The following is a 56,123-nucleotide window of genomic DNA, read 5'->3' on the forward strand; positions in this document are numbered from 1 at the left end:
TGAGCCAGATGGCCTGATTCAAGAACACCAGGACGATAATGAGTATTCTGAACCAGGTTCCGGCCGAGAGGGCGAAGAGCACCGAAAATGACAATAATGTTACAAAATATTCCCTCGTCCTGAACGGAGAAATATCCCATCCGAAACAAGAAAATATTACATCAGGAATACTCAAGATCGCTGCGACAATGGCAATCTCTAGTACCTTCTTAGCAAAAATTCGTGAGAATGAAGTCATGTAAACCGCATAAATGAAAATTATGTTCTTAGACTCAAGGCACCAACCGAGAGCATCTGTATCGGTCCGGTCGAAGATTTAATCCAAATTGCTTACAAACAGAACAATAATGACAAAAATAGGAACTGTCTCGCGCGATGGCCAGACGGCGGCAACGGGCCGCCACCTTGGCGCTACGCCTGCCAGCCTTCAGTTCGTCAAACTCTGGAGGTCATCGCGGGCGGACTTTGAAGCACGCATTGGCTCAGACTGATCGCGCTTCTCGTGGTGTTCACCTATGTCGTGCACATCGTCACGCGGCGCCGCTGAGCCACCGCTCTACTCCGGCGAGGTTCAGGTTTCCGGTGCCAGAATCTCGGCAAGCCATTCGATCAAGGCCTTTCCGGCGACATGTCCGGGATCGCGACTGGGGTCGTAGATCGTCACCTGCAGACCGAGAGCGCGGCGTTTCAGGGCGGTGGTGAGCAGGATCGCCGCTTCCTTCCAGTTGAGACCATCGGCCTGCGGGGAATCGACCGCCGGCATCAGTCTGCTGTCGACGGCATCCACATCGAAATGGATCCAGAACCCTTCCCGGTCGGCATCGATGCCGCTCAGGGCCACGTCGACGCAGGCTTCAATCCCCTCGGCGCGAAGCTGTTCCAGGGGCCTGTAGACCATGCCGGACTCGGCGATATCGGGAATGGGAGCGGGAGGACCTGCTTCATGATCGCGATTGGCGAGAGCCGCCACCCGCCGTGTCGTCACATAGGGCCAGCGCCCTTCCAGATCCGTCAGAGCTGAAGGCCCCCAGCCGGTGACCAGCGCCAGATCCATGCCTGCACCGCCGCCTGTCGCCGATTGCTCGGGCAGGTAGAAATCCGTATGGCCATCGACATAGAGGAGACCGGCCTCACGCTGCCGCGCCAGGCCGAGCATCGAGCCGATCAGGATGCTGCAATCGCCGCCGAGGACGAGGGGAAAACACCCGGCCTCGACCGCCTCCTCCACGGCGTCGGCCAGCCGGATGGAATAGTCGGCAATGGCATCGATGTTGCGGATGTTGATCCTGCGTTCATCGTCGCGCCGATAGGCCGGCGGCTCTACCGTGACGACGCGCTCCACCGCCAATCGGTCGTGCAGGCCGAGCTGGCGCAACGTCGCCGGAGCATGGCGCGTTCCCGGTTCCACATCGTCGCCCAGCGGCATCAGCCCGAGATTGCTGGGAGCCTCGATGATCACCAGGCGCCTCGCCGTCGTCCTCCCCATGCCGGATCCCGCGGTTGTGTGTTTGGCCGTCTTCTCTCCAGACACCCTTCCCTGCTTTTCGAGTCCGGGCAAGAGCCCTCGGCGGCAGCGGATCGGCATGCCGAATGCAAATGCCCGCGTGCCGGTAAAGAGAAGCATTTGCTCTTGCCTCGGCAGACCCCATAGAGTTGCGGCACTTCTTTTCAGCCGTTCGGACCCGGCCCATGCGCATTCTGTTGGCGGAAGACAATCGCGACCTTTCCGAATGGGTCAGCCGGTTGCTGCGCCAGAGCAAATATACGGTGGATTGCGTCTATCGCGGCGACGAGGCCGACGTGGCGTTGCAGTCCCAGGAATACGCTCTCGTGATTCTCGACCTCGGCCTGCCCGAGATCGACGGCATCGAGGTCCTCAGGCGCCTCAGGGGGCGGGGAAACCGGACTCCCGTGCTGATCCTCACCGCCAATGACGCACTTTCCAGCCGTGTGCGCGGCCTCGACAGCGGGGCAGACGACTATCTCGTCAAGCCCTTCGAGGTCGAGGAACTCGAGGCCAGGATACGCGCGCAATTGCGGCGGGGCCGCAGCACGCTGGAGCAGGTCGTCAGCTTCGGCCCTCTCTCCTTCGACACCCAGTCGCGCAGCTTCAGCCTCGCCGGTGCCAGCCTCCCGGTGACGCCGCGCGAGCATGTGGTGCTGGAGACGCTGCTCCTGAGTGCCGGGCGCCCCGTTCCCAAGGAGAGGCTGGTGGAGAACGTCTTCGGTTTCGACGACGAGGGCGGCCCCAGCGCGATCGAGGTCTATGTCCATCGCGTGCGTCGCAAGCTCGAAGGCAGCGACGTCGGCATCGTCACCCTGCGCGGTCTCGGCTATATGCTGCGTCAGACCCATGCCGGTTAGCTGGCATTCGCGCAGCCTGCGCCGGGAACTGCTCGGCTGGCTGCTGCTGCCGCTGGCAGCGGTGGTGGCGTTCAATGTCTGGACCACCTATCGCAATGCGCGCCAGACCGCCGACCTGGTCACCGATCGCATGCTGCTCGCCTCCGCGCGGATGATCGCGGAGAACGTCCGCGAAAGCGATGGCATCTTTCAGGCGCCCATCCCCCCGGCAGCCCTGGAAATGTTCGCGAGCGAGGACCGCGATCGCGTGATCTATCGCGTGAACGGGCCGCGCGGCGAATTGCTGGCCGGCTATCCGGAGACGTTGCCCCCGCCACGGCAACCCAGCGGCTTCCAGCACGTCTACTTCACCGGCACCCATCGCGGCGAGGCCGTTTACGCCGTCGCCCTTTCCCAGCCGGTGGTCTCCACCAGGGGCGGCGAAGCGCTGGTCGTCGTCGGCCAGACGCTGCGCGGCCATGACAGGCTGGTCAAGAGCCTATGGCTCAAAACCCTGCGCGACGAGGTCCTGCTGGTCGCCGTTGCCGGGTTGCTCGCCTTGTTCGGCCTGCACCGGGGCTTGGCGCCGCTCCTGCGCCTGCGCGACGAGGTGCGCCGCCGTGACCCGCACGCGCTGGAACCGCTCGACACGACCCCTGTCCAGACCGAACTGAGACCCCTGGTCCTGGCCCTCAACGAGGCCCTGGCGCAGGTCGAACGCCAGGTCGCCGCCCAACGGCGCTTCATCGCCAACGCCGCCCATCAATTGCGAACTCCGCTGACGTTGCTGAAGGCGCAGATCGGCGTCGGCAAGCGCGGTTCCGACGTGGCGGCGGCCCATGAGGCCCTGACGGGCATCGGCACGACCGTGGAGGGCATGACACGCCTGTCCAACCAGCTTCTCAGCCTGGCACGCGCCGAACAGGGAAGCACGTTGCTTCATCGCGAAAAGGTCGATTTCAACGCCATCTGCCGCGAAGCCGTAGAAAATCTCGCGATCATGGCCATGGAGCGCGACATCGACCTCGGCTTCGACGGCGCTCCCGCCGCGCTGCCTGTCAGCGGCCATGCCACGCTGCTGCGCGAGCTTGCGACCAATCTGATCGAAAATGCCCTGCGCTACACGCCCAAGGGAGGCACGGTCACGGTGCGGCTGCGTGCAGCGGGCGGGGCGCGAGTCGCCTTGCGGGTGGAGGATAATGGCCCCGGCATCCCGGCGGAAGAGCGCGAGAAGGTGTTCGAGCGCTTCTACCGGCGACTGACCAGCGGCGTCGAGGGCACCGGATTGGGGCTGGCGGTGGTGAAGGAGATCGTCGCCTCCCATGAGGGCACCGTCACCTTGCAAGATCGGGTACCCTCGCCGGGCCTGGCCGTGCTGGTCCTGCTACCCGCCTTCGATGGGTGATGCCGGCATTGTCCGGCTGCCGGAAGACAGGCAAGGAAAAAGCGGGCGGGGATCAGCTCCCCGCCCGCTTTTTCGAAACATCACGCCATAAGGAATGCCGTGTTCCGGATCAGTGATCGGACAGAGGCTTGGGCCGCCACTTGGCCAGACTCTGCTCGACACGGCCCATCAGCGCACCGGCCGCCAGCACCACCAGCATGATGATGATGATCGCGGCCGCCACACCCGGCCCGTCGAACGAGCCCTTGGCGATGGCGATCAGCTGGCCGATGCCGAGGCGGGCGCCGACGAATTCACCGACGATGGCGCCGGTGATGGCGAAGGAATAGCTGACATGCAGGCTGGCGAAGATCCAGCTCATGGCGGAGGGAATGATCACGGCCCGCGTGAGCTGCCAGGGCCTGGCCCCGAGGATCTGGGCGTTGGCGATCAGCGAGCGGTCGGCCTCGCGCACGCCCTGGAAGGCGTTCTGGAAGACCAGGAAGAACACCATCACGAAGGACAGCGCCACTTTCGAGCCGATACCCAGGCCGAAGATGATGATGAAGACGGGCGCCAGGACCACGCGCGGGATCGAGTTGAAGACCTTGATGTAGATCGAGAAGATATCGGCCAGGAACGCGTTGCGCCCGAGCGCCACGCCCACGAGCACGCCGGCGATGGAGCCGAACACGAAGCCGATGGTGGCCTCCTCGACGGTCACCCACAAATGATACCAGAGCGGCGTACCATTGGCCCCCTCGGTGATCCACTGCCACAGGCGCACCACCACGGTGCTCGGCATGCCCAAAGCAAGGTCGGTCATCCATTCCAGGCGAACCGCGACTTCCCACAGGCCCAGCAGGGCGACGAGAAGCACCAGGCGCCAGAACAGGACCCAGGCGCGGCGGGAGCGCGCCGCCTTGGCGACGGCTGCCTCGATTTCCGCGTCTGAGGTGCCGGGCCGGAACTCGGGAGCCTTGGGAGAAAGTACTGCATCGCTCATCGTCCATCTCCTCTCAGGCAGCTTCGGAAGCGCGGCGGTTGGAGGTCTGGACCTCCTCGCGCAGGTCGTTCCAGATCAGGCGGGAATAGTCGATGAAGCGCTGGTCGTAGCGGATCTCCTCGACGATGCGCGGGCGCGGCAGGTCGACCGTGTAGACGGACTTGACCGTGGCCGGGCCGGCGGTGAGTACATAGATCTTGTCGGCCAGCGCGATGGCCTCGTCGAGATCATGGGTCACGAACACGACGGAGGCCTTGGATTCGCCCCACAATTTCAGCAGCACATCGTGCATGACGACGCGGGTCTGCACGTCGAGCGCCGAGAAGGGCTCGTCCATCAGGAGAATCTTGGGCTGGTTGATGAAGGTCTGCGCCAAAGCGACGCGCTTGCGCATGCCGCCGGAGAGCTGGTGGGGATAGTGGTTCTCGAAACGGGGCAGGCCGACGCGCGCGAGCCATTCCCGTGCCTCGGCATAGGCCTCGCGCTTCGACACGCCGCGAAACATCGGCCCCGCCGCAACATTGTCGATGACGTTGCGCCAGGGGAAGACCGCATCGGCCTGGAAGACGAAGCCGACACTGGGGTCGATACCATTGACCGCTCCGCCCATCACGCGGACCTCGCCGGCGCTCGGCCGGGCGAGGCCCGTGACCAGATTGAGCGTGGTCGACTTGCCGCAGCCCGTAGGCCCGACCACGGCGACGAACTCGCCACGCTCGACCGTCATGGAGAAATCGCGGATCGCCGTCATCGACTTGCCGGTCGGGGTGACGAAGCGGCGCGTGACGTTGATGAGTTCGATGGCGGGCGAGGAGGCCGACGCCATGGGCACAGCTTGACTCATGCTTTCCTCCTTGGGGGAAAAGCCGCGGGATAGGACGAAGTGTTTTGTGATCTGGCCGGAACGGCACGAAGGCTTGGCATATCTTGGCTGGAACGCAGCAGCCCGCATGCCGGAGCCTAGGAGCAGCTGCCCATTTGCGGCTGCTGCTCCCGGAAAAGGCCGTCCGCCTACTTTACGTTCTTCACGAACTCGGTGGTGAAGGTCTTGGAGAGGTCGATCTGCTTGCCCTGCAATTCCTTCTTGAAGCTCTGCAGGACCGCCAGCACCGTCTTCGGGCCGTCCTCCGGCATTACGCCATCGGCCGTGAACATGCCTTTGCCCGCTTCCAGGCCCTTGATGTAGCCGTCCTTGTCGTCGCCGTAGAATTCCTTCGGCATTTTCTCGGTGATTTCGGCGGCCGTGTGGGTGTTGATGTAGCGCAGGGTCTTCACGAAGGCATTGGCGAGTTTCTGGACCTCATCCTTGTTCTTCTCGACCCAGGCCGTGGGCATGTAGAGGGAGGCAGCAGGATAGGTGCCGCCCAGGGCCTCTTCCGAACCCTTGACCGTGCGCATGTCGATCAGCACGCGGGCGGCACCGGACTTCAGCATGCGGCCGATGGTCGGTTCGGTGGTCATGCCGGCCTGGATCTGGTCCTGCTGCATGGCGGCGATGAAGGTGGCACCGGCGCCCACGGGCAGCGTGGTGAACTCGTTCGCCTTCACGCCCGCCTTCTCGGCGAGATAAAGCGTGAGGAAGTTGGTAGAGGAGCCAAGTCCGGTGACCCCGACATCCTTGCCCTTGAAATCGGCGGCCGACTTCATGTCCGGATATTTGCTCGAAGCCAGGATGACCTCGCCCGGCGCCTGGCTGAACTGCACGACCGATTGCACGAACTTGCCCTTGCCCTGCAGGTCGACGCAGTGGTCGTAGAAGCCGACCACGCCCTGCACGGTGCCGGCCAGCATCTCCGTCTCGGCATCGACACCAGCGGTATCGTTGAGAAGCTCGACGTCGAGCTCTTCATCTTTGAAATAGCCCAGGCTCTCGGCAAGCTTGGCCGGCAGGTAGATCTGCTTTTCATAACCACCGACCACGATGACGATCTTCTCGGCGGCCTGTGCGGCGGGCGCCAGCCCGATGATGGCGGCAAAGGCGGCGGCGGCAAGCAAGGTGCGTCTGCTCGGCATGGTCTCTCCTGTTGCGTTTCCTGTCCCTCCTCCTTCTCGCAAGCGGATATGCGGGAGGGCTCGGTCCTAGGCATAAAGCAGCCAGCTTTCAGCCAGCTTACAATCGGTGCAACAATGACAATCCTGCATTCCATTCTTGCCCCAACCGGTTTTGCTGCCTAAACAGCGGCAAGAATTTTGAAGGTTTGCAGCGATGTCCGGCGACAAGAAGCAGAAATTGAAGGCAAGGCAGGCACGCGGTTTCGTCGACCGCAATGCCGGCGAGATCGCGGCGACGCGCGCCATGGTTTCGGTGATCCAGGAAGTCTATGAGCGCTATGGCTTCGACCCGGTCGAAACGCCTTTCGTCGAATATACCGACGCCCTCGGCAAGTTCCTGCCCGACCAGGACCGCCCGAACGAGGGCGTGTTCTCCTTCCAGGACGACGACGAGCAGTGGCTGTCGCTGCGCTATGATCTGACGGCGCCGCTGGCCCGCTATGTCGCCGAGAATTTCGACGCCCTGCCCAAGCCCTATCGCAGCTACCGGGCCGGCTATGTCTTCCGCAACGAGAAGCCTGGTCCCGGCCGCTTCCGCCAGTTCATGCAGTTCGACGCCGATACCGTGGGCTCGGCCTCGGTCGCGGCCGATGCCGAGATCTGCATGATGGCCGCCGACACCATGGAAAAGCTCGGCATTCCGCGCGGCTCCTATGTGGTGCGCGTCAACAACCGCAAGGTGCTCGACGGCATCATGGAGGCGATCGGCCTCGCCGGCGACGAGAATGCCGGCCGCCGCCTCACGGTGCTTCGCGCCATCGACAAGTTCGATCGGCTCGGCCTGGAGGGCGTGAGGGCGCTGCTGGGCACCGGCCGCAAGGACGAGTCCGGCGATTTCACCAAGGGTGCCGGGCTCGACGACAGCCAGGCGCAGACTATCCTCGACTATGTGGCGGGACAGAGCGGCTCCAACGCCGACACGCTGGCGCGCATCCGCCCGCTGGTTTCGGGCTCGACTGCCGGCAGCGAGGGCGTCGAGGAACTCGCCCGCATCGCCGAACTGGTTGAGAAGTCCGGCTATGGCACCGACCGCATCCTGATCGACACCTCGATCGTGCGCGGGCTCGAATATTACACCGGCCCCGTCTATGAGGTGGAGCTCACCTTCGAGGTCAAGGATGAGCAGGGCCGGCCGGTGCGCTTCGGCTCGGTCGCCGGCGGCGGACGCTATGACGGCCTCGTCGCCCGCTTCCGCGGCGAGCCCGTGCCGGCAACCGGATTTTCCATCGGCGTCTCGCGCCTGCTCTCGGCCCTGACCGCCCTCGGCCGCGTCGACACGGCCGGTGTCGCCGGCCCCGTCGTGGTCTGCGTGATGGATCAGGCGCGCCTGCCCGACTATCAGGCCATGGCCAGCGAATTGCGCCAGGCGGGCATCCGCGCCGAGGTCTATCTCGGCGGCTCCGGCATGAAGGCCCAGCTCAAATATGCGGACCGCCGCAAGGCACCGGTCGCGGTGATCCAGGGCTCGGACGAGGCCGAGAAGGGCGAGGTCCAGCTCAAGGACCTCGCGCTCGGTGCCGAAATGGCCAAGGCCATTGCCGACAACAGCGAATGGCGCGAGGCAAGGGTCGCCCAGCGCCAGGTGCCGCGGGCCGAGTTGGTCAAGGTCGTGAAGGAGATGCTGGGGTAATTTGGAGCGCGGACATCCTGTCCGCTCTTCCTCGTCTCGACCGTGGTGTTTCCAAGAGCGGACATCGCGACATGAAGACATGTCGCTGAGATGTCCGCGCTCCAGCATAAACCTCGTTTGCCCTTTCCAGTCGCACCTCGTCGCCTGCCCTGCTAGAAGACCCCCGACATTCACCATGGACCGCCGGCATGCCCCATCCCGCCTATGAAGCCTTCGACGCGCTCGCCTCGCGCTCGGGCTATCAGCTGGTCGACCCGCCGATCCTGCAGCCGGCGGGCCTGTTCCTCGATCTGCTCGGCGAGGACATGCGCCGCCGCGCCTTCCTGACCACCGATGCCGAGGGGCAGGAATTCTGCCTCAGGCCGGACTTCACCATTCCGGTATCGCTGCATCATCTCAAGGCCGTGAAGGCCGGCGGGGTCGGCGCCTATGCCTATCGCGGTCCGGTCTTCCGCTTCCGCACCGATGGCCCGAGCGAGTTCCTGCAGGCCGGCTTCGAGAATTTCGGCCGCAACGACAAACCGGCCGCCGATGCCGAAATGCTGGCCATCGCCCTGGAAGCCGCCCGCGATCTCGGCCTCGTGAAGCCCGTCATCCGCATGGGCGATGCCGGCATCGTCACCGCCATGCTCGATGCGCTCGACCTGCCGCCGGTCTGGCGGCGGCGCCTGGCGAGCGACCTCAGGCGCTCCAAGGATCTCGACGAGGATCTGGCTCGCCTCGGCAGTTCTGCCCCCAAGAACGGCGCCGCAGCCTATGCCGGCTTCCTGGCGGCTCTGGAAGGCTCGGACCCGGGCTCGGCCCGTGCCGCCGTCGCCGATCTGCTGTCGATCGCCGGCATCCAACCGATCGGCGGGCGCAGCGTCGACGAGATCGCCGACCGCTTCCTGGAACAGGCCGCACTGTCCTCCGGCCTCGGCGTCGATGCCGACAAGGTGGCGATCACCCGGCGGATCTTCGCGGTCAGCGGCGATCCCGACAGTGCCAGCGCCGAATTGCGCGCCATTGCCAGCGAAGCCAGGCTCGATCTCAACGCGGCCCTCGATGCCTTCGACGAACGCACCGGCTTCTTTGCCGCCCGCGACATCGAGGTGACCGCCATCAAATTCGCCACCGGCTTCGGCCGCCGCCTCGATTATTACACCGGCTTCGTCTTCGAGCTGACCGATCCGGCCGAACCGGAAGCCGCCGCCCGCGTCGGCGGCGGACGCTACGACCAGTTGATGGCGCAGCTCGGCGCCGCCGAACCCGTGCCGGCGGTTGGCTGCTCGATCTGGCTCGACCGGTTTGGCGGAGACGCATGATGAACAACCCTGCCCTTTCCCCGCTGCTTCTGGGCATTCCGTCCAAGGGCCGGCTGCAGGAAAACTGCACGTCCTTCTTCGAGCGCGCCGGCATCCGCTTCGTGCAGGAGCGCGGTGCGCGCGACTATCGCGGCTCCGTGCCCGGCATGAACGATGTCGAGGTGCTGTTCCTCTCCGCCTCCGAGATCGCCGGCCAGCTCGCCTCGGGCGCCATCCATTTCGGCGTCACCGGCGAGGATTTGGTGCGCGAGAACATTGCGCGCGCCGACGAACGCGTCACCCTGCTGCAGCCGCTCGGCTTCGGCCAGGCCAATGTCGTGGTCGCGGTGCCGCAGGCCTGGATCGACGTGCGCTCCATGGCCGACATCGAGGACGTCGCCGCAAGCTTTCGCCAGCGCCATGGCCGTCGCCTCAAGGTCGCGACCAAATATATCAACCTCACCCGCGCCTTCTTCTCGGCGCATGGCGTGGCCGACTATCTGATCGTCGAGAGCCTGGGCGCCACCGAAGGTGCACCGGCCTCCGGAGCGGCTGATCTCATCGTCGACATCACCACCACCGGCTCCACCCTCACCGCCAATGCGCTGAAGGTGATCGAGGACGGCATCATGCTGAAAAGCCAGGCCAATCTGGTGGCTTCGCTCGGAGCCGACTGGAACGAGCGGGCCCGCGCCGGCGCGGCCGCCATGCTCGGTCGCCTTGCCGCCAAGGCCAAGGGCAGCGCCCAGCGTGAGATCCGCTGCATCCTGCGCGGCGTCAACCAGCAGCATCTGCGCGATGCCGGCGAGCTCTTCGGTGCCGGCGCCCCCTTCGGCCTGCCGGCCCCGGGCCAGCCCCTCACCTTCCTGGTGCCGGCCGGCCAGCTGTTCGACTTCGCAGCCTGGCTTACGGCGCAAGGCGCCGCCTCGATCGCCGTCACCAGCCTCGATTTCGTCTTCGAGCCGCAGAGCGCGCTTTACGCGGAGCTGGAGAAGAAACTGGGTTGATCCCTGGGATCGCCGGCTTCCAGCCGGCATCTTCCTCTCCTGTGGGCGCGATGGTTTCAGGAGCCGGCTGGAAGCCGGCGGTCGCAGGACATTACGCCTCGAACAGCTCCGGCAGGAGCGCTCTGGCGATAGGGCGCAATCGCTCCGCCTCGCTTTCGGCAATCCAGCGATAGGGCCGCCTGAGGCGTGGGCCGACGGGGCCCCAGTTCCCGATGGCGGCCAGGAGCTTGTCCAATGCAGCGTTGGAATAGCCGTGATCGCGCCGGAACGGCACGATGTGCTCGTCCATGAAACGGCAGAGCCGACACTCCAGATCGAGGGCGGCCTCGATGTCAGCGGCCATACCGTCGGTCCAGGCCTGCGCGCCGCGGGGGCTGAGGCAGGCCACGTTGGAAAAGGCGCCAGCCGCCACGCCCGCCTTGATGCCGGTGGCGAGATGATGGCCGGGGACGAAGAGCGCGACGCCGGCCAGATGCCGGCGTGCGGCCGCATACCAGGCGTCATCCCCATCGGCGAGCTTGATCGCCTTGACGGCTGGGACCGCCCGCACCAGCCTGCCGAGTGACTCCGGCGACAGGACGCGCTTGGCATGCGGCGGATTGTAGAGCACCAGCGGCAGGCCCCGCGCCGCCTCCGCCATCATCGCCAGGAAATCGATGGCCTCCTCGTCCGTCACCGGCCACCAGTCCGGCAGGATGATTTGGATCGCCGCCGGCTGCAGCCCAGTTGCCCGCCGCACCCGCTCCAGCGACTGGCGGGGATCGCCCTGGCAGGCACCGATCACGAAGGGCATGCTGGCCGCCTGACATTTTTCGGCCAGCAGCGCCTGGATCGCCTCATATTCAGCTTCGGTCTGGTTGTGGAACTCGCCGGCCGTGCCGTTGGAGTAGATGCCATCGACGCCCGCAGCGATCAGGAGGTCGATCTCCTCGCCGAGATGGCCGAAATCGATCGCGTCGTCGGTGGCGATCGGCAGCAGCAGCGTGGCCCAATTGCCGCGAAGGGTCATAGGCTGATGTCCTGCCGGATGCAGGCCTTGAAGTGGCCTGGCTCGACTTCCTCGAGCTTGGGGATTTCGCGGGCGCAGGCCTCGATAGCGTGCGGGCAGCGTGTACGGAAGACGCAGCCCGAGGGGGGATTGGCAACGGAGGGAATGTCACCCTTCAGGATCTGGCGCTGGCGCGGCCGATCCGGGTCCGGCTCGGGGATCGCCGACAGCAGCGCCCTTGTATAGGGGTGCCTGGGCGCCTCGTAGAGCCGGTCGCAGGGCGCGATTTCCATGATGCGGCCGAGATAGAGCACGATGACGCGGTCGGCGATGAACTCCACCACGGCCAGGTCATGCGAGATGAACAGCATGGTCAGGCCGAGGCGGGCCTGGAGGTCGCGCAGGAGATTGACGATCTGGGCCTGGATCGAGACGTCGAGGGCCGAGACCGGCTCGTCAGCGACAATCAGGTCCGGCTGCAGGATCAGCGCCCGGGCGATACCGATGCGCTGGCGCTGGCCGCCGGAGAATTCGTGGGCGTAGCGGTCGAGGGCATCGGGTGGCAGTTCGACGGCTTCGAGGACGGCGCGGGCCTTGTCGAGGCGTTCGCGGCGCGTGCCGATCGCCTGGATGTTCAGCCCTTCCGTCAGGATCTCGCCGATGGTCATGCGCGGCGACAGGCTGGCGAAGGGGTCCTGGAAGATATATTGCATGCGCCGGCGCTGGCGGCGCAGGTCCCCGGCCGACAGGCGCGCGATGTCGCTGCCTTCGAACAGGATCTCGCCGGCGCTCGGCTCGATCAGCCGCAGGATCGAGCGCCCGATCGTGGTCTTGCCGGAACCGGATTCGCCGACCAGCCCGACGACCTCGCCCCGTTTCACCTCGAAGGAAATGTCGTCGAGCACCCGGACGGGCGCGGCGCGGCCGAGACCGCTGCCATACTGCTTGGCAAGCCCGCGTACCTGAAGCAGCGGCGAGCCGGAAAGGGACGTCTCCATCTCACAACTCCTGCGAACGGATGCAGCGGCTGGCATGATCAGGCCCGACTTCCGCCAGAGCGGGCATGGCTTCCCGGCAGGCCGGCAGTGCCAGGGAGCAGCGGGTGGCGAAGGCGCACCCTTGCGGCATGGCGGCGAGGCTCGGCACGGCGCCGGGGATGGCGGCCAGCCGTCCGCCGGCCTTCTTCAGCCGGGTCGCCTCGCCCAGTCGCGGCACCGAAGCGAGCAGGCCCTTGGTGTAGGGATGCCGCGGACGCCGGAAGACCTCGCGAACGGGCCCCTGCTCGACGATGCGGCCGGCATACATCACGGCAATGCGGTGGGCGATTTCGGCGACGACACCGAGATTATGGGTGACGAACAGCACGCCCATGCCGTTCTCCGCCTGCAGGCGTTGCAGGAGGTCGAGGATCTGGGCCTGGATGGTGACGTCGAGCGCCGTGGTCGGCTCGTCGGCGAACAGCAATACCGGATCGCAGGCGAGCGCCATGGCGATGGTGGCGCGCTGGCGCATGCCGCCGGAGAGCTCGTGCGGATATTGGCGGGCCCGCCGGGCGGGATCGGGGATGCCCACCTTGTCGAGCAGCCCGACGGCGGCAGCCATGGCCGCCTTGCGCGGCTGGCCCTTGTGCACACGGATGGGCTCGGCGATCTGGTCGCCGATGGTGTAGACCGGGTTGAGGCTGGTCATCGGCTCCTGGAAGATCATGCTGATCTCGTTGCCGCGGATGTGCCGGCGCTCCTCGGCATCCAGAGCGACGAGATCGCGGGCGATCCCGTCCCGGCCCCGGAACCGCATCGTGCCTCCGGCGACGCGTGCGATCTTGCCGGGCAGCAGCCCCATGATGGATTGGCCGGTCACCGATTTGCCGGAGCCGGACTCGCCCACCAGCGCCAGCGTCTCGCCGACACCGATGCCAAGATCGAGATCGGACACGGCGGACACCTCGCGTCCGCCGACGCGAAACACCGTGTTCAGGCCCTCTATCTCCAGGATCGCGGGTGCCGCCATCACCATGCTCAGCTCAACAGGCCGGTCTGGCGCAGGATCGTCTCGATCGTGGCCGCCTCGGCTTCGTTCAATGCTCGCTGCGGGCGCGCCATTTCGTTGGTCTCGATGATGCCGAGCCGACGCATCGCCGTCTTGAAGGCGCCGACGCCGGCCGAGCCGGCGCTGACGCGCGGCGCGGCGACCCAGACCATCTCGAACAGGCGGCAGAGGCGCTCCTGCTCCTGGCGCGCGCCTGCCCAGTCCCCCTTGCGGCAGAGGTCGTAGAGCCGGACATAGCCGGCAGGATCGACATTGGCGAGGCCGGGCACGATGCCGTGGGCGCCCATCAGCAGGGCGCTGTCACAGACGATCTCCGAGCCGGTCATCATCATGATCTCGGGACGATCGGCAAGGTCCATCAGGGCATAGCGGAAATTGCCGTCGTCGCCGCTGGAATCCTTCAGGCCGACGATGCTGCCCTCGCGGGCCAGCGTCACCACGGTGTGGCGGTCGAGCTTGAAATGCACGCAGACCGGAATGTCGTAGGCGACCACCGGCACGTCGATCGCTTCCCGCAGATAGCGGAAATGATCGATCACCTCCGGCGCGCTGGTGCGGGCATAGAAGGGCGCGGTGGCGACCACCGCACTCACCCCGATCGACTGCGCCGTCCTGGCATGGGCGATGACGCGATCGGTGGTGGGATCGACGACGCCGGCCAGCACCGGCACCCGGCCATTGACGGTCTCGACCGCGAATTCCAGCACCTTCCGGCGCGTGGCCTCGTCGTGGAAGACGACCTCGCTGGTCGATCCCAGCACGAACAGGGCATGCACGCCGCCGGCGATCAGGTGCTCGATCACCCGCGCGAAGGAGGGATAGTCCACTTGGAGATCGGCGGTCAGGGGCGTGACGACCGGCGGCACGACGCCGTGGAACAGGGGGGATGCGGAAGACATGGAGAACCTTCTCTGCAGTCAGTTGAGTTCGGAACGAGGATCGAAGGCATCGCGCAGGCCATCGCCGACGAAATTGATGGCGAGCACGGTGAGGACGAGGGCAGCGCCGGCGAACAGCCATTGCCAGGGGTATTGCTCCAGCACGACGGTGCTGCGGGCGGCGTTCAGCATGTTGCCCCAGCTCGCTTCCGGCGGCGGGATGCCGAGGCCGAGGAAGGAGAGGCCCGCTTCCAGCAGGATGGCGGCGGCAAATTGCAGCGCGGCATAGACGACGAGGATGTCGATGGTGTTGGGCAGGCCATGGCGCCAGAGCAGGTGGCCGAGCGAGGCACCCATGCCGCGCGCGGCGATGACGAAGTCGCGCTCGCGCAGTTCCATCAGCCGCGCCCGCACCATGCGTGCCAGCACCGGCCAGGACAGCAGCGAGATCACGGCGATGGTGGAGAGGATGCCCGCGCCGGTGATCGAGGCGATCACCAGGAGCAGGATCACCGGCGGCAGCGTCATGGCGAGGTCGACCAGGCGCATGATCACCGCATCGGCGACACGCCCCGCCATGGCGGCGAGCGCTCCGACGACATAACCGATGACCAGCGAGATCACCACCGAGCTGCCTGCCACCAGCAGGGAGATGCGGCCGCCGCGCAGGACGCGCGCGAGAATGTCGCGCCCGACACCATCCGTGCCGAACCAGTGGGCGGCGCTCGGGCCCTTGTTGATGGCCAGGAGGTCGATGTCGTTGGGCTTGTAGCGCAGCAGCCAGGGATGGAAGACCACCAGCGCCAGCATGACCAGCAGGATGGCAAGGCCCACAAGCGTGACGTTGTTGGCGGCAAAGCGCCTCATCGCCCGCGCGAGCGGACCGTTGCCACGGGACCGAAGCTGTGTCGAAATCGCCATCTCAGGCAACCTTGATGCGCGGATCGACGGCCGCATAGGCGACGTCGGTGAGGATGTTGACGAGGATGACGCAGGCGCCCACCACCAGGGTCGCGCCCATGATCACCGGATAGTCACGCGTCGACACCGCATTGACGAGCAGCAGCCCCATGCCGGGCCAGTTGAACACGCTTTCCAGGAAGATGGCGCCGCCCACGGCAATGCCGATGGTGGAGCCGATCAGCGTGACCACCGGCAGCAGAGCGTTGCGCAGCGCATGCTTGACGATGACCCAGAATTCCTTGACCCCCTTGGCGCGGGCGGTGCGCACATAGTCCTGGTTGAGTACCTCCAGCAGCGAGGCGCGCATATAGCGCATGATCAGCGCGGCATGGCCGATCGAGAGCAGGAGAGCCGGCAGGATGAGGTGGCGCAGCAGGTCCGCCACCGAGAAGGGCGCGCCCGGGGTGAGCATGCCGCCCGACGGCGCCCAGCGCAGCAGCACCGAGAAGACGTAGAGACCGACCAGGGCCGTCAGGAAGGCGGGACTGGAGATGCCGAAGAAGGCGGCGATCGACAGGCCCACATCCGTCGGCGAGTTGCGCCTGACGGCGCCGAGAATGCCCGTGGCGATGCCGATGACGATGGCGATCGCCAGCCCCGCCCCCATCAGCAAGAGCGTCGGCCCGATACGCTCGCCGATCAGGCCGAGCACCGTGTCGCCATTGCGCTGCAGCGAGAAGCCGAGGTCCCCTCTGGCGGCGCTGGCAAGCCAGGCGGCATATTGCACCGGCAAGGGCTGGTCGAGGCCGAGCCGGCTGCGCACGGCCGCCATTTCCTCCTGCGACATCGCCACATTCGGATTGATATAGGCGTCGATCGGATCGCCAGGCGCCAGGCGCAGCAGTATGAAGACCAGCAGGCTCAAGGCGACGAGCATGGCCGCCCCGACCAGCAGGCGATTGAGGTAATAGCGCAGCATGGCGTTTCTCATGGGGATGTGAGGGGGCAGTGCCCAGAAAGGTACGGCTGCCTTCTCCCCTTGCGGGAGAAGGTGCCCCGAAGGGGCGGATGAGGGGAGATACTCGACATTTGCCAAGGTACCGCCAGCACCCCTCATCCGACCTCGCTGCGCTCCGCCACCTTCTCCCACAAGGGGAGAAGGCTAGTTGCGCCTCCTACTCCGCCGCCCATTTCTCCGGATGAGCCGCATAAGGCCCACCGCCAGGCGCCGGCAGCCAGACGAAGTTCTTCAGCTTGCTGGACGCCACGCCATAGCGATTGGCGACCCAGAGCGTCGCCCAGGGCAAATCGGCATTCATCGCCTTGCACACCGCCTGGTAGCGCTCGGCCTGCTTGGCGTCGTCGGATTCATTCAGCGCGGCATCGAAGGCCCCGCTCACCGAGGGCATCCTGATGCGCAGGAAATTGGCACCCTGCGGCGGGATCTGCTTCTCGTTGAGACCCATGTTGAGGCCACCGGGATCGGGGCCGTTGCGCAGGCCGGCATAGACGAGCGGGAACTGAGACCAATCCGGCTTCTGGGCATAGATCGTGCCGTTATAGGTCGGGGTATCGACGGCGCGCGGCACCACATTGATGCCAACCTGGGACAGCATGGCCTGCACGGCGGCAAGCACATTGGTGGCCTGCGGCGTGTTGTAATAGGTCAGCAGGGTGATCGGCTTGTCGCCATTGATCTTGTCCCAGCCCGCCTCGGCCAGCAATTGCTTGGCCTTTTCGGGATCATAGGCGTAGGGATCGAGGCCGGCGGGTTGAAGCCGATCGGCGACATAGCCGCAATTGGCCGTCTTGGCGGCCCCGCCATAGAGGCTCTGAACGATCGCGTCGCGGTTGATGGCGTGCATCACGGCCTGGCGCACCTTGAGGTCCTTCCACAAAGGCGCCTCCTGGTTGAAGCCGAGATAATTGACCACGAAGGAATTGCCGTCGATGACGCGATAGGCATCGTTGCCCTTGAAGGATGCGGCGTCGTCGGCTTCTACATAGCTGAAGCTGATCTCCCCGGCGCGCAGGGCCGCCACCGCCGCCGCCGTATTGGCGAAATAGCGGTTGATGATGCGTCCCGTCACCGGCTTACCGCCGCGATACTCGTCATTGGCGGCGAGCTCGACATATTGGTCGGTGATATAGCGCGAGAATTTGTAGGGGCCGGTGCCGACGGGCGCCTTCGACCACCAGGGATTCTTGGCGAGCGTCTCGGCCGGAATGTCCTTGAGCGCATGCTGGGGCAGCATCATCAGCTGGGTCAGCGTGTCGAGCAGGCCGGCATTCGGGGCCGACAGCTTCAGGACCACCGTATGGGCGTCGGGGGTCTCGATCGCCTGGATCGCGCTGAGGCGGGCAGCGAAGACCGAACCTGTCGCGCCGTTCTTGGCCGTCTCGATGGTGAATTTCACGTCGGCCGAGGTGAAGGGCTGGCCGTCATGCCATTTGGTATCGGCCAGGGTGAAGCTGTAGGAGAGCCTGTCGGCGCCGACCTCGAATTTGGTGGCGAGCGCCCCTTCGATCTTCTCCAGCTTGCCGTCATAGATCACCAGAGGCTCGAAATAGAGATTGAGCCAGGTGAAGCCGCCGGTGGCTGCCAGCGGGTTGAAATTGCCCTGGAACCCGCCCGGGCCGACATCAAAAGCCCCCGTTATCGCCGTGCCATCCGCGGCCCGGGCTGGCTTGGCAGCGGGCATTGCCATGATCGTCGCGGCCAAAAGCGCGAGCGCGATCTTCCTCAGTGCCATGATTTCTCCCCTCGTCTCTTCTTGTCTGGTCGTGCCGCAGGCCTCTCAGTCGGGCGTCGGCGCTGTCTTCCTGGTCGCAAGCAGGCGGGCGATGCCGTCATAGTGCTGGTCGAGCCGGCTGCGAGCGGCCTCGACGTCCCGCGCCGCCACGGCGGCATAGATGTCGTAATGGTCCTGCCAGGTGGCCATCGGATCGATATTGGCCAGGTTGACGAAATCCGATGCCTTGTAGAAGGCGAGCCAGAACACATCGATCAGGCTGGTCAGCATGCGATTGTCCTGGCAGCGGAACAGCAGATTGTGGAAACGCTGGTCCTCGGCGGCAAAGCTCTGGTTGCGCTCGGCGGCCTGCCGCATCTGCTCGACCGTGTGGCGCAATTCCTCGATGTCGTCCTCGCCGATCAGCGCGACCGTCTTGGCGATCAAGCCGACCTCGAGCACGCGGCGGATCTCCAGCACCTCCTCGACCTCGCGCAGGGCCCCGCCCAGGCCATAAGCGAGATTGTCGAGCAATGGCGCGAAGGAGAAGGCCTTGACGAAGACGCCGATGCCACGGCGCGTCTCCAGGATACCGACCGACTCCAGCGCCTTGATCGCCTCGCGCACCGAATTGCGGCTGACACCCAATTGCTGGGCGAGGAACCCTTCCGGCGGCAGCGCCGAGCCGGGCCCGAGCTGGTTGTCGGCAATGTAGCTCTTCAGGCTCTCCTGCACGGAAACATGCAGGAGCGGCGGCCGGTCGAGCGGCTTGATCGACTTCACCTTGCCTGCCCCTGCCGCATCCACAGCCACCAGCCCTCGTTGTCCGTGGCTTGATAGTGATTGACTTGTAGGATATCTGTCAAGTCAATCTTTGGAGGACGGAGGAAATGGCCATGCGCGTCGCCCTGGCCGGCGTTGGACATTGGCATGCGGCCATGCACCGGGAGGCCGCCCACCAGGCCGGGGCAACCATCACCGGGGTGTGGGACGAGGATGCCGATGTCGCGGCGCGCTTTGCCCGGGAAAACGGCCTCGAGACCCAGGCCTCTCCCGAGGCCTTGGCCAGGGCCCGGCCGGACCTGGTGGTGCTGATGGGCAGTCCAACGGGTCTGGTCGAGCGCGCAATCTCGCTTGTCGATGCGGGGCTCGCCGTGATGCTGGAAAAGCCGGCTGCACTGGGAGCATCCGAACTCGAACCACTCAGGGATCGCGGCCGGCGGGGCGCCTTCATCGCCGTGCCGCTTCCCAATCGCTGCAGCCCGATCTGGCCGCGCATCGCCGAACTGACCGCTACCGGCCGGCTCGGCGAGCTCTCTCACGCCCAGTTCCGCATCGTGAACGGGCCACCGGAGCGCTACCGGATCGACGGCGTGCCCTGGCTGCTGGCACCGCAGACCAGCGGCGGCGGCGCCCTGCGCAATCTCGGCATCCATGGCGTCGATGCCGCACTGGCTTTGGCGGGCGATGACGGGCTGGAGCTGGTTGCCGCCTCTCTCGGCCATCTCCATGGCGAGGCCGTCGAGGACTACGCCATCCTGACCCTGCGCAATGGCCGGGGGCTGATCGTCACCATCGAGGCCGGCTATACCTACGCCTCGATGGCGCCGGGCGGCGACTTCGAATGGCGCGTCTCCAGCGCGAACGCCTATCTCGTCGACCACGGGGACCATTGCCGCATCACGACGCTCGACGATGCGGCCACGCGCGAGGAACCGCCCTTGCTGCCCGGCGAGCGCTACAAGGCCTTCATGGCGGATACGCTGGCCCGGCTGGCACGCGGCGAAGCTCCTCTCGTCGGGATCGAAGACTATTGGCGGGCCATGACGCTGATCGACGAAGCCTATGAGAGGGTGGCAGCATGATCGGTATCGGCATCATCGGGGCCGGCCATTTCGGCGCGGTTCACGCCAGGGCGATTGCCGCGACGCAGGGCTTGCGTGTCGCGGCCATATGCCGGGAAGACGCCGCAGCCGCCCGGGTATTCGCCCACGAACATGGCGGCCATGCCCACACCGATTGGCGCGCCGTGCTCGACGACTCCGCGGTCGACGCCGTCGTCATCGCCACCCCCCATCATCTCCATGCTGAAATGGCGGTGGCGGCGGCCCAGGCCGGCAAGCATGTCCTGCTGGAAAAACCGATGGCGCCGACGCTGGCCGAATGCGATGCGATCAACGCCGCTGTGGCCAAGGCCGGCGTCAAGCTGATGGTCGGCCATGTCATGCATTTCGCCCGCCCCTGCCTCGTCGCCCGGGAGATCCTCGACGGCGGCACGCTCGGCCGACCGATGCTCGGCTCGAGCTGGATGATCAAATTGTGGATGGAAGCCAATCGGCGTCCCTGGCATCTTTCCAACGTCACGGGTGGCGGCATGCTGATGACGGCCGGCATCCACGCTCTCGATCGCCTCGTCTGGCTGATGGGCAGCGAAGTGGCCACGGTGAGCGCTCTCTCCGGCACTTGGTTCCACCAGCAGGAAGCCGATGACAGTGCCTTGATGCTGCTGCGTTTTGCGGATGGGCGCATCGGCCAGGTCGCCAGCGTCGGCTATCGCGACGGCGCCGTAGGCTTTGCCATGGACCTCGTCTGCGAGGGCGGCACCCTCAGGATCGATTTCGAGCATGGCGTCTCGATCGGGCGCGGCGGCAGCTGGACGCCGATCGCCCATTCCGCCGATCCGGACTGGATGCAGCGCGCGGTCGAAGCCGAATGGCGGGCCATGGCGGCTGCCATCGAGGCGAACGCACCGGTTCCCGTCGACGGGACCTATGCGCGCCACCTGATTGCCTGCCTCGACGCCGCCGGTCGAGCCAATGCCGAAAGGCGGGAGATAGCACTGGCCTGAATGGGCTGGAAAATGAGATAAAGAGCCGGCTATTCATCAGGCAGGCTATACGGCCTGTATGTTTTTACCCCGGTTATTGAGCGGGGGCGTTGGTTCTATGTAAGATGCCCCACCTTTGCTTTCCAAAGAGATTGCCATGTCAGAAATTGCAAAGCCCGTCTGGTTCATTACCGGCTGCTCCACCGGCTTCGGCCGCGAACTGGCGCGCCATACGCTTTCGCTGGGCTATCCGACCGTCGTCACCGCCCGCAATCCCGCCCAGCTCGAGGACTTCGTCATGGAGTTCGGCGATACGGCGCTGGTGCTCAAGCTCGACGTGACGAAACAGGCCGATATCGATGCTGCCCTGGCCGTGGCGCTGGACCGGTTCGGCCGCATCGACGTCCTGGTGAACAATGCCGGCATCGGCTATTTCGGCTCGCTCGAAGAGAGTGACATGGCCGAAGTCCACAAGATGTTCGACATCAATGTCTGGGGCCTGACAGCGATGACGCGCGCGGTGCTGCCGGCGATGCGCCAGCAGCGTTCGGGCACCATCGTCAACATCTCCTCGATCGGCGGCCTGCGCGCCCCGCCCTCCGTCAGCTTCTACACCGCCACCAAATTCGCGGTCGAAGCCCTGTCGGAATCGCTGTCCCAGGAAGTCGCGCCCCTGGGCCTCAAGGTGCTGATCGTCGAGCCAGGCCCGTTCCGGACCGATTGGGCGGGCCGCTCGGCCAATGAGGCACCGCAGACCATTGCGGCCTATCGCGAAACGGCGGGCGTCCGGCAGGGCCAGATCCGGGGCAATAGCGGCAAGCAACCCGGCGATCCGGTCCGAGCCGCCCAGGCGATCGTCAAGGCCGTCGAAGCTGACAATCCACCCCTGCGGCTGTTGCTCGGCAAGGCGGCGCTCGAAGGCGCCCGCATCAAGCTCTCCCAGCTCGCACAGGACTTCGACGCCTGGGCGGCAGTGACCGAGGGTGCCGACTATCCTGAAGGGCAATAGGCGAAACGGTAGCGCCACGTTTCGCCGCCAGCCTTGAATGGCGAAGACGCGTCGAAGCCGGACGCGTCTTCCCGACGATCTAGCGGTAGCGCGCCACGCATTGCATCAGCGCACTCAGGGCCGACGACGTACCGTTCAAGGTGACCGAGAAGGACTTGTTGCCGCGGGGCTGGAAATAGAGAACCCGCCCGGCCCGGATCTCCTGGAAGAGCTGCGTCGAATCGGCCAGCGGAATCAGCAGCCGGGTCGGCGCCGTTGCCTTGGCGCCGCTGGCACGCGAACGGTAATTATCGACCCAATAGGTCACATCGCCTCGCGAATCCCTGACCCAGTTCCAGTTGGGATTCTCGATGACCATGCCCCAGGCCGCTTCCCGCGTCAGCAGGAAATGCACCGCCGCGCCCCTCGAATATTTGCCGCTGGAAGCACAATATTCAAAGCGGCCATTGCTGGCATTGGCTTCGATCACCCATTGCCCCATGTCGTAGCGGCCGATGACCTCGCTTCTCGCGCTTCCGGCCGCGAGCAGAGCAATACTCGCCGCCGCCAAAGCGATACAACCTCTATGCTGCATGCCAGCCCCTTCCCCATTCACGATTCAATCGAAATCATTGGAGGTCATTCGGGCATGCTGACATGCCGCGCAAATTGTCCTCGGCCCCTCGCAATGAAATACATAACACGGCATTTATAACTGCCGGATGGCTTAATATAGATGCCACATCAACTTGTGTTCCCTACGGAACTTTTTGCAAGCCGGCGGCGCTTCTCGAAGGATGCCCTCCTCCCGGAGGCAGGTCGCGATCCAACGGGGCCGGTTCTATTTCTCAGCCGACTCTGGTCCAAACACGACGAATCCTGCTATTGCGCCTGTCATGACTGAACGTCCCAAGCTCGTGCTCGCTTCCGCCAGCCCGCGCCGCCATGCCCTGCTCGAGCAGGCAGGCTGCGAACCGGATGCGTTGCTGCCCACCGATATCGATGAAACGCCCAGGCGCGGCGAGGCGGCGCGCATGCTGGTGCAGCGCCTCGCCAGGGGTAAGCTCGAGGCGGCCCTGACCACCCTTGGGAGCCGCCCCGATCTCGCCGGCGCCTACACGGTGTCGGCCGATACGGTGGTGGCCTGCACCGGGCGCATCCTGCCCAAGGCCGAGACGCGCGAGGATGCCGAAGCCTGCCTCAGCCTGCTGTCGGGCCGCAGCCATATCGTGATGACGGGCGTCGCCGTCGCCGACCCGCAGGGCACCATCCGGACCCGACTGGTGGAAACGCGGGTGCGCTTCAAGCATCTGTCGCGTGACGAACTCAATGCCTATCTCGACTCCAATGAATGGCACGGCAAGGCGGGCGGCTATGCCATCCAGGGCCTGGCCGGCGTGTTCGTGCTGCGCCTCGTCGGGTCCTATACCAATGTCGTCGGCCTGCCGCTCTATGAGACGGTGAGCCTTCTCGAAGGTGCGGGCTTTCCGGTCCGCGGCACCTGGAGGGACGAATTGTGAGCGAACCGACCCCGACCCCTCTCGTCAAACGCAAATGCCCGATCTGCGGCAAGCCCAGCGTCGAGGCCAGCAAGCCCTTCTGCTCCAAGCGCTGCGCCGACATCGATCTGTCGCGCTGGCTCAAGGGCGTCTATGCCATTCCCGGCGAGGAAGCCGACCAGATCGATCCTGATAACCGGGATGATTATCCGAAGACAGAGCGTGACTGATGAGCGAACCGCAGCGTTATACGAGTAGCAGCCTCGAAGCCTTTCTCGAATCCGCCCTCCTGGCCGGCGGAGCCGATGTCCCCTCGGCACAAGCCGCCACCCGCGCCATGATGCATGCCTCGCGCCTGGGCGTGGACAGCCATGGCGTGAGGCTGCTGCCCTACTATCTCTCGGTGCTGGCCAGCGGCGAGATCAACGGGCATCCCCAGCTCGAAGTATCGCGCGGCGAAGGCGCCACGGCCGTTCTGGATGCGGATGGCGCCATCGGACACCTGGCCTGCTACCGAGCCATGGAAGTGGCCGTCGACATCGCCAGGACGCAGGGCATCGGCGCCGTCACCATCCGGCGCTCCTCCCATATGGGCGCCGCCGGCGCCTATCCGATGTGGGCCGCCGAGCAGGGCTTCATCGGCCTGCTCACTGCCAATTCCGACGCGGCCGTGCGGCTGTTCGACGGGCGGGACGCCTTCCACGGCACCAGCCCGATCGCCATCGGCGCCCCGGTCCCCGGCCAGCGCCCCTGGCTGATGGACATGGCGACCAGCGCCATTCCGCAAAACCGCGTGCTGCTCTACCGTTCGCTCGGCCTCACCCTGCCGCAGGGCGTCGCCGTGGACGAGAAGGGCGTCAACACCACCGATCCGGAAGCCGCCCGCGTGCTCTCGCCGGTGGGCGGCGAGCAGGGATTCAAGGGTGCGGCGCTCGCCGGGCTGGTGGAGATCCTGTCCGCTCCCCTCACCGGCATGGCGCTTTCGACCGAGCTGGTGCCGATGTATGGCCAGCCCTCGACAGGCGCTCCACGCGACATGGGCGGCTTTGCCCTGGCTATCAACCCCTCGGCCTTCATCGCTCCCGAGATCTACGGGGCGATCATGACCCGCTATCTCGCCAATATCCGCGCCGCCGTTCCCGCCGAAGGCGCTGGCGGCAAGCCGATGGCGCCGGGCGATCGCGAATGGGCCGTGGAGGAAGAGCGGGCACGCAAGGGCGTGCCGGTCGATCCCGTCAGCGAAGAGGCTTTCGTCGAACTCGGCAGCAAATATGGGCTGACTTTGCCGCAGAAGGCGTGAGGCGGAGCGCGGACGTCCTGTCCGCTCTTGGAAATGCCCCGTTCTCAGGAAAGCAAGAGCGGACAGGATGTCCGCGCTCCAAGGAAACTCTTGACTCTTGTACCGATCGGTCCATGATGGATCGATCGGTACAAAGAGGATGTCGCCATGCCCGAACAACGCCTACCGCTGCCTCCCTTCACCCGCGAGGCCGCGATCCAGAAGATCCGCGCCGCCGAGGATGGCTGGAACAGCTGCAATCCCGAGCGCGTCTCGCTCGCCTATACACCGGACAGCCGCTGGCGCAACCGCTCCGAGTTCCTCAAGGGACGCCCCGAGATCATCGCCTTCCTCACGCGCAAATGGCAGCGCGAGCAGGATTACCGTCTGATCAAGGAATTGTGGGCGTATGGCGACAACCGCATCGGCGTGCGCTTCGCCTATGAGTGGCACGATGCCGACGGCAACTGGTTCCGCTCCTACGGCAACGAGAATTGGGAATTCGACGAGAACGGCCTGATGGCCGTGCGCCATGCCTCCATCAACGACGTGCCGATCACCGAGAGTGAGCGCAAGTTCCACTGGGACCGCTCCGCTCCCCGTCCCGCCGACCATCCGGGCCTCAGCGATCTCGGCCTCTGACACAAAATGCGTCCGGTTGGACCAATTCTTCGATTGAACTTACTGAAGAGCGGGCATTTTGCCATTTCTGGCAATTCAGCCTGAAAGTGAGGCGCCCTGATGAAAACGGTCCGCGAGCGCGCCGATATCATACCGGCCCTCACCGAGGTCTTCCGCAGCCATGGCTATGAGGGCGCCAGCCTTGCCCTCATCGGCCAGCAGACAGGCCTGGGCAAGGGCAGCCTCTACAACTTCTTCCCGGGCGGGAAGGAGGAGATGGCGGCTGCCGTGCTCGAGCATATCGACGGCTGGTTCCGCAGCCATGTCTTCGAATCGCTACGCGCGACGACGGACCCGGCTGCCGCGATCTCAGCGATGTTCGAGGCGACGGATCGCTATTTTCACTCGGGAGGACGGGTCTGCATCGTCGGCATATTCGCCCTGTCGGATGTGCGCGACCGTTTTGCCGACGCCATCAACGCCTATTTCGCCGAATGGCGCGACGCCCTGGCGGAGGCACTCCGGCGCCTCGGCAAGGAGCCTGATCTCGCGGACGCACTTGCCGAAGACATCGTCGCCGGCATCCAGGGAGCGCTGGTCACCGCGCGCGCCCTCGGCGATCCCGCCCTGTTCGGCCGCCGGCTGGCGCGGCTGAAAACCCTCATCCCGCTGGACTGAGTTCATCAGGCGTTGGACAGCGGCAGTACCGTGGTGTCCTTGAACATCTCCATCGAGATGTAGGAAGAGATGTCGTTGAACTGCAGCTTGGCCACCAGCTTCTTGTAGACCAAGTCCAGGCTTTCGACATCCGGCAGCACGATCTTGAGCAGATAGTCGATATCGCCGGTGAGCCGATGCATCTCGACGATCTCGGGCGTGTCGGCGACCAACGCGCGGAAGCGCTCCAGCCACTCCAGCGAGTGGTTGGCCGTACGGACCATGACATAGACCGTGGTGGGCAGGCCCACCTTCTTGCGGTCGAGGAGTGCGGCGCGCCTGGCGATATAGCCCTCCTCCTCCAGGCGCTTGATGCGCCGCCAGCAGGCCGAGGGCGACAGATGGGTCTTCTCGGCGAGATCGGCGAGCGGATGATCCGCCTGCAGTTGCAGCAGTGCCAGGATCTGCTTGTCGCGCTGATCCAGCTTCATATCTCTTCGCGCATTCAGCTTGTGCATCCAAATTCATATACGCAAAATTTTTGCGCATGTAGTCAATACTCGCAATCTATTTGTTCAAAAACAACTAAAGCCGCCTAAAGAATGCAACCCATTTTCGCGGATTTCAAGGCATCATCCCGTCATGATAATCAAACCCTAGATGGGAGACGGACATGCGGAAAATCGGCCTGATCGGCGGCATGAGCTTCGAGAGCTCGGCGATCTATTACAAGCTGATCAACGAAGCGGTGCGCGCCCGGCGCGGCGATCTTCATTCGGCCGAGGTCATGCTGCATTCGGTGAACTTCCAGGATATCGTCGACATGCAGAAGGCTGGCCGTTGGGATGCGGCGGCCGAAAGGCTGGCCGGCGTGGCCCGTGACCTCGAAGCCGCCGGAGCCGGCTGCGTGCTGATCTGCACCAACACCATGCATCTGGTCGCCCAGCCGGTGCAGACGGCGATCGCCTGTCCGCTGATCGACATCATCGACGAAACCGCCAAGGCCCTGGCTGCAGCCGGCCGCAGCCGCCCGCTCCTGCTCGCCACCCGCTACACCATGGAACAGGGCTTCTACGCCGAGCGCATGCGCGGGCATGGCATCGAGGTGATGGTGCCCGATGCCGAAGGCCGGGCCGTCGTGCATGACGTCATCTTCTCCGAACTCTGCGCCGGGCTGGTGAAGGACAGCTCGCGCCAAAAGCTCGAGGCGTTGATCGAGCGGGCCAAGGCCGAAGGTGCCGACAGCGTCATCCTCGGCTGCACCGAGATCTGCCTGATCCTCTCCCCCGGCAGCCTCAGCCTGCCCGGCTTCGACTCCACCACGATCCATGCGGCCGCCGCCGTCGATTTTTCGCTTGCCTCCGGGCCGGACGCTGCCCAACTGGCAGCATGATCGATCAACGAGCAGGAGACAGGTCATGAGTCAGGCGGCAGATCCCGGCCGGGAGGAGAGCGCGAAGGCGGTGATGGAGGGCGAGATCGGCATTCTCGCGCGCCGGAGGATCGAGGCCGGCATCATCGCGCCGATCTATGAGGAAATGCGTGAGCGCCTCGGCGAGGAGCTGGCGCAGTCGATCCTCGATTCCGCCATCCGCAAGGCCGCCATCGAGGCAGGACGCAGCTTTGCCGCCAAGACGCCGGGTGGCACCGATTTGCGCAGTTTCCAGGACCTGCAAGCGCTGTGGACCCAGGACGACGCGCTGGTGATCGAAGTGGTCAAGGCCACCGACACCGAGTTCGACTACAATGTCCATCGCTGCCGCTACGCCGAGACCTACAAGGAAATGGGGCTCGGCAAGATCGGGCACCTGCTGTCCTGCAACCGCGACGGGGTGTTCTGCACCGGCTATGATCCGCGTATCACGCTCGAGCGCACGCAGACGATCATGGACGGCTCCAGCCACTGCAATTTCCGCTACAAGCTGCAAGAAACCGCCAAGGCGGAATGATGGACCAGCCTCTCGCCAGCCGGACGGCCCCGACGCCCCGCATCGATGCGGTGCAGCTCAATGCCGATATCGAGGCCACCGCCCGCTTCGGCGGCACCGGCAATGGCGGCGTCTCCCGCCTCACTCTCACGCCGGAAGACAAGGCCGTCCGGGACTGGTTTGTTGCCCGCTGCATCGAGCTCGGCTGCCGCGTGGACGTCGATCCGATCGGCAACCTGTTCGCGTCCTATCCAGGGCGCAATGCCGCCCTGCCCGTCATCATGACCGGCAGTCACCTCGACACCCAGCCGGGCGGCGGGCGCTATGACGGCGTCCTCGGCGTGCTGGCCGGCCTCGCCGCCCTTCGCGCCCTGAAGAGTTCGGGCATCGTCACCGAACACCCGCTGACCGTGGTGAACTGGACCAATGAGGAAGGCTCACGCTTTTCCCCGGCCATGTTCGGCTCGGGCGTGCATGCTGGCGCCATCGCGCTCGACGAGGCGCTCGCGGTGCGCGACCGTGCCGGGATCAGCGTCGGCGAGGCTCTCGACGCCATCGGCTATCGCGGCAGCCAGGCCTACAGGCAAACGCCGGCTGCCTATGTCGAGCTCCACATCGAACAGGGACCCGTACTGGAAGCGGAGGGCACCGCGATCGGGACCGTCACCGGCGTACAGGGCCTGCGCTGGTTCGACGTGGTGATCGAAGGCACCGAATCCCATGCCGGTTCGACGCCGATGGCGAACCGACGCGACGCGTTGACCGCCGCCGCCCGGCTCATCCTTGCTGTCGAGGCGATCGGCCGTGCCCATGCCCCCGGCGTGCTGACGGTCGGCCATGCCGGCATCTCCCCGAATTCCCGCAATGTCGTTCCGGGCCGGGTCAACCTGCAGATCGACATGCGCCATCCCAGCCAAACCGGGCTGGACGCCATGGAAACGGCGCTGCGGCAGGCCGTCGCCGGCCAGGCCGACAGCCGCATCGAGCGGATCTGGGCCAAGCAGCCTGTGGCCTTCGATCCCGCCTGCATCGAGGCTGTTCGCCAGGCAGCCGTGGGCTGCGGGTTGTCCTGCCGCGACATCGCGTCCGGCGCCGGTCATGACGCCGCCCATCTGGCGGCCCTCGCCCCAACGGCGATGATCTTCATCCCGTCCCGCGACGGGCTCTCCCACAATGAACGGGAATATTCCTCGCCCCGGCAATGCGCCGATGGCGCCGAGGTGCTGCTGCGAACCCTTCTCGAGCTCGACCGACGACTGGCCTGAAGACCACCCTTTCAGGGTGTTTCGAACAAACCCGGAAAGGTTTGTATACGCAGGATAATGCCGCCCCTCACCTTACCTCTCCCCGTAAGAACGGGGCGAGGAGGCGCAAGCGTTGCGACTCGTTCTCGTCGCATTCGTCTCGCCCAATCATCGTGCGAGACCAAAGATTCACCGAACATGACTGGACATCTAAGTCCCCTCGCCCCGTTCTTACGGGGAGAGGTAAGGTGAGGGGCAGCGCGACCTCGACGATCAGACCTGACTCGACTGTGTCAAACACCTTGAAAGGGGTGCGCCTGAAGACCAGCCCCCTGGCCGCGGAACCCGGCAAGATTTGCCGGGGGTTTCGCGCCGTCCTGCTATGGTCTGGGCACCAGTACGCCAAGATCGACCGCCTTGGCCATGGCCTGATAGCCGGCATCGTTGGGATGCAGATGGTCGCCGCAATCATAGGCGGGATTGATATTGTTGGGTTTGCTCGGATCTTCGAGCACCTTGTCGAAATCGATCAGCCCATCCGCCATCTTGTTGGTCCGGATCCAGGCATTGACCTCCTGGCGGATCTTCTCCTTCTCGGGCGTGTAGTAGCCGGAGGTCGGCAGCCCCTTGAAGGTGTCGACGAAGGGCGTGAGGGTCACACCGACGAAACGGATGCCATGGGCGTGAGCCCGGTCGATGATCTGCTTGTAGCCGGCGATCACATCCTCGGCCGTCGGCTCGGGATCGGCCGGGGTGATGGCGTCCTTGCCCGGCCAGCCGATATCGTTGATCCCCATCATCATCACCACGGTCGAAACCCGGGGATGGCTGAGCACCGACATGTCGAAGCGGCTGAGCGCATTGGTGCCCATGCCGTTGGACAGCACGCGATTGCCCGAATAGGCCTCGTTGACCACGGCCACATCGGCATGACCCTCGGCCTGCAGGCGCTCGGCGATATGATCGGGCCAGCGATTGTTCTTGTCCGGCGTGGAGCAGGCCCCGTCGGTGATGGAATCGCCGAAGAACACGATCGCCTTCGACTCCGGCTTGGCCGTGGTCAGGATGCGGCTGAGCAGCAGGCGCGATTTGTTGGTGCTGGCGGCGGTGAAATCGGCATCCTTGGTCTTGTCGCCCGGTCCAGAGACGTAGCCGGTCTGCACGCCGTCCCAATGGACCGAGGTGATGCCGGCACGCTTGGGCAAATAGAAGCTGACCGCGAGATTCGACAGGGCCTTGACCGACAGGTCCACGGGGTCGCTGACCAGCGGTGCACCGGGCGGGATCACGGCCGAGGGCTTGCCACCGAAGGTCAAGGGCTTCACCGAGCCTTCGTCGATGGCGCTGCCTCCCTTGGACAGGGCCACGCTGGCCGAACCGATCGTCACCGGGCGCGTGCCGAACTCGTTGGAGATGACCACACGCACCTGCTCGCCGCCGACGCTGATGCGGGCGATCTGGCGGACGGTCTGGTCGCCCAGCACTTCGGGCACGTCGAAGGGCGCCGGCAATTCCTCGGCCCAGCGCGGCGCGGGCGTGGCGGCCCATGTCGTGATCCAAGGCTCGGAACCTTGCGCATGGGCCGGGACCGCAGCCAAGGTCAGCGCCCCCGCGACAAATGAAGTCCTGACTGCCCATCCGATCAATCGCGCAGGCAAAATCCGATGCATACTCGATCGAGTCTCATAATAATCCAAATAGGAAACCATGGCGCTTTCCATCCCGCTTTGACAATATTGTAAAGTGACGTTGTCTTGATTGCGTATAGAGAAGAAGCATCCGACATCGCAGCGCGGAAGACTTCCGAAGCACCGGGAGACTGTGATTTTTTCCTGGATCTTGCAAGCCGGATACCGAGCGGCATGCTCATGATCGCCCGATCGCCAAAAGCGTCTTTGAGAATTGGCTCGACGGTAACGGCAAAACCGCGTCGGAACGGGAACCCGGCAAATACGCGCCCCCGCCTGAACACGCTTTGCAAGGGTTTAGAGCCGGTCTCTCAGCGCATAATAGCTCATGCCGGCGACCAAAGTCGGCCAGCGCAGCAGGCGCCCGCCTGGGAAAGGCGGCGTCGGCAGGGCGGCGAGGCGATCGAACTCGCCCAGGGTCGCGGCGGTGACATCCGCCAGGATCTTGCCGAAATAGGGCGCAAGCATCACGCCCTGCCCGGAATAGCCCGAGGCCGTCAGCACATTGGGCGCCAGCCGCCGCACGAAGGGCAGGCGCGTGGTGGTGATGCCGAGCGTGCCACCCCAGGCATAGTCGATGCGCTTGTTTTCGAGCTGCGGGAAGACCTTGAGCATGCGCTTGCGCACGAAGGCCTTCATGTCCGACGGAAAGCCCGAGCGATAGTTCTCGCCGCCGCCGAAGAGCAGGCGCCGGTCCGCCGACAGGCGATAATAGTTCACCACGAAGCGGCTGTCGGCGACGGCATAGTCGTTGGCGATCAAGGCCCTGGCTTCATTGTCCGAGAAAGGCTCGGTCGCCAGGATGAAATTGTTGATCGGCATCACCCGCGCCTCGGTATGGGCGTCCAGCCCCGAGAGATAGCCATCGCCGGCGAGGATCAGCCAGTCGGCGGAAACGCTGCCTTGCGCCGTGCGGATCACCGCCTTGCTGCCCTCCGCCCGATAGCTGACGGCTCGCGAGCGCTCGAAAATCCGTACCCCGGCATCAAGGGCCGCCGCCCCCAGCCCCAATGCCAGGTTCAGGGGGTGCAGGTGGCCGCCATCATGATCGACGAAGCCGCCATAATAGCCGCTGGCGCCGAGGACGGCATCCAGTTCGGCCTTGCCGATCGCCTCGACCTTGTCATAGCCATAGACGGTCCTCAGCTTCTCCGCATAGGCATGCGACATCGCCACATAGTTTGGTTTGTGGTCGGCGATCAGGATGCCCTGCTTGTAGTCGCAGGCGATCCGATGCCTGGAGATCAGGCCCTTGAGATGGGCCTTGGCGTCCTCGGCCATGCGCCATAACGCCTTGGCGCCGTCCAGGCCGACCAGTTTCTCCAGATAGTCCTGGTCACGGCGCTGGCCCGAATGAACCTGGCCGCCATTGCGCCCCGAGGCCCCCGAGCCGATCTCGGCCGCCTCGAGCACGATGACCGACAGCCCTTTTTCGGCGAAGGCGAGCGCAGCACCGAGCCCGGTATAGCCGGCACCGACGATGCAGACATCGGCGCGTTCCTCGCCCAGAAGCCGAGGCTGGGCCGGCAGGCGGTTGGCGGTGGCGGTGTAATAGGAATTGGCCGGATGGCCGGTGTTGTCGGTCATGATCTCTCAGGGGGCGGGGTCTTCAGACCCGCCTTTCCAGCAGCCTTTGGCGATTTCCGGCGAAGAGGCGGGTCCGAAGACCCGCCGCCATGCTAGACGTTCAGGAGCAGATGCTCGCGTTCCCAGGGGCTGATCACCTTCATGAAGGTCTCGTATTCCTGGCGCTTGATCGCGGCATAGGCGGTGACGAAGGACGAGCCCATCACCTGCCGGATCTCCTCGCTCTCATCCATCTCCGCGACCGCCTCGAGCAGGCTTTGCGGCAGTTCGAAATCGCGGTTCTTGGCATCCGATTCGATCGGCGACGTCGCCTCCAGTTCCTCGGTCATGCCGAGATAGCCGGCGGCCAGGCTCGCGGCGATGGCGAGATAGGGATTGGCATCCGAGGAAGGCACCCGGTTCTCGACGCGCCGTGCGTCGGGGCCCGAGGGCGGCACGCGCAGGCCCGCCGTGCGGTTGTCATAGCCCCACTGCACGTTGATCGGCGCCATGGAATCGCGCGTCAACCGGCGATAGGAATTCACATAGGGTGCCAGCATGCACATGATCGCCGGCAGATATTTCTGCTGGCCGGCCAGGAAGGAGAAGAACAGCGGGGTCGGGCCGCCGGTCTCCGGATCGGAGAAGATGTTCTGGCCGCTCTCGGCATCGACGATCGACTGGTGGATATGCAGCGCCGAGCCCGGCTCGCCCGACATGGGCTTGGCCATGAAGGTGGCGTAGATCTTGTGCTGGAGCGAGGCCTCGCGGATGGTGCGCTTGAACAGGAAGACCTGGTCGGCCAGTTCCAGCGGGTCGCCATGGCGCAGATTGATCTCCATCTGGGCCACGCCGTCCTCGTGGATCAGCGTGTCGATCTCCAGGCCCTGATGTTCGGAATATTTGTAGATGTCCTCGAACAGGGCGTCGAATTCGTTGACGGCCGAAATCGAATAGCCCTGCCGGCCGAGTTCCGGGCGGCCCGAACGGCCGATCGGCGGTTTGAGCGGATAATCGGGATCGGTGTTGGGCTCGACCAGATAGAACTCGATCTCGGGCGCCACCACCGGCTGCCAGCCCTTCTTGCGATAGAGCTCGCGGACACGGCGCAGCACCTGGCGCGGCGCCTGCTCGACGGGACGGCCGTCACGCGTCATCGCGTCGTGGATGACCTGGGCGGTCGGATCCATCGCCCAGGGCACGGCGGTCAGGGTCGACCAATCCGGCTGCATGAACATGTCGGTATCGGCTTCCACGGCATCGACCAGCCCGTCATAGGCCGGATATTCGCCGGTGATGCACTGATAGAAGATCGAAAGCGGCAGGTTCATCACCGGCGAGGCCAGGAATTTCGACACCGGCATGATCTTGCCGCGGGCCACCCCGCCCTGGTCGGGAACCAGGCATTCGATCTCCTCGATGTCCCGGGCGCGGAACCAATCCTTCGCGCTCTCCACACCGGAGATGCCACGCGCGGATTCGATATCCGGCACGCCAGAATGCTCGGGCTTGTCTGACTTCTTCTTTTTGCTCATCGTCGCACACATGCGGCTTCCACCCCGCAGGAAGTGCGGAGCGGCGACCCGAAACACGCGCCGGCGACCTGTTTGACGGCCCACAAGGAAGCCATCACGCGACTAACCTCCGGTTCGGGCCCTTGGTTTAGGAGGGCGGAGGCGCACGCGCCGCGCATCGGGGAAGACGCGCAAAAGAGGCATCGGTGGACCGACGCTGGCGCCACACTGCCTTTAGCGGCATGTAAAAGTCAATCGGAACGGCCAAAAAATGTGATCACAAAAAATGTGATCACATTTTTGCTCGGAATCGCATTTCCCCTGTAGACCGCCGCCGACTTCCCGGTTTAGGCTGCAATCAATCACCACAAACAGATGGGATACCATGTCTGATACAGGCGGGGGCGGCGCCACGGCGCCCGTGAAGTCGCAGAAGGCGATCGGGGGCGTTCGCCGCAAATTCCAGCCCTGGGCCGATCCAAAGGAAGTCCCCCTCATCCGCTTCGAGAACGTCACCAAACGCTTCGGCGATTTCGTGGCAGTGAACGAGGTTTCGCTCGACATCCACCCCCGCGAATTCTTCTCCCTGCTCGGTCCATCGGGCTGCGGCAAGACCACCTTGATGCGCATGCTGGCCGGCTTCGAGCAGCCGACGAGCGGGCGCATCACGCTGGCGGGAAAGGATCTCGCCGGCGTGCCGCCCTATGAGCGGCCCGTGAACATGATGTTCCAGTCCTATGCCCTGTTCCCGCATATGAGCGTGGCTGACAACATCGCCTTCGGCCTGAAGATGGACAAGATGCCCAAGGCCGAGATCGAGACCCGCGTCGGGCAGATGCTGAAACTGGTCAAGCTGGAGAAATTCGCCACCCGCAAGCCACACCAGCTCTCGGGCGGCCAGCGGCAGCGTGTCGCCCTCGCCCGTGCCGTCGCCAAGCAGCCCAAAGTGCTGCTGCTCGACGAGCCGCTCGGCGCCCTCGACAAGAAACTGCGCGAGGAAACCCAGTTCGAGTTGATGGACATCCAGGTCGAGCTCGGCATCACCTTCGTCATCGTCACGCACGACCAGGAAGAGGCGATGACGATGTCCGACCGCATCGCCGTGATGGACCATGGCAAGCTGGTACAGGTGGCTCCGCCCGGTGAGATCTACGAGCAGCCCAATTCCCGCTATGTCGCCGACTTCATCGGCAATATCAACATCCTCGAGGGCAAGGTTTCCTCGCAGAACGGCAGTTCCCTCACCATAACCTCCCACGCCAGCCAGAGCTTCAGCGTGGACAGTGCGGAGGCCTGCTCGGTGGGCCAGAACGTCTTCCTCGCCATTCGTCCCGAAAAGATGCGGATCTCGCTCGATCCGCCCGCGACGCCCGGCAATTCGCTGGCAGGCGAGGTCTTCGACATCGGCTATCTCGGCGACTGGACCAACTACCTCGTCGACATTGCCGGCACCGGCCAGCGCATCCGGGTGTCGCAGGCCAATATGAGCCGCTTCGTCGAGCGCCCGATCACCTGGGAAGACAAGGTCCATGTCAGCTTTGCGCCGGATGCCGGCGTCGTCCTGACCAAATAGGAGGGCGACATGGCTGACAAGACCCGCAAGGGCTTCTTCTCCGGGCGCACCGGAGTGATCGCCATCCCCTATCTATGGCTGACGATCTTCTTCGCCCTGCCCTTCCTGATGGTGCTGAAAATCTCGCTCAGCCAGACTGCGCTGGGACAGCCGCCCTATACGCCGACCTTCGATTTCGATTGGACCTGGCAGAGCATTGCCAGCTTCGTTTCCGAGCTGAACCTCGACAATTACTGGACAATGTTCAACATCTGGGGCGAGGATGGCGATACGCTCTATCTGAAGGCTTACCTGTCCAGCGTGGCGATCGCCTTCGTCTCGACGATCCTTCTGCTGATCATCGGCTATCCCATCGCCTATGGCATGGCGCGCGCCCCCAAGAGCATCCGCCCGACCCTGCTGATGCTGGTGATCCTGCCGTTCTGGACCTCGTTCCTGATCCGCGTCTATGCCTGGATCGGCATTCTCAAGCCGGAAGGACTGCTCAACCTGGTGCTGATCAAGCTCGGCATCATCTCCGAGCCCCTGCAGATCCTCAACACCAATTGGGCGATCTTCATCGGCATCGTCTATTCCTATCTGCCCTTCATGATCCTGCCGCTCTATTCGACCCTGGAGAAGATGGATCACACCCTGCTGGAAGCGGCTGCCGATCTCGGCTGCAAGCCGATCAAGGCCTTCTGGCTGGTGACCTTCCCGCTCTCCCTGCCCGGCGTGATCGCCGGCTGCATGCTCTGCTTCATCCCGGCCGTGGGCGAGTTCGTCATCCCGGACCTGCTCGGCGGCTCATCCACGCTGATGATCGGCAAGCAGATGTGGGACCTGTTCTTCTCGAACCGCGACTGGCCGGCGGCCTCTGCCGTTGCCGTGATCCTTCTGATCATCCTGGTCGTGCCGATCACCTATTATCAGCACAGCCAGGCCAAGGCGCTGGAGACCGACCGATGAAACAAGGCTCTTCCTGGTTCAACATGACCTCGGTCGCCCTCGGCCTCGCCTTCCTCTATCTGCCGATCGTGATCCTGGTGATCTACTCCTTCAACGACTCCAAGCTGGTGACGGTCTGGGGCGGCTGGTCGACACGCTGGTATGTCGAACTTTTCCACGACGAAGCCTTCATGAACGCCGCCAAAATCACCCTGATCGTGGCCGCGGTCTCGGCCACCATCGCCACCATACTCGGCACGCTCGCCGCCGTAGTCCTGGTGCGCATGGGGCGCTTCCGTGGCCGCATGACCTTCTCGGCCATGGTCTATGCGCCGCTGGTGATGCCCGAGATCATCATCGGCCTGTCGCTCCTCTTGTTCTTCATCTCGATGGGCGTCGATCGCGGCTTCTGGACCATCACCCTCGCCCATGTCACGCTCACCATGTGCTTCGTCACCGTGGTGGTGCAATCGCGCCTGCTCAGCTTCGACCGTTCCATCGAGGAGGCGGCCCTGGATCTGGGCTGCCATCCCTTCAAGGCCTTCTTCCTGATTACACTGCCGATCATTGCGCCGGCGGTGATCTCGGGCTGGATGCTGGCCTTCACCCTATCGCTGGACGATCTCGTGCTCGCCAGCTTCACCTCGGGTCCGGGCTGGAACACGCTGCCGATGCGCATCTATTCCTCCGTCCGCCTCGGCGTGACGCCGGAAATCAACGCCGCCTGCACGCTGATGCTGGCCGTGGTCGCCCTCGGCGTGGTGGCCGCCGCCATCTATACCAGCCGGGCCGAAAGGGAGCGTGAGCGCGCGGAAAGGCTGGCCGCGGCCGGCTGACCCCGTCCAACCCATTATCCGAGAGGTTCAGGCCCTCGCCCCATCCACGGGGCGGGGGCCTTCTCGTTTGCCCCTTCCGGGCATGTGGCCCATCCCTAGAGCAAAGCGCGTTCAAGCGTGAACGCTTATGTGCTCCAACTCCTTGTTCCCAAGCCAATCCAAAGGATTGGCTAAGGCGTCTTTGCGATTCTTGGTGATTCCACCAAATCGCAAAACGCTCTGGCTCGATCCGCGTCGGCACCTGTCAATTAACGACTCCAATCAAACATTTTCTAACACAATCGCTCTTGCGATGTTATATTTTGTTGAATAGCATGGCACTCAATCGGCGGAATCGACACGCCTTTCCGTAGGCGTATTCGAGTCCAGACCAGAAAAAAGCGATCATATCCGTCATTTTCTCAGTGGTTATTGCCTTTTCTCTCAGAATTGGCGCAGTCCAGCCGAGAGATGACGGGTTTGATCGCCATGGGGAAACTGAACATTGGCGTTGGAAACAGTTATTGATCATGTTTGATTCTGTTCTTTTCCGCATCACGACGCTTGCCCCTCTCGCAGCGCGCTAGGAAGCACCATGGCGTCCATCGAACTCGACCACGTCTCCAAGCTCTACGCCAATGGCGCCTATGGCGTACGCGATGTCGACCTGACGATTCCGGACGGCGAGTTCGTCATTTTTCTCGGCCCGTCCGGCTGCGGCAAGTCGACCACCTTGCGCATGATCGCCGGGCTCGAAGGTATTTCCTCCGGCGATTTGCGTATCGGCGGCAAGAGCATGACCCATGTCGCCCCGCGCGACCGCAACATCGCCGTGGTGTTCCAGAGCTACGCCCTCTATCCGCATATGAGCGTGCGCCAGAACATGGCCTTCGGCCTGAAGATGCGCGGCGTCGACGCCTCCACCATCGATGCCAAGATCGCCGACGCCGCCCAGCTGCTCGGCCTGCAGAACCTGCTCGGCCGCAAGCCGGCCGCGCTTTCGGGCGGTCAGCGCCAACGTGTCGCCCTGGGACGGGCCATCGTGCGCGAGCCCGCCGCCTTCCTGCTCGACGAACCGCTCTCCAACCTCGATGCCCAGCTACGGGCCGAGATGCGGCTCGAACTCATCAAGCTCCATCGCCGCCTCGGCCGTACCATCGTGCATGTCACCCATGACCAGGTCGAGGCGATGACGATGGGCGACCGCATCTGCATCATGCGCGAGGGCCGGCTGGTCCAGGCCGGACGCCCGCTCGAGGTCTACGCCAATCCGGCCAACACCTTCGTCGCCCGCTTCCTGGCGACCCCGCCCATGAACCTCATTCCGGCCAGGCTGGAGAGCGTGTCGGCGGAAGGCCTTGTGGCGGTGACGGATGCCGGCGCCAGGTTAGCCGTGCCGGCCCGCCACCATGTCGCCTATGGCGATCATGCCGGCCACCGGGTGATCCTGGGCATCCGGGCCGAGGACTTCTACGAAACTCGGCAGCATCCCGACTGGCAGAAAATCACGATCCGCGTGGTCGCCATCGAAGCCCTCGGCGCCGAGAACATCCTGATCGGCCAGATCGCCGGAGAAGGCGGGACCGGGGACAAGCCGCTGGAGATCGCGGCCCGGCTCGGGCGCAACTTCACCGCCCCGATCGGCTCGACGGTGGAGCTCTATGTCGACGCCCTGCCGATGCATCTGTTCGATCCCGAAACCGAGCAGGTGATCGCCAGGCCGGCGCTGACGGGAGGGGCATGACGACGATGCGCAGCGACAGTGAGACCATTCCCTTCCGCCGGCGCTTCGGCCTGCATTTCGGCCTCTGCCTCGTCTGCGCCCTCATCCTGCTGCCACCGCTCTGGGTACTCAGGACCAGCTTCCTGCCCGAGCAGCTCTCCTACAGCAACGAACTGATGCCGGCCTTCACCACCGAGAATTATGCGGCGCTGATCTCCAGCCGCTTCGGCGGCTCCTATCTCAACAGCCTCGTCGTGGCACTCGGTTCGGTGCTGGTCGCCCTGCCCTTCGCGGCGACCACCGGCTATGCCTTCGCCCGTTTCCGCACCGGCGGGCGCTGGGCGCGCTTCATCGTGCTGGCCACCCAGATGCTGCCGCCGGTGGCACTGGTACTGCCGACCTTCACGCTCTTCCGCAGCCTGGAACTCTCCAACTCGCTGACCGGGCTGATCATCGTCTATGCCGCCCTCAACCTGCCCTTCCTGACCTGGATCCTGATGGGCTTCTTCGAGGGCGTGCCTGTTGATCTCGAATGGGCCGCCATGACCGATGGTGCCACCGCATGGGGCGCGTTCTGGCGCATCGTGCTGCCGGTGTCGCTGCCCGGCATCGCCGCCGCCGGCGTGCTCGGCTTCATCCTGGCCTGGAACGAATTCCTGTTCGCCTTGGTGCTGAGCGGCCCGACCACGGCGACGATACCGGTGGCGCTCGCCGCGCTGCAGACCTCCAACGGCGTGCAGATCGCCAAGGTCTCGGCCGGCGTCATCCTCGCCATCCTGCCTCTGGTGATCGCCTCGCGCTTCATCCAGCGCTTCATCGTCCAGGGCCTGACTTTCGGTAGCGTCAAATAGACCGGCAACACGGAGAGCGGCGGCCAAATCTCAAATAAGGATGGCCGCACATTACAGAGAGAGGGATAGAGCCATGATCTGGAACGAGAACCGCCTGAAGACGACCCTGCTGGCGGCCGCCGGCGCGGCGATGCTGCTGGGGGCATCGCTGTCGTCGGCCGCCGCCGAGACCGTCACCCTGCGCGCCTTGATGGAAGACGTGCCGGAGACCAAGATCATCGAGGCGCTGCTGCCGGAATTCGAGCAGAAGACCGGCATCAAGGTCGAGTTCGAAAAGATCGGCTATCCCGACATGCACGACAAACTGGTGGCCCAGCTCACCGGGCCGCAGAGCTACTACAATCTGCTCGAGGTCGATTTCCTCTGGGCCGGCGAATTCCCGGCGGCGAACTGGCTTGTCGATCTCAAGCCCCTGGTCGAGAAGAGCAAATACGATCTCGGCGCCTTCATCCCCTCCACCATCGAGCTGCTCGGCGGCAGCCAGGACAAGCTCCACCTGGTGCCGATGTACAATTACTCGATGGGCTTGCTCTATCGAAAGGACCTTCTCGCCGACGAGAAGCTGAAGGCGGCCTATAAGAGCGCTACCGGCAAGGATCTCGCCCTGCCGACCTCGCTGGAGGACTATGTCGCGATCTCCAAATTCATGAAGGCCAACGCCAAGGTTGCCGGTGCGGCGATGCAGGGCCAGCGCGGCGATCCGAACAGCATGGAATTCTCCAACTATCTGTTCTCCGCCGGTGGTGCCTATCGCGATGCCGGCGGCAAGGCCAGCCTGAATACGCCGGAAGCCAAGAAGGCGCTCGACCTCTATGTCGACAACATCCAGAACGGCGCGCAGCAGGGCGCGACCTCGGCCACGCTCGACGACACCATGCGGCTGATGTGCTCGGGCGCGGCCTTCTCGATGGTGACCTATTGGTGGATGCTGCCGCAGATGGACGATGCCGCCAAATGCCCGACGGTCGTCGGCAAGGTCGGCCTTGCGGTGATGCCGGGCGGCCATGGCGAGAGCGGGGGCTGGGGCTGGGGCATTCCCAAGAACACCACGCCGGAAGAGCAGGAAGCGGCCTGGACCTTCATCCAGTGGGTGCAGAGCAAGGAGGTCTCGGTGAAGCGGGCCCTGCAGGGCCACGCCCCTGTGCGCTCCGACGTCTACAAGGATGCCGAGGTGCTGAAGAAATACCCCTTCTACCAGACGGCCGAGTCCGTGGTGGCGAGCGGCAAGTCCTTCCCGATCTTCACCTATTCGGCCCAGTACGAGGATGTGCTCGGCACGCAGCTCTCGCTTGCGGCCGGCGGCCAGGCGACCTCCGAGGCGGCGCTGAAGGCAGCCTCCGATGGCTTGCAACAACTGCTCGACAAGTGACCTTGCCCCGGCGCGGCCTTCGAGCCGCGCCGGTTCTGCCCAATTGACCGAACGGTGCGACAGATGAGCGTGATGGGATTGGCTGGACGCAGCCGGGAATGGCGGATCGGATGGGCTTTCGCCCTGCCCGGCCTCCTGCTGCTCGCCACCGTGATGGGTTTTCCGCTGGTCTATGCCTGCATCCTGTCGATCTCGTCGATGACGCTGATCAAGCCCAGCCTGACGCCACTGGTCGGCTTCAAGAACTTCGCGTCGATGCTGGCCGATCCGCTGTTCTGGAATGCCCTCTGGCTGACCGTACGCTATTCGGCCATCACCGTGATCGGCGAGTTCGTGATCGGGCTCGGCATCGCCCTGATGCTCAACCGCACCGTGCACATGAAGCCGGTCTATTTCGCCATCCTCACCATCCCGATGGCGATGTCGCCGATTTCGGTCGCCCTGATCTGGCGCATGCTGCTGCAGCCCAATCTCGGCATCGCCAACCATCTGATGGAAAGCTTCGGTCTGCCTCGGCTCGACTGGCTGGGCACGCCGGGCATGGCGCTGTGGACGATGGCGGCCATCGACATCTGGCAGCAGATGTCCTTCGTGGTGCTGATCCTGGCCGCGGGCCTTGCCGCCCTGCCGCGCGATCCTTACGAGGCCGCCGAAGTCGACGGCGCGCGGGCCTGGCAGCAATTCTTCTACATCACCCTGCCGATGCTGCGGCCGGTGGCGGCCATCACCGTCATCATCCAGCTCATCAACGAATTCCGCACCTATGACCTGCCCTATGTGCTCACCAAGGGGGGGCCGGGCAACGCCACGGAGGTGCTTAGTTTCTTCGCCTATCGCCGGGCCTTTCTCGGCCTCTCGCTCAACGAGGGAGCGGCAGCGGCCTTCGTGCTCCTGGTGATCGTGCTCGCCCTCACGGTGATCTTCTTTGCCGTGCTGGAGCGCTCGCAGGCCAGCGAGGGCGGGCGCTGACCCTGTTCCTACTGTGCCGCCGAGGCCGGCGGCGTCTTGCCAGTTTCCTGTGTGACGTCACGGCCCGGCCGGATAAAGCTGCGCAGCAGCGGAGCGGCGGCACCCGAACGGCGGATCAACGCCTCGGTATCGGGCTCGACCACCGGCACCTCCCAGCCCCCATAGACGCGGAAGGGCAGGCGGAAGGGATTGGCGGCATCGGCGTCGCTCCAATTGGCCACCCCCGCCATGTCGAGGCTGCGCAGGGCGATATTGGCATCCCCCGTCAGCGAAACCGAAAGGGAGCCGTTCTCCATGCGGCAATCGGCGGTCTTGGCCATGCCATCTGCGATCTTGAAGCTGGCCTTGGCGAGGTCGAAGGTGGTGCGGCCGCCATAGGAGGATTCGAAACGGGCCGAGAGCGGCCGCCGCTCGATCTTCTGCATCAGGCTGGCAAGGTCGATGCCGACCAGGGAACCGCCGGCGACGCTGATGTCGGCCCTTCCCTGCAGCGAGCGCGACAGCTCGGCGATGGAGGCGCCGGTACCGTTCACGGCCATCGTGCCCGTGCCGGTTCCTTCCAGGCGCCGGAAACCGAAGAGATCGCCGAGCGCGCTGCCCATATCGACGCCTTCGAAGCTGGCCGCGGCGGCGAGTTCGGTCATCTTGTCGGAAGGCTTGAGCGCGATATTGCCCTTGAGCGTGCCGCCATAGGCGACAGCCTCGCCGAGGGCGAGTTCGAGCTGGCCGTTGCGGGTTGACACCGTTGCCGCGGCGCGGCCGAGACGGACCTTGTCGATGGTGGTCTCGCCGGCCGAAATACGCAGATCGAGGTCGCTGACCAGCAGGCTGTTGATGCTGATATGATCGGCACGCCATTTGCGCGGCCGGCCATCGGCGAGCTGGAGTTCATCGGAATAGGCGCTGAGGTCGAGCGTATCGGCGGCAAGCGTGCCGCTGACCTTGGGACGCTCCTTGCCGAATTCGACGGTGAGCGAGCCTTCGGCCTCGTTGCCGTCAAGCGAGAGCTGCACCTCGTTGAGGGAAATGGCACTGTGATCGAGCGTCAGGGGCGACTGCAGGTCATAGGCGGCGAGACTGCGCCCGGCCGGCAGGCCGAATCCGAACCAGCGCAGCGTATCGCGCAGCGAAGTGCCGCTGGCCGAGACCTTGCCGTCCAGCCGCCCCGCCCCATCCAGCGTGCCGCTGGTAGCAAGGTTGAGCGTATCCCCCTTGATACGCGCCCGCATATCCGACTTGCCGCCTGCGATCAGGCTGGCGGGATCGGCGAGTGCGACGGCAATCTCGGCCTCGCGGTTGCGCCAATTGATCACGCCGGCCGCCGACATTGCGTCGCTGCGACCAGCCCAGGCGAACGTGACGTCGTCGACCGAAACGGAGGTGGCCCGGCCGAGCGCGCTGTCGTCATAGCGGATGCTGCCATCGACAAGGCGGATGGTCTTGACCGGCATCGGCTTGTCGAAGCGCCCGGCGGCGGCCTCGGCCAGCACGCCCTCCTTGAAGTCCCACGAGCGTATACCGTTCTTGCCCGCGGTGAGGCCGATGCTGGCGCGCTTGAGCATCAGGCCCGATATCTCGATGCGCCCGATCACCAGAGACGCCAGGCGCAGCGTCCCCTGCATCTTGTCGGCCACCAGCAGCGGCGGCAGGCCCTCGGCGGCGGGAATGGTGACCTTCTCGATCATCAGCGTCGGCAACGGCGCCCAAGCCAGATGCACCTGCCCCTCGATGACGGGCGTCCGGCCGGTCAGGGCAACGATCTCGCGGGTAAAGGTATCGCGTAGCACGCTTTCCGGCGTCAGCCATGGCACGGTGAGCACCAGTGCAATGAGCGCAGCAGCGATAGCGGCCAGGGATAGCCCAATACGCTTCATGCCGTTTCCGCGCCTCGCTCGATCAAAAGGTGGTTGGTGACCTCTGCCATGCGCCCGGGCGACGGAGCTGAATCACAAACTCGATCCATTATAAATGGCAGTCCATCATGGTAAAAGCGAGGCTTGGTTGTGGCAAAGCCGCCATGCGGGAAAAGCGGCGGTCGCCGGCCATGACGGGTACGATACAATCGCGTGCCTCCAGTCCCCTATCATGGACCATCATGGTTAAGAAAGCCGGAAGAGGCCGGCGCGCCGACCTTCCGTGAAACCGCTCGGTTCTATCCTGCGGGCACCCCGATCAGATAGACCATATGAAACGGCTCCTGTCCCGGCTCCCCGAGCGACACTCGTTCGCGCCTCCAGGGCAGCGCAGAAGCAGCCAGATTGGCCTCGAAGGCTTCCGACTGGGTGGCCGACCACAGGCCGGCGACACCTCCCGGTGCGAGGGCGCTGATAATGCGGGCAATTCCCTCGCCCGAATAGAGCCAGTGGTTCGGCGCGTGCACGACATAATCGGGGCCATTGTCGGTATCGAGCAGGATGGCGTCGAAGCCGCCGGGCTCGGCGGCGATGATCTCGGCGACGCTGCCGGTGCGGACCTCAACGCGGGGGTCGGCCAGCGGATGACCGGCGAGCGGAGCGAGCACCCCCCGGTTCCAGGCGACGATCTCGGGCAGGAGTTCGCTGACCAGGATGCGCGCCTGCGGGCCAGCGGCGTCGAGCGTCGCCTTCAGCGTATAGCCCATGCCGAGGCCGCCGATCAGGATACGCGGGGCTTGCGCATCCAGATGGCGGCAGACGGTTCCCGCCAGCACGATCTCCGAGCGGGGATCATGGTTCGACATCAATTCCCAACCGTTGAAGCGGATGTCGAAGAGACCGCCGCGCCGGCGCAAGGCGATCCGGTCGCCCTCCGCCGTCACCAGGCTGTCGAGTTCCGTCCAGATCTCCATCACCCCCGCTCCCTCACGCACGCGACGGTCTTATAGCAGGGCTACGGCAAAGGCTTCAGCCTTTCCACGGACCGCAATCGTCCGGATGACCGACCGCTTTCGGACCGAAGCCCGCATCCCGGCTGAGACGGGTTGGTGCATTACCCTCTTCCTTAGAGCGCGAAATCGTCATACTGCAGTTGCGAAGAGCGACGCGGCAATGCCGGAAACTCTGCAAAGGGAAGCGCCGAAGCAAAGGGAAACAGCCGAGGACATGGCCAAGGAAACCACTGCCCAGGAAGCCACTGCCAAGGGAAGCACTGCCAAGGGAACCACCGGCAAGACCGCCAAGGACCGCAAGACAGTCACGCCCGTGTCCGACGAGGCGCTGGCGGATGCCACCGAAGCCGCTGCCGAGCCGGCCGACGACAAGCCGTTGTGGGTACCCTCCCCCGCGCGTATCGCGGGAACGCAGGTCTCGGCCTTCATCGCGGCTGCGAACGCCCGCCACGGCCTCACCCTCAAGACCTATGCCGACCTGCACCGCTGGTCGGTCGAAAGCGCTGCCGACTTCTGGAACCTGATCTGGGACGACAGCGGCATCAAGGGCGAGAAGGGCGAGCGTCTCGCCAGCGATCTCGACGACATGCTCCAGGCCCGTTTCTTTCCGGACGCCAGGCTGAACTTCGCCGAGAACCTGCTGCCGCGCAGCGACGACGAGCCCGCCTTGATCTTCCAGGGCGAGGACAAGGCCAGCCTCACCTTGAGCTGGCGCGAACTCACCGACCTCGTCTCGCGGCTGCAGCAGGCGATGCGCGCCGAAGGCGTGCAGATGGGCGATCGCGTCGCCGCCATGATGCCCAACCGGCCGGAGACGGTGGCGATCATGCTGGCCGCCGCCTCGATCGGCGCGATCTTCTCGTCCTGCTCGCCCGATTTCGGCGAGCGCGGCGTCCTGGACCGCTTCGGCCAGATCGCGCCCAAGCTGTTCTTCGCCATCGACGGCTACTGGTATGCCGGCAAGCGCATCGACAACGGCCCCAAGGTGATCGCCATCGCCGCCGAGCTCGGCTGCAAGACGGTGATCGTGCCCTATCTCGGCGAGGCCGAGGCGGTGGCCGCCAAGATCCCGGAAGGCACCACGCTGGCGATCCTCACCGCCCCCTACCGGGCCAAGCCGGTGACGTTCGAGGCGCTGCCCTTCAACCAGCCCTTGTTCATCCTCTATTCCTCCGGCACCACGGGCGTGCCGAAATGCATCGTGCACGGGGCCGGCGGCACGCTCCTGCAGCTGGTCAAGGAACACCGCCTGCAATGCGACCTGCGGCCGGGCGAGCGCAGCTTCTACTTCACCACCTGCGGCTGGATGATGTGGAACTGGCTGATCGCGGGCCTCGCCAATGGCGAGACGCTGCTGCTCTATGACGGTTCGCCCTTCCATCCCGAAGCCGGCGTGCTGTTCGATTTCGTCACGCGCGAGAAGGGCGTGATGCTCGGCACCTCGGCCAAATATATCGATGCGGCCCACAAGGCCGGGCTGACGCCGCGCGAGAGCCACGACCTGTCCTCGCTGCGGCTGATGACCTCGACCGGCTCGCCCCTGTCGCCGGAAGGCTTCCGCTGGGTCTATGAGGACGTGAAGGCCGATCTCCATCTCGCCTCCATCTCGGGCGGCACCGACATCGTCTCCTGCTTCGTGCTGGGCGATCCCACCTCGCCGGTCTGGTCGGGCGAGATCCAGGCGGCGGGCCTCGGCATGGCAGTCGACGTCTGGAACGACGATGGCCAGAGCGTGCGCGAAGAAAAGGGCGAGCTGGTGTGCACCCGCCCCTTCCCCTCCATGCCGGTGAAGTTCTGGAACGATGAAGGGGGCCACAAATACCGGGCCGCCTATTTCGAACGCTTCGACAATGTCTGGCACCATGGCGATTTTGCCGAATGGACCCGCCATGGCGGGCTGATCATCCATGGCCGCTCCGATGCCACGCTCAATCCGGGCGGGGTCCGCATCGGCACCGCCGAACTCTACGCCCAGGTCGAGAAGATTCCGGACGTGCTGGAATCGCTCGCCATCGGCCAGGACTGGCAGGGTGACGTGCGCATCGTGCTGTTCGTACGCCTGCGCGAAGGCGTGACCCTGGACGACGCCCTCGTCGACCGCATCAAGCGCCAGATCCGCACCGGCGCCTCGCCGCGCCACGTGCCGGCCAAGATCATCGCCGTTGCCGACATTCCCCGCACCAAGTCCGGCAAGATCACCGAGCTTGCCGTGCGCGACATCGTCGCCGGCCGCAGCGTCAAGAACCAGGAGGCCCTGGCCAATCCCGAGGCGCTGGCCCTCTACAAGGACCTGCCGGCACTGAAGGATTGAGCAAGAGGCCCGCCGCTTTCCGGGCCGCATCGCCGGGTTCAAAATCGCGACAATGTTGTTTCTTGCCGGGTCCAGCCCGGCAATGACAAGATGATCATCGCGCCGGTAGCCATCCCCGGCGCGCCTTGACAGGACACATCAGGAAACAGCGACGGTGCAGGTTTTGCGCATAGGCAGGGACATCACGAGGGCCGCCATCACGGCCCTTGCCGTCTATGCGCTGCTCGTCAACACCCTGCTGATGGGCGTGCTGATGGCGCCGCAATTGCGTGCCGATACGCTCGACCGCAACCTCGCCGCACTCGAAATCGTCTGTGCCGGCAACGGCATGGGCATCACCGATGCGGGATCGGGCCCACCCGCAGACCATCGTGGTCATGAGGCCGAGTGCTGCATCCTCTGCCCCGGCTTCGGCGGTCCGGCCTCACCCGCCGGCATCGACCTGCCGCGGCGCCTGCCCGTGGTGGCCGCCCTCGCCCCCTGGGCGGCGGACACCCGCATCCCCCCATCCCTCCATCGCGCGGCCGCCCAGCCGCGCGGACCGCCCATGGCATGACCTGAGAACGACTCCCCTTTTGTTTTCCGCCTGACGCCGCCCGCAACGTCCTGTTGCGGGCAGGTGGACGGCAACTCAGGACACAGCCATGACCATCTCCCACGGCGCGGACGCCCTCGCGGTCGCTCCGCCCACGCGCCTGTCGCTGCAGCGCGCGATCTGGCGCTGGCATTTCTATGCCGGCCTCCTCTGCGTCCCCTTCATGATCCTGCTGGCCGTCACCGGTTCGCTCTATCTGTTCAAGGACGAAATCAACCATACGCTCTTTGCCTATCGCACCGTCGTCGCCAATCCCGGCACGCCCGCTTTGTCGCCGGAAGAGCTGGTCGACAAGGCTCTGGAAGGCCGCCCCGAGGCCGCTGCCACCGCCTATGCCGAGCCCGCCGACACCACCGCTTCGGCCAAGGTCACCTACAAGGACGACGGCGGCAAACACTATGTCTACCTCGATCCCTATAGCGGCGCCGTGCTCGATACCGTACGCGCCGATCGCGAGCCGATGTGGCTGATCAAGAAGATCCACAGCCTGGAGCTGTTCGGCACCTTGACCAACCGGTTGATCGAGGCCGTCGGCGGCTTCGCCCTCATCCTGGTGATCACCGGGATCTATTTGTGGTGGCCCCGCGGCCAGAGCGGCGGCGTGGTGACTGTCCGCGGCACGCCGGCACGCCGGGTATGGTGGCGTGACCTCCATGCCGTCACCGGCGCCTTCGCCGGGCTGGTGATCTTCTTCCTGGCGGCGAGCGGCCTGCCTTGGGCCGGTTTCTGGGGCAAGCAGCTCAATGGCTTCGCGACGCAGGCGGGCCTGGGCTATCCCACCCAGCTCTGGGACGAGACGCCGAGTTCCACCGTGCCGCTGCAGGACGTCGTCGGCAAGGCCGGCTGGACGGTGGAGAATTCGCCGGTGCCCCAGTCGGCCCAGCCCTACACCCATGCGATCGGGCTCGACCGCGCGGTTGCCGTCGCCCGCGGCCTCGGCATCGCGCCCGGCTTCGAGATGGCATTGCCGACCGAAGAAAACGGCGTCTACACCGCGGCAATCTTTCCGGATGAACTCGCCAAGGAACGCACCATCCATATCGACCAATATTCGGGCAAACCGATCGTCGATCTCAAATTCGCGGATTTCGGCGGCGTCGCCAAGGCGATCGAATTCGGCATCAACGTGCATCAGGGCCAGCAATGGGGCCTCGCCAACCAGCTGGTGATGCTGGCGACCTGCCTGGCCATCATCCTCGCCAGCGTCTCCGGCGTGATGATGTGGTGGAAGCGCCGCCCGAGCGGCAGGCTCGGCGTGCCGCCCTATCCTAGCGATCCACGCGTCTATCGCGGCCTGTGGATCGTGGCTATCGCCGTCGGGCTCGCCTTCCCGATCACCGGCCTTGCCATCGTCGCGATGGTAGCGCTGGATCTCCTGGTCATCCGCACCGTGCCGCCTCTGCGCCGCGCCTTTGCCTGACGGCGAGCACCCTGGATTCGAGGCGGCCCCCGCCTCGGCCAATCCGCCATTTCCTTTCCTTCCGCCGATCCGGGCGGAGCAATCCATGAAGGTTCCAATCATGTCCATCACCCGCAAGGTCTCGTCCCTCACGCTCGCCCTGGCCCTCGGCCTCGGAGCGACCGGCGCCGCCCTCGCCCATGCCCATCTGAAATCCTCGGCCCCGGCCGGCGACAGCGCGGTAGCGGCGCCTGCAACGCTGGAGCTACATTTCAGCGAAGGCGTCGATCTCAAATTCTCGGGCGTCAGCCTGACAGGCCCCGACCAGAAGGCTATCGCGACCGGCGATACCGCCCATGCCGGCAATGACGAGGCCAGCCTCTCCGTGCCGGTCACGGCCAAGCTCGCACCGGGCAAATATACGGTGCAGTGGCACGTCCTCTCCAAGGACGGCCACAAGGTCAAGGGCAGCTATTCCTTCGACGTGAAGCCCTGATGGATCTCGAAACCGCTCTCCAGGCCTGCCGCTTCCTGCATTATGCCGCAGCGATGGCCCTGTTCGGCACCAGCGCCTTCCTCGCCGTCCTGGCGCCGAAGGAGCTGGCCGAGCGGCTTGGGGAGCGGCTGACAATGATACTGGTCGCTGCGGCCGGCCTTGCCGCCGCGACCACCCTGGCCTGGCTCCTGCTGAAAAGCGGCGAGATCGGCGACGGCTGGGCCGACACGCTCAACCCGGCCCTGATCACCTCGGTGTTGACCGACAGCAGCTTCGGTCGCGCCTGGCAATGGCGACTGGCCCTTGCAGCGTGTCTGCCTGCCGTGTTTCTGCTCGGACCGCGCCGGTTGCCCGCACTCGCTTTCTGCTCGGGCCTGCTTCTCGCCAGCCTCGCCCTGACCGGTCACGCCGCCATGATGAGCGGCTGGCCTGGCCTGCTGCAGAGGGGCAACCACATGCTGCATCTGCTCGCGGCGGGCGCCTGGCTCGGCGCCCTCATCCCTCTCCTTCCGTGTCTGGCGATGCTCGGGGAGGCCTCGCCTTTCCCCCCCGCCGGCCAGGCCTTACGCCGCTTCTCGACCGCCGGCCATGTCGCCGTCTCGCTCGTGGTCGTCACCGGCATCGCCAACACGGCCTTCGTGCTCGGGCACCCACCGGCTGATTGGTCTTCGCCTTACCAGGCCCTGCTCGCAGCCAAGATCGGCCTCGTCGGCGTCATGACCGCCCTCGCCCTGACCAACCGTTACTTCCTTGTCCCTCGCATCCGCCTGGCGCGAGCGAGGTCGCTGTGGCTCTTGAGCTGTCTCACCGCCGCGGAGCTCATGCTCGGGGCCGGGGTGCTCATCCTCGTCAGCCTGTTCGGCATGATCGAGCCGACTTGACAGGCAGGCCATATCACGGTTTGCCTCGCCGGAGAGGTGCTCTCCGAAGCAGGGGCGATCAAAGGTGGGATGGCATGACGGGCAGAAGCACAGATGGCAGGGTGTTCGGCCTGGCGGGCCGCCTCGTCGGTGCGCTGCTGCTGGTCCTGCTGGCGAATTCCGCCTTCGCCCATCGCCAGGCCTCGGACGGCGACGGTACGGGAGCGGGCATTCCGATCCCCAACCTCACCCATGGCCAGATGGCGGTGATCGCCGCCAACATGCCTGACATCCTTGCCCTCGCCGACCGCCAGACCGGGCTCGACGAGACCGCGCGCCGGCTGCGCGCCTTCGTCGACTGGCAGTATTTCTTCTGCTTCCGCGGCCTGGTGCCGGGTAGCCTGAAGGACGAGGAAAGCCCCTTCAACGAGTGCAGCCATGCCTATCTCGCCGGCACGCAGGCCCTGCTCCTCCAGCTTCGGCAGACGCGCAGCGACCGTGCCGAGATACGCGCCCTGGTCGACAAGGTCGGGCTCGACATGGTCAGGAACAATGCCTCGCTGGTGCTTTGCCGCTTCAGCGGCGAGGCGTTCAACACCGCCGACGTGGTCTCGCCACGCTGGAGCGAGGTGCCGGGACATCCGCCAAGCCTGGCGACCTTCGGCGGCCTTGCCTTTCTGATCGGCGGTGCCGTCTGGCTTGGCCTGCGGCGACGCACCGCGCCCGTTTCGGGTCCCCTGCCAGCCGGATGAGGGTTTGCGGGCGACAATAGGGCTTGCACGAAGCGATGATTGCCTGTCGGATGGTCTGACCATTCGATTTTCGACGGCTTTCATCCCGCCATGCGTATTCTCGTCCTCCAGCATCTCGCTTCCGAGCATCCCGGTATTTTCCGTTCCTTCTTCGCCCGCGACGGTGTCGAATGGGACGCGGTCGAACTCGACGAGGGCGGTACCATCCCCGCACTCGACCCCTATGACGCGCTCTGGGTCATGGGCGGCGCCATGGATGTGTGGGACGTCGACCAGTTTCCCTGGCTGGTGGAGGAAAAGCGCATCATCCGCCATTGGGTGCGCCAGCTCGACAAGCCCTATCTCGGCATCTGCCTCGGCCATCAGCTCCTGGCCGATGCGCTCGGTGGCACCTGCGGGCCTCAGATCCCACCGGAAGTCGGCGTCTTCGATGTCGATGTGACGCAAGCCGGCCAGACTGATCCGCTGTTCGAAGGGCTCGCCCCGCGCTTTCGGGCCCTGCAATGGCATTCGGTGCGCGTCGCCCAGGCGCCCGAGGGCGCCGCGGTGCTGGCCTCTTCGCCGCTCTGCCCCGTCCAGGCTATTCGTGCCGCGCCGCGGGCCTGGGGCATGCAATATCACGTCGAGGCCGAGAATGCCGCCGTGCAGCAATGGGGCTGCGTGCCCGAATACAGGACCGCCCTGGAGCGCACCAATGGCGAAGGCGCCATGGAGCGCCTGCAGGCCGACATCGCGGCTCATGCCGAAGGCTTCGAGGCCAACGCCGCCCTTGTCTATCGAAATTTCATGCGGCTCGCGCGATAATGGCGGCAATAATTCAATAAGACATGCATGATTACTACCTTGAGGCCGTAAAAATGGCCCCTATAGCGTTTTGTGATTTGAAGGAGGCACTTCGAATCGCAAAGACGCGTTGGAACAAGGAGTTAGAGCAAATAAGCGTTCACGCTTGAACGCGCTTTGCTCTGGTGAGGCTGAATGCATCGGCGCGGTGCCGGATTCGGCGCTGCAGGAGGAAACCGACCATGCCTGAAGGCACCCCATCGACCACCGGCATTCCGATGCCGCCGCCCGATCCCGCCATCATGGCGCGGCGGCAAGCGATCGTCGACGGGCTGGCCGGGCTGGTGCCTCCGGCGAACCTGATCGTCAGCGAGGACGAGCGCCGCGCCTATGAGACCGATGCGTTCACCGCCTATCGCGCAGTGCCGCTTGCCGTGGTGCTGCCCGAGACCACCGAGGAAGTGGCGGCGATCTTGAAATTCCTCAACCAGGAGGGCGTTCCCGTCATCCCGCGCGGTGCCGGTACCTCGCTCGCCGGCGGCGCCTTGCCCCAGGCAGACGCCGTGGTCGTCGGCCTCTCCAAGATGAGCAAGGTGCTGGAACTGCGTTTCGAGGACCGGCTGGCACGCGTGCAGGCGGGCATCACCAATCTCGGCATCTCCGGCGCCGTGGCGCATGAGAGCTTCTTCTATGCGCCCGATCCCTCCAGCCAGCTCGCCTGCACGATTGCCGGCAACATCGCCATGAATTCGGGCGGCGCGCATTGCCTGAAATACGGCGTCACCACCAACAACATCCTCGGCGTCAGGCTGGTGACCATGGCGGGGGAGATCCTCGACATCGGCGGCGACGCCGTGGATGCCGACGGCTATGACCTGCTCGGCATCGTCATCGGCTCGGAAGGTCAGTTCGGCATCGTCACCGAGGCGGTGGTGCGCATCCTGCCGATGGCCGAGGGCGCCCGCCCGATGCTGGTGGGCTTCGCCACCCCCGAGGAGGCCGGGCGCTGCGTGGCCGCCATCATCGCCTCCGGCATCATTCCCGTCGCCATCGAATATATGGACAAGCTCGCCATCGAAATCACGGAGGGCTTCGCCCATGCCGGCTATCCGCTCGACGCCGGCGCCATGCTGATCATCGAGGTCGAAGGCTCGGACGCCGAGATCGACCGCCTGCTCGGCCTGATCTCCACCATGGCGCGCCAGCACGGCGCCACCACCATCAAGATCTCCAAATCGGAGGCCGAGAGCGCGGCGATCTGGAAGGGCCGCAAATCGGCTTTCGGCGCCACCGGCCGCATCGCTGACTATATCTGCATGGACGGCACCATTCCGACCGGCCAGTTGCCGATGGTGCTCAAGCGCATCGACGAGATCACCGAAAGCCACGGCCTGCGCGTCGCCAACGTCTTCCATGCCGGCGACGGCAATCTGCACCCCCTGGTGCTCTACAACGTCAACGATGCCGACCAGCGCGAGAAGGCCGAGGCCTGCGGCTTCGACATCCTCCGACTCTGCGTGGAGGCCGGCGGCTGCCTGACCGGCGAGCACGGCGTCGGCATCGAGAAGCGCGACCTGATGCGCGAGCAGTTCGACCAGATCGATCTCGACCAGCAGCGCGACCTCAAGCTCGCCTTCGATCCGAAATGGCTGCTCAACCCAGCCAAGGTCTTCCCGCTCGACATGCGGCCTGGAGGCTGGGCGGCATGACGGTGTTCTCCCCTACCAGCGAAGCGGAAATGGCCGGCATCGTTACCGAAGCCTTTCGGAACAAGATCCCGCTCGCCGTGACCGGCGGCGGCTCGAAGGCCGGCATCGGCAGGCCCGTGGATGCCTCCGCCATCCTGGAAACGCGGGGCCTTACCGGCATCACGCTCTATGAACCGGCCGAGATGGTGATCGGCGCCCGGGCCGGCACCTCGCTGGCGGAGCTTACAGCGACCCTCGACGCCCGCGGCCAGATGCTGCCCTTCGAGCCGGGCGACTGGCGACGGCTCCTCGATACCGCCCCGAATGAGCCCACGGTCGGAGGCCTAGTCGCCGCCAATCTCTCCGGGCCGCGCCGGATCGTTACCGGGGCCTGCCGCGACAGCCTGATCGGCGTGCGCTTCGTCAACGGCAAGGGCGAGACCATCAAGAATGGCGGACGGGTGATGAAGAACGTCACCGGATACGACCTGACCAAGTTGATGGCGGGCTCCTGGGGCACGCTCGGCATCCTCACCGAAGCGATCTTCAAGGTGCTGCCCAAGCCCGAGGCCAGCACCAGCCTGGTCTGGCAGGGCCTCGACGATGGCCAGGCCATCGCCCTGATGTCCTCGGGCCTCGGCAGCCCCTTCGAGGTTTCGGCGGCCGCGCATGTGCCGGCCGATCTCGCCTCCGGTACGGCTCTTACGGTGCTGCGTCTCGAAAATTTCGAAAGCTCGATCGCCTATCGGCAGGAACGGCTCGGCAGCCTGCTCAAGCGCTTCGGCGACCATGCCGTGCTCGAGCAGCAGGATTGCCGCAGCTTCTGGTTCGACATCGCCGACGTCGCGCCGCTGGCCCAGCAGGACGGCATGATCTGGCGTCTCTCGGTGGCTCCCTCCAAGGCTGCCGCGCTGGGCGCCTCGCTGCGCTGGCTCGGCGAGATCAAGCTGTTCTACGATTGGGGCGGCGGCCTGATCTGGTTGCTGGCGCCCGAAACGGCGGAATTCGCCAAGGCGATCGTCTCGGCCACCAAGACCGAGGGCGGCCATGCCATGCTGATCAAGGCCAGCGCCGATTTCCGGGCCGGTTCCTTCCATTTCGGCGCCCAGGAGGGGCCGCTCGCCGCCCTGAGCGCCAGGGTGAAGCAGGCCTTCGACCCTGCCAACATCCTCAATACCGGGCGGCTGGGATGAGTAGCAAAAACACAATCTGTATCGCGTCATTGCAAGCGCAGCGAAGCAATCCAGCAGCCCCAGATACGGTGCTTGCAGGCCCGTGGATTGCTTCGCTGCGCTCGCAATGACGGCATAACTGGACCGGATCAACGCATGCAGACGAATTTCTCCCCGGCCCAGCTCGCCGACCCGCATATGAAGGAATCGGAGCAGATCCTGCGCACCTGCGTGCATTGCGGCTTCTGCACGGCAACCTGCCCGACCTATGTGCTGCTCGGCGACGAGCTCGATTCCCCGCGCGGGCGCATTTACCTGATCAAGGACATGCTGGAAGGCGGCAAGCCGGCCACTGCCGAAGTGGTCAAGCATGTCGACCGCTGCCTGTCCTGCCTGTCCTGCATGACGACCTGCCCCTCGGGCGTCAACTACATGCATCTGGTCGACCATGCGCGAGCCCATATCGACAAGACCTATCGCCGCCCGGCTAGCGAAGCCCTGCTGCGCACGCTGATGGCCAAGGTCCTGCCCAACCGCCGGGCCTTTCGCTGGAGCATGGCGCTGGCGCGGCTCGGCCGTCCCTTCGCGGGCCTCGCAGCCAGGCTGCCGCAGGGCAAGCGTCTCGCTGCCATGCTGGCCCTGACCCCGGCCTCGCTGCCCTCCGCATCCTCCGCCACGCACCCCGGCAGTTTCGCGCCGAAGACGGCCAGGAAAGGCCGCGTCGCGCTCCTCACCGGCTGCGCCCAGGCCGAACTCGCCCCCGGCATCAACGAGGCCGCGATCCGCCTGCTCAATCGCCATGGCATCGAGGTGGTGCTGCCCAAGGGCGAAGGCTGCTGCGGCGCTCTCGTCCACCACATGGGCAAGGAAAACGACGCACTCGCCTATGCCAAGGCGAATATCGACGC

The 56,123-nt window shown here is 65.0% G+C and carries 53 protein-coding genes (2 of these 53 cut by a window edge); 33 read left to right on the forward strand and 20 right to left on the reverse strand.

Going from position 1 to position 56,123, the window contains the following annotated elements; translation table 11 throughout:
• Together ABXS05_RS13640 and ABXS05_RS13645 are read right to left on the reverse strand one after the other, a co-directional pair.
• Positions 1-22, reverse strand: the 5' end (the start) of a protein-coding gene (locus ABXS05_RS13640) for a sulfatase-like hydrolase/transferase (protein ID WP_311944704.1). The gene continues 1,460 nt to the left of window position 1, outside the view; 22 of the gene's 1,482 nt are visible here — the first part of the coding sequence; it begins with the start codon at positions 20-22; its stop codon lies off the left edge, out of view.
• A 549-nt stretch (positions 23-571) separates the two neighbouring features.
• On the reverse strand, positions 572-1,486 hold the full coding sequence (locus ABXS05_RS13645; protein ID WP_367624260.1) for an arginase family protein: 915 nt from the start codon (positions 1,484-1,486) through the stop codon (positions 572-574).
• 203 nt (positions 1,487-1,689) lie between these two features.
• On the opposite strand from ABXS05_RS13645, the gene ABXS05_RS13650 reads away from it, so the two are divergent.
• A complete protein-coding gene (locus ABXS05_RS13650; RefSeq protein WP_367624261.1) occupies positions 1,690-2,364 on the forward strand; it encodes a response regulator in 675 nt (224 codons plus the stop codon).
• Positions 2,354-3,748 carry a sensor histidine kinase gene (locus ABXS05_RS13655; RefSeq protein WP_367624262.1) on the forward strand — a complete coding sequence of 465 codons (1,395 nt, stop codon included), beginning with the start codon at positions 2,354-2,356 and terminating at the stop codon, positions 3,746-3,748. The genes ABXS05_RS13650 and ABXS05_RS13655 overlap by 11 nt, the downstream gene beginning before the upstream one ends.
• Before the next feature lie 109 nt (positions 3,749-3,857).
• Here the strand turns inward: ABXS05_RS13655 and ABXS05_RS13660 are convergent, their stop codons facing one another.
• From ABXS05_RS13660 to ABXS05_RS13670, 3 genes are all read right to left on the reverse strand, one after another.
• Positions 3,858-4,733, reverse strand: coding sequence for an ABC transporter permease (locus ABXS05_RS13660; protein WP_311944709.1), 876 nt, complete (start codon positions 4,731-4,733; stop codon positions 3,858-3,860).
• Positions 4,734-4,746: 13 nt separating this feature from the next.
• The gene (locus ABXS05_RS13665) at positions 4,747-5,577 is read right to left on the reverse strand and encodes an ABC transporter ATP-binding protein (protein WP_311944710.1); all 831 of its coding nucleotides are present in this window, start codon (positions 5,575-5,577) and stop codon (positions 4,747-4,749) included.
• A 167-nt stretch (positions 5,578-5,744) separates the two neighbouring features.
• The gene (locus ABXS05_RS13670) at positions 5,745-6,746 is read right to left on the reverse strand and encodes an ABC transporter substrate-binding protein (RefSeq protein WP_367624263.1); all 1,002 of its coding nucleotides are present in this window, start codon (positions 6,744-6,746) and stop codon (positions 5,745-5,747) included.
• Positions 6,747-6,939: 193 nt separating this feature from the next.
• On the opposite strand from ABXS05_RS13670, the gene hisS reads away from it, so the two are divergent.
• The 3 genes from hisS to hisG all read left to right on the forward strand — a co-directional run bounded on the left by hisS (position 6,940) and on the right by hisG (position 10,705).
• Entirely contained in the window at positions 6,940-8,415 is a 1,476-nt protein-coding gene (hisS, locus tag ABXS05_RS13675) for a histidine--tRNA ligase (RefSeq protein ID WP_311944712.1), read from the forward strand.
• Positions 8,416-8,603: 188 nt separating this feature from the next.
• Positions 8,604-9,719 carry an ATP phosphoribosyltransferase regulatory subunit gene (locus ABXS05_RS13680; protein WP_367624264.1) on the forward strand — a complete coding sequence of 372 codons (1,116 nt, stop codon included), beginning with the start codon at positions 8,604-8,606 and terminating at the stop codon, positions 9,717-9,719.
• Positions 9,719-10,705 carry an ATP phosphoribosyltransferase gene (gene hisG, locus ABXS05_RS13685; protein ID WP_311944714.1) on the forward strand — a complete coding sequence of 329 codons (987 nt, stop codon included), beginning with the start codon at positions 9,719-9,721 and terminating at the stop codon, positions 10,703-10,705. The genes ABXS05_RS13680 and hisG overlap by 1 nt, the downstream gene beginning before the upstream one ends.
• Positions 10,706-10,796: 91 nt before the next feature.
• Here hisG and ABXS05_RS13690 read toward each other — a convergent pair whose 3' ends face one another.
• The 8 genes from ABXS05_RS13690 to ABXS05_RS13725 form a co-directional block, all read right to left on the reverse strand.
• Positions 10,797-11,714: a dihydrodipicolinate synthase family protein gene (locus tag ABXS05_RS13690; RefSeq protein ID WP_367624265.1), complete on the reverse strand. Its 918-nt coding sequence runs from the start codon at positions 11,712-11,714 to the stop codon at positions 10,797-10,799.
• Entirely contained in the window at positions 11,711-12,691 is a 981-nt protein-coding gene (locus ABXS05_RS13695; RefSeq protein WP_367624266.1) for an ABC transporter ATP-binding protein, read from the reverse strand. Before ABXS05_RS13695 ends, ABXS05_RS13690 begins: the two co-directional genes overlap by 4 nt.
• A 1-nt stretch (position 12,692) precedes the next feature.
• Entirely contained in the window at positions 12,693-13,709 is a 1,017-nt protein-coding gene (locus tag ABXS05_RS13700) for an ABC transporter ATP-binding protein (RefSeq protein ID WP_437178659.1), read from the reverse strand.
• Positions 13,710-13,711: 2 nt separating this feature from the next.
• The gene (locus tag ABXS05_RS13705) at positions 13,712-14,641 is read right to left on the reverse strand and encodes a dihydrodipicolinate synthase family protein (protein ID WP_367624268.1); all 930 of its coding nucleotides are present in this window, start codon (positions 14,639-14,641) and stop codon (positions 13,712-13,714) included.
• A gap of 18 nt (positions 14,642-14,659) precedes the next feature.
• Positions 14,660-15,541 (reverse strand): ABC transporter permease, encoded by an 882-nt coding sequence (locus ABXS05_RS13710; RefSeq protein ID WP_311944723.1) that lies wholly within the window; start codon positions 15,539-15,541, stop codon positions 14,660-14,662.
• Position 15,542: 1 nt separating this feature from the next.
• Positions 15,543-16,502 (reverse strand): ABC transporter permease, encoded by a 960-nt coding sequence (locus ABXS05_RS13715; RefSeq protein WP_367624269.1) that lies wholly within the window; start codon positions 16,500-16,502, stop codon positions 15,543-15,545.
• A 196-nt stretch (positions 16,503-16,698) separates the two neighbouring features.
• A complete protein-coding gene (locus ABXS05_RS13720; protein ID WP_367624270.1) occupies positions 16,699-18,276 on the reverse strand; it encodes an ABC transporter substrate-binding protein in 1,578 nt (525 codons plus the stop codon).
• A gap of 45 nt (positions 18,277-18,321) precedes the next feature.
• On the reverse strand, positions 18,322-19,062 hold the full coding sequence (locus ABXS05_RS13725; protein WP_367624320.1) for a FadR/GntR family transcriptional regulator: 741 nt from the start codon (positions 19,060-19,062) through the stop codon (positions 18,322-18,324).
• Between the two features lie 89 nt (positions 19,063-19,151).
• On the opposite strand from ABXS05_RS13725, the gene ABXS05_RS13730 reads away from it, so the two are divergent.
• The 3 genes from ABXS05_RS13730 to ABXS05_RS13740 all read left to right on the forward strand — a co-directional run bounded on the left by ABXS05_RS13730 (position 19,152) and on the right by ABXS05_RS13740 (position 22,091).
• Positions 19,152-20,120 (forward strand): Gfo/Idh/MocA family protein, encoded by a 969-nt coding sequence (locus ABXS05_RS13730; RefSeq protein WP_367624271.1) that lies wholly within the window; start codon positions 19,152-19,154, stop codon positions 20,118-20,120.
• Positions 20,117-21,103 carry a Gfo/Idh/MocA family protein gene (locus tag ABXS05_RS13735; protein ID WP_367624272.1) on the forward strand — a complete coding sequence of 329 codons (987 nt, stop codon included), beginning with the start codon at positions 20,117-20,119 and terminating at the stop codon, positions 21,101-21,103. Before ABXS05_RS13730 ends, ABXS05_RS13735 begins: the two co-directional genes overlap by 4 nt.
• 136 nt (positions 21,104-21,239) lie before the next feature.
• Positions 21,240-22,091, forward strand: coding sequence for an oxidoreductase (locus ABXS05_RS13740; protein ID WP_367624273.1), 852 nt, complete (start codon positions 21,240-21,242; stop codon positions 22,089-22,091).
• A gap of 79 nt (positions 22,092-22,170) precedes the next feature.
• Here the strand turns inward: ABXS05_RS13740 and ABXS05_RS13745 are convergent, their stop codons facing one another.
• Positions 22,171-22,665 carry a hypothetical protein gene (locus tag ABXS05_RS13745; RefSeq protein WP_367624274.1) on the reverse strand — a complete coding sequence of 165 codons (495 nt, stop codon included), beginning with the start codon at positions 22,663-22,665 and terminating at the stop codon, positions 22,171-22,173.
• Between the two features lie 301 nt (positions 22,666-22,966).
• On the opposite strand from ABXS05_RS13745, the gene ABXS05_RS13750 reads away from it, so the two are divergent.
• From ABXS05_RS13750 to ABXS05_RS13770, 5 genes are all read left to right on the forward strand, one after another.
• Positions 22,967-23,590 (forward strand): Maf family nucleotide pyrophosphatase, encoded by a 624-nt coding sequence (locus tag ABXS05_RS13750; protein ID WP_311944740.1) that lies wholly within the window; start codon positions 22,967-22,969, stop codon positions 23,588-23,590.
• Positions 23,587-23,799, forward strand: coding sequence for a DNA gyrase inhibitor YacG (gene yacG / locus ABXS05_RS13755; protein ID WP_311944742.1), 213 nt, complete (start codon positions 23,587-23,589; stop codon positions 23,797-23,799). The genes ABXS05_RS13750 and yacG overlap by 4 nt, the downstream gene beginning before the upstream one ends.
• Entirely contained in the window at positions 23,799-24,869 is a 1,071-nt protein-coding gene (locus ABXS05_RS13760; protein WP_367624275.1) for an Ldh family oxidoreductase, read from the forward strand. Before yacG ends, ABXS05_RS13760 begins: the two co-directional genes overlap by 1 nt.
• A 147-nt stretch (positions 24,870-25,016) precedes the next feature.
• The gene (locus tag ABXS05_RS13765) at positions 25,017-25,490 is read left to right on the forward strand and encodes a nuclear transport factor 2 family protein (protein WP_367624276.1); all 474 of its coding nucleotides are present in this window, start codon (positions 25,017-25,019) and stop codon (positions 25,488-25,490) included.
• A 96-nt stretch (positions 25,491-25,586) separates the two neighbouring features.
• Positions 25,587-26,147, forward strand: coding sequence for a TetR/AcrR family transcriptional regulator (locus ABXS05_RS13770; protein WP_367624321.1), 561 nt, complete (start codon positions 25,587-25,589; stop codon positions 26,145-26,147).
• 5 nt (positions 26,148-26,152) lie between these two features.
• Here ABXS05_RS13770 and ABXS05_RS13775 read toward each other — a convergent pair whose 3' ends face one another.
• Positions 26,153-26,617 carry an Lrp/AsnC family transcriptional regulator gene (locus ABXS05_RS13775; protein WP_311944747.1) on the reverse strand — a complete coding sequence of 155 codons (465 nt, stop codon included), beginning with the start codon at positions 26,615-26,617 and terminating at the stop codon, positions 26,153-26,155.
• 182 nt (positions 26,618-26,799) lie between these two features.
• Between ABXS05_RS13775 and ABXS05_RS13780 the strand changes: the two genes are divergently transcribed.
• From ABXS05_RS13780 to ABXS05_RS13790, 3 genes are read left to right on the forward strand one after another with little or no spacing between them, the layout of a single operon-like run.
• Positions 26,800-27,519, forward strand: coding sequence for an aspartate/glutamate racemase family protein (locus ABXS05_RS13780; RefSeq protein ID WP_311944748.1), 720 nt, complete (start codon positions 26,800-26,802; stop codon positions 27,517-27,519).
• A 25-nt stretch (positions 27,520-27,544) separates the two neighbouring features.
• On the forward strand, positions 27,545-28,075 hold the full coding sequence (locus ABXS05_RS13785; RefSeq protein WP_311944749.1) for an L-2-amino-thiazoline-4-carboxylic acid hydrolase: 531 nt from the start codon (positions 27,545-27,547) through the stop codon (positions 28,073-28,075).
• A complete protein-coding gene (locus ABXS05_RS13790; RefSeq protein ID WP_311944751.1) occupies positions 28,075-29,319 on the forward strand; it encodes a Zn-dependent hydrolase in 1,245 nt (414 codons plus the stop codon). Before ABXS05_RS13785 ends, ABXS05_RS13790 begins: the two co-directional genes overlap by 1 nt.
• Positions 29,320-29,678: 359 nt before the next feature.
• Here the strand turns inward: ABXS05_RS13790 and ABXS05_RS13795 are convergent, their stop codons facing one another.
• The 3 genes from ABXS05_RS13795 to ABXS05_RS13805 form a co-directional block, all read right to left on the reverse strand.
• A complete protein-coding gene (locus tag ABXS05_RS13795; RefSeq protein ID WP_311944752.1) occupies positions 29,679-30,896 on the reverse strand; it encodes an SGNH/GDSL hydrolase family protein in 1,218 nt (405 codons plus the stop codon).
• 387 nt (positions 30,897-31,283) lie between these two features.
• A complete protein-coding gene (locus ABXS05_RS13800) occupies positions 31,284-32,573 on the reverse strand; it encodes an NAD(P)/FAD-dependent oxidoreductase (RefSeq protein WP_311944753.1) in 1,290 nt (429 codons plus the stop codon).
• Between the two features lie 92 nt (positions 32,574-32,665).
• A complete protein-coding gene (locus ABXS05_RS13805; protein ID WP_311944755.1) occupies positions 32,666-34,099 on the reverse strand; it encodes a glutamine synthetase family protein in 1,434 nt (477 codons plus the stop codon).
• Between the two features lie 352 nt (positions 34,100-34,451).
• Here ABXS05_RS13805 and ABXS05_RS13810 point away from each other — a divergent pair, with 352 nt between their 5' ends.
• From ABXS05_RS13810 to ABXS05_RS13840, 7 genes are all read left to right on the forward strand, one after another.
• Positions 34,452-35,639: an ABC transporter ATP-binding protein gene (locus ABXS05_RS13810; RefSeq protein WP_367624277.1), complete on the forward strand. Its 1,188-nt coding sequence runs from the start codon at positions 34,452-34,454 to the stop codon at positions 35,637-35,639.
• A gap of 9 nt (positions 35,640-35,648) precedes the next feature.
• Entirely contained in the window at positions 35,649-36,587 is a 939-nt protein-coding gene (locus ABXS05_RS13815) for an ABC transporter permease subunit (RefSeq protein WP_311942457.1), read from the forward strand.
• Positions 36,584-37,402, forward strand: coding sequence for an ABC transporter permease subunit (locus tag ABXS05_RS13820; protein ID WP_311942460.1), 819 nt, complete (start codon positions 36,584-36,586; stop codon positions 37,400-37,402). Before ABXS05_RS13815 ends, ABXS05_RS13820 begins: the two co-directional genes overlap by 4 nt.
• Positions 37,403-37,976: 574 nt before the next feature.
• Complete coding sequence (locus ABXS05_RS13825; RefSeq protein WP_311942463.1) at positions 37,977-39,125, forward strand: ABC transporter ATP-binding protein; 1,149 nt, start codon at positions 37,977-37,979, stop codon at positions 39,123-39,125.
• On the forward strand, positions 39,122-39,955 hold the full coding sequence (locus tag ABXS05_RS13830) for a carbohydrate ABC transporter permease (protein WP_367624278.1): 834 nt from the start codon (positions 39,122-39,124) through the stop codon (positions 39,953-39,955). Before ABXS05_RS13825 ends, ABXS05_RS13830 begins: the two co-directional genes overlap by 4 nt.
• A gap of 73 nt (positions 39,956-40,028) precedes the next feature.
• Positions 40,029-41,324 carry an extracellular solute-binding protein gene (locus tag ABXS05_RS13835; RefSeq protein WP_367624279.1) on the forward strand — a complete coding sequence of 432 codons (1,296 nt, stop codon included), beginning with the start codon at positions 40,029-40,031 and terminating at the stop codon, positions 41,322-41,324.
• 63 nt (positions 41,325-41,387) lie between these two features.
• Positions 41,388-42,293: a carbohydrate ABC transporter permease gene (locus ABXS05_RS13840; protein WP_367624280.1), complete on the forward strand. Its 906-nt coding sequence runs from the start codon at positions 41,388-41,390 to the stop codon at positions 42,291-42,293.
• Between the two features lie 8 nt (positions 42,294-42,301).
• On the opposite strand, the gene ABXS05_RS13845 is transcribed toward ABXS05_RS13840, so the two are convergent.
• Together ABXS05_RS13845 and ABXS05_RS13850 are read right to left on the reverse strand one after the other, a co-directional pair.
• The gene (locus tag ABXS05_RS13845; RefSeq protein ID WP_367624281.1) at positions 42,302-44,167 is read right to left on the reverse strand and encodes an AsmA family protein; all 1,866 of its coding nucleotides are present in this window, start codon (positions 44,165-44,167) and stop codon (positions 42,302-42,304) included.
• A 278-nt stretch (positions 44,168-44,445) separates the two neighbouring features.
• On the reverse strand, positions 44,446-45,120 hold the full coding sequence (locus ABXS05_RS13850) for a polyamine aminopropyltransferase (protein ID WP_367624282.1): 675 nt from the start codon (positions 45,118-45,120) through the stop codon (positions 44,446-44,448).
• Positions 45,121-45,373: 253 nt separating this feature from the next.
• On the opposite strand from ABXS05_RS13850, the gene ABXS05_RS13855 reads away from it, so the two are divergent.
• The 10 genes from ABXS05_RS13855 to glcF all read left to right on the forward strand — a co-directional run.
• A complete protein-coding gene (locus ABXS05_RS13855) occupies positions 45,374-47,470 on the forward strand; it encodes an acetoacetate--CoA ligase (RefSeq protein ID WP_367624283.1) in 2,097 nt (698 codons plus the stop codon).
• Between the two features lie 154 nt (positions 47,471-47,624).
• Complete coding sequence (locus ABXS05_RS13860) at positions 47,625-48,026, forward strand: DUF2946 family protein (RefSeq protein ID WP_311942482.1); 402 nt, start codon at positions 47,625-47,627, stop codon at positions 48,024-48,026.
• Between the two features lie 88 nt (positions 48,027-48,114).
• Positions 48,115-49,485, forward strand: coding sequence for a PepSY-associated TM helix domain-containing protein (locus ABXS05_RS13865; RefSeq protein ID WP_367624284.1), 1,371 nt, complete (start codon positions 48,115-48,117; stop codon positions 49,483-49,485).
• An 85-nt stretch (positions 49,486-49,570) separates the two neighbouring features.
• On the forward strand, positions 49,571-49,960 hold the full coding sequence (copC, locus tag ABXS05_RS13870) for a copper homeostasis periplasmic binding protein CopC (RefSeq protein ID WP_367624285.1): 390 nt from the start codon (positions 49,571-49,573) through the stop codon (positions 49,958-49,960).
• Entirely contained in the window at positions 49,960-50,841 is an 882-nt protein-coding gene (gene copD, locus ABXS05_RS13875; protein ID WP_367624286.1) for a copper homeostasis membrane protein CopD, read from the forward strand. The genes copC and copD overlap by 1 nt, the downstream gene beginning before the upstream one ends.
• A 74-nt stretch (positions 50,842-50,915) precedes the next feature.
• Positions 50,916-51,572, forward strand: coding sequence for a hypothetical protein (locus ABXS05_RS13880; RefSeq protein ID WP_367624287.1), 657 nt, complete (start codon positions 50,916-50,918; stop codon positions 51,570-51,572).
• 90 nt (positions 51,573-51,662) lie between these two features.
• Positions 51,663-52,376 (forward strand): type 1 glutamine amidotransferase, encoded by a 714-nt coding sequence (locus ABXS05_RS13885; protein ID WP_367624288.1) that lies wholly within the window; start codon positions 51,663-51,665, stop codon positions 52,374-52,376.
• A 221-nt stretch (positions 52,377-52,597) separates the two neighbouring features.
• The gene (locus ABXS05_RS13890) at positions 52,598-54,064 is read left to right on the forward strand and encodes an FAD-linked oxidase C-terminal domain-containing protein (RefSeq protein ID WP_367624289.1); all 1,467 of its coding nucleotides are present in this window, start codon (positions 52,598-52,600) and stop codon (positions 54,062-54,064) included.
• Positions 54,061-55,236, forward strand: a complete 1,176-nt coding sequence (gene glcE, locus ABXS05_RS13895) for a glycolate oxidase subunit GlcE (RefSeq protein ID WP_367624290.1) — start codon at positions 54,061-54,063, stop codon at positions 55,234-55,236. The genes ABXS05_RS13890 and glcE overlap by 4 nt, the downstream gene beginning before the upstream one ends.
• A 135-nt stretch (positions 55,237-55,371) precedes the next feature.
• Positions 55,372-56,123, forward strand: partial view of a glycolate oxidase subunit GlcF gene (gene glcF, locus ABXS05_RS13900; protein WP_367624291.1) — the 5' portion only. The gene runs 544 nt beyond the window's last position; the window shows 752 of its 1,296 coding nt (coding positions 1-752); the start codon lies at positions 55,372-55,374; its stop codon lies off the right edge, out of view.

The organism is Labrys neptuniae (assembly GCF_040797145.1).
GTDB classification, from domain to species: Bacteria; Pseudomonadota; Alphaproteobacteria; order Rhizobiales; family Labraceae; genus Labrys; species Labrys neptuniae.

Excerpts from the sequence above, each read along its gene's own strand:
- ABXS05_RS13645 (WP_367624260.1), bottom strand. The coding sequence starts at position 1,486 with ATGGGGAGGACGACGGCGAGGCGCCTGGTGATCATCGAGGCTCCCAGC.
- ABXS05_RS13650 (WP_367624261.1), top strand. The coding sequence starts at position 1,690 with ATGCGCATTCTGTTGGCGGAAGACAATCGCGACCTTTCCGAATGGGTC.
- ABXS05_RS13655 (WP_367624262.1), top strand. The coding sequence starts at position 2,354 with ATGCCGGTTAGCTGGCATTCGCGCAGCCTGCGCCGGGAACTGCTCGGC.
- ABXS05_RS13660 (WP_311944709.1), bottom strand. The coding sequence starts at position 4,733 with ATGAGCGATGCAGTACTTTCTCCCAAGGCTCCCGAGTTCCGGCCCGGC.
- ABXS05_RS13665 (WP_311944710.1), bottom strand. The coding sequence starts at position 5,577 with ATGAGTCAAGCTGTGCCCATGGCGTCGGCCTCCTCGCCCGCCATCGAA.
- ABXS05_RS13670 (WP_367624263.1), bottom strand. The coding sequence starts at position 6,746 with ATGCCGAGCAGACGCACCTTGCTTGCCGCCGCCGCCTTTGCCGCCATC.
- hisS (WP_311944712.1), top strand. The coding sequence starts at position 6,940 with ATGTCCGGCGACAAGAAGCAGAAATTGAAGGCAAGGCAGGCACGCGGT.
- ABXS05_RS13680 (WP_367624264.1), top strand. The coding sequence starts at position 8,604 with ATGCCCCATCCCGCCTATGAAGCCTTCGACGCGCTCGCCTCGCGCTCG.
- hisG (WP_311944714.1), top strand. The coding sequence starts at position 9,719 with ATGAACAACCCTGCCCTTTCCCCGCTGCTTCTGGGCATTCCGTCCAAG.
- ABXS05_RS13690 (WP_367624265.1), bottom strand. The coding sequence starts at position 11,714 with ATGACCCTTCGCGGCAATTGGGCCACGCTGCTGCTGCCGATCGCCACC.
- ABXS05_RS13695 (WP_367624266.1), bottom strand. The coding sequence starts at position 12,691 with ATGGAGACGTCCCTTTCCGGCTCGCCGCTGCTTCAGGTACGCGGGCTT.
- ABXS05_RS13700 (WP_437178659.1), bottom strand. The coding sequence starts at position 13,709 with ATGGTGATGGCGGCACCCGCGATCCTGGAGATAGAGGGCCTGAACACG.
- ABXS05_RS13705 (WP_367624268.1), bottom strand. The coding sequence starts at position 14,641 with ATGTCTTCCGCATCCCCCCTGTTCCACGGCGTCGTGCCGCCGGTCGTC.
- ABXS05_RS13710 (WP_311944723.1), bottom strand. The coding sequence starts at position 15,541 with ATGGCGATTTCGACACAGCTTCGGTCCCGTGGCAACGGTCCGCTCGCG.
- ABXS05_RS13715 (WP_367624269.1), bottom strand. The coding sequence starts at position 16,502 with ATGCTGCGCTATTACCTCAATCGCCTGCTGGTCGGGGCGGCCATGCTC.
- ABXS05_RS13720 (WP_367624270.1), bottom strand. The coding sequence starts at position 18,276 with ATGGCACTGAGGAAGATCGCGCTCGCGCTTTTGGCCGCGACGATCATG.
- ABXS05_RS13730 (WP_367624271.1), top strand. The coding sequence starts at position 19,152 with ATGCGCGTCGCCCTGGCCGGCGTTGGACATTGGCATGCGGCCATGCAC.
- ABXS05_RS13735 (WP_367624272.1), top strand. The coding sequence starts at position 20,117 with ATGATCGGTATCGGCATCATCGGGGCCGGCCATTTCGGCGCGGTTCAC.
- ABXS05_RS13740 (WP_367624273.1), top strand. The coding sequence starts at position 21,240 with ATGTCAGAAATTGCAAAGCCCGTCTGGTTCATTACCGGCTGCTCCACC.
- ABXS05_RS13745 (WP_367624274.1), bottom strand. The coding sequence starts at position 22,665 with ATGCAGCATAGAGGTTGTATCGCTTTGGCGGCGGCGAGTATTGCTCTG.
- ABXS05_RS13750 (WP_311944740.1), top strand. The coding sequence starts at position 22,967 with ATGACTGAACGTCCCAAGCTCGTGCTCGCTTCCGCCAGCCCGCGCCGC.
- ABXS05_RS13760 (WP_367624275.1), top strand. The coding sequence starts at position 23,799 with ATGAGCGAACCGCAGCGTTATACGAGTAGCAGCCTCGAAGCCTTTCTC.
- ABXS05_RS13765 (WP_367624276.1), top strand. The coding sequence starts at position 25,017 with ATGCCCGAACAACGCCTACCGCTGCCTCCCTTCACCCGCGAGGCCGCG.
- ABXS05_RS13775 (WP_311944747.1), bottom strand. The coding sequence starts at position 26,617 with ATGAAGCTGGATCAGCGCGACAAGCAGATCCTGGCACTGCTGCAACTG.
- ABXS05_RS13780 (WP_311944748.1), top strand. The coding sequence starts at position 26,800 with ATGCGGAAAATCGGCCTGATCGGCGGCATGAGCTTCGAGAGCTCGGCG.
- ABXS05_RS13785 (WP_311944749.1), top strand. The coding sequence starts at position 27,545 with ATGAGTCAGGCGGCAGATCCCGGCCGGGAGGAGAGCGCGAAGGCGGTG.
- ABXS05_RS13790 (WP_311944751.1), top strand. The coding sequence starts at position 28,075 with ATGGACCAGCCTCTCGCCAGCCGGACGGCCCCGACGCCCCGCATCGAT.
- ABXS05_RS13800 (WP_311944753.1), bottom strand. The coding sequence starts at position 32,573 with ATGACCGACAACACCGGCCATCCGGCCAATTCCTATTACACCGCCACC.
- ABXS05_RS13805 (WP_311944755.1), bottom strand. The coding sequence starts at position 34,099 with ATGTGTGCGACGATGAGCAAAAAGAAGAAGTCAGACAAGCCCGAGCAT.
- ABXS05_RS13810 (WP_367624277.1), top strand. The coding sequence starts at position 34,452 with ATGTCTGATACAGGCGGGGGCGGCGCCACGGCGCCCGTGAAGTCGCAG.
- ABXS05_RS13815 (WP_311942457.1), top strand. The coding sequence starts at position 35,649 with ATGGCTGACAAGACCCGCAAGGGCTTCTTCTCCGGGCGCACCGGAGTG.
- ABXS05_RS13820 (WP_311942460.1), top strand. The coding sequence starts at position 36,584 with ATGAAACAAGGCTCTTCCTGGTTCAACATGACCTCGGTCGCCCTCGGC.
- ABXS05_RS13825 (WP_311942463.1), top strand. The coding sequence starts at position 37,977 with ATGGCGTCCATCGAACTCGACCACGTCTCCAAGCTCTACGCCAATGGC.
- ABXS05_RS13830 (WP_367624278.1), top strand. The coding sequence starts at position 39,122 with ATGACGACGATGCGCAGCGACAGTGAGACCATTCCCTTCCGCCGGCGC.
- ABXS05_RS13835 (WP_367624279.1), top strand. The coding sequence starts at position 40,029 with ATGATCTGGAACGAGAACCGCCTGAAGACGACCCTGCTGGCGGCCGCC.
- ABXS05_RS13840 (WP_367624280.1), top strand. The coding sequence starts at position 41,388 with ATGAGCGTGATGGGATTGGCTGGACGCAGCCGGGAATGGCGGATCGGA.
- ABXS05_RS13845 (WP_367624281.1), bottom strand. The coding sequence starts at position 44,167 with ATGAAGCGTATTGGGCTATCCCTGGCCGCTATCGCTGCTGCGCTCATT.
- ABXS05_RS13850 (WP_367624282.1), bottom strand. The coding sequence starts at position 45,120 with ATGGAGATCTGGACGGAACTCGACAGCCTGGTGACGGCGGAGGGCGAC.
- ABXS05_RS13855 (WP_367624283.1), top strand. The coding sequence starts at position 45,374 with ATGGCCAAGGAAACCACTGCCCAGGAAGCCACTGCCAAGGGAAGCACT.
- ABXS05_RS13865 (WP_367624284.1), top strand. The coding sequence starts at position 48,115 with ATGACCATCTCCCACGGCGCGGACGCCCTCGCGGTCGCTCCGCCCACG.
- copC (WP_367624285.1), top strand. The coding sequence starts at position 49,571 with ATGAAGGTTCCAATCATGTCCATCACCCGCAAGGTCTCGTCCCTCACG.
- copD (WP_367624286.1), top strand. The coding sequence starts at position 49,960 with ATGGATCTCGAAACCGCTCTCCAGGCCTGCCGCTTCCTGCATTATGCC.
- ABXS05_RS13880 (WP_367624287.1), top strand. The coding sequence starts at position 50,916 with ATGACGGGCAGAAGCACAGATGGCAGGGTGTTCGGCCTGGCGGGCCGC.
- ABXS05_RS13885 (WP_367624288.1), top strand. The coding sequence starts at position 51,663 with ATGCGTATTCTCGTCCTCCAGCATCTCGCTTCCGAGCATCCCGGTATT.
- ABXS05_RS13890 (WP_367624289.1), top strand. The coding sequence starts at position 52,598 with ATGCCTGAAGGCACCCCATCGACCACCGGCATTCCGATGCCGCCGCCC.
- glcE (WP_367624290.1), top strand. The coding sequence starts at position 54,061 with ATGACGGTGTTCTCCCCTACCAGCGAAGCGGAAATGGCCGGCATCGTT.